General features: G+C 72.4%; 50 protein-coding genes, 1 other RNA gene and 2 pseudogenes (1 of these 53 running past the window's edge). 30 read left to right on the top strand and 23 right to left on the bottom strand.

Annotation, left to right across the window (positions count from 1 at the left end):
• Positions 1 to 713, bottom strand: a pseudogene (locus ACIPN7_RS13870) (hypothetical protein); the annotation flags it as partial.
• A 176-nt stretch (positions 714 to 889) separates the two neighbouring features.
• On the opposite strand from ACIPN7_RS13870, the gene ACIPN7_RS13865 reads away from it, so the two are divergent.
• Positions 890 to 2,692, top strand: a complete 1,803-nt coding sequence (locus ACIPN7_RS13865; protein WP_400542790.1) for a bifunctional 3'-5' exonuclease/DNA polymerase — start codon at positions 890 to 892, stop codon at positions 2,690 to 2,692.
• Positions 2,693 to 2,764: 72 nt separating this feature from the next.
• On the opposite strand, the gene ACIPN7_RS13860 is transcribed toward ACIPN7_RS13865, so the two are convergent.
• Entirely contained in the window at positions 2,765 to 4,057 is a 1,293-nt protein-coding gene (locus ACIPN7_RS13860) for an aspartate aminotransferase family protein (RefSeq protein WP_400542787.1), read from the bottom strand.
• Between the two features lie 144 nt (positions 4,058 to 4,201).
• Between ACIPN7_RS13860 and ACIPN7_RS13855 the strand changes: the two genes are divergently transcribed.
• Positions 4,202 to 5,215: a LysR family transcriptional regulator gene (locus ACIPN7_RS13855; RefSeq protein ID WP_400542784.1), complete on the top strand. Its 1,014-nt coding sequence runs from the start codon at positions 4,202 to 4,204 to the stop codon at positions 5,213 to 5,215.
• On the opposite strand, the gene mtnN is transcribed toward ACIPN7_RS13855, so the two are convergent.
• The 3 genes and pseudogenes from mtnN to ACIPN7_RS13840 form a co-directional block, all read right to left on the bottom strand.
• Entirely contained in the window at positions 5,184 to 5,906 is a 723-nt protein-coding gene (mtnN, locus tag ACIPN7_RS13850; protein WP_400542781.1) for a 5'-methylthioadenosine/S-adenosylhomocysteine nucleosidase, read from the bottom strand. The two genes, ACIPN7_RS13855 and mtnN, sit on opposite strands and share 32 nt — an antisense overlap.
• A 173-nt stretch (positions 5,907 to 6,079) precedes the next feature.
• A pseudogene (locus tag ACIPN7_RS13845) lies at positions 6,080 to 6,529 on the bottom strand (S-ribosylhomocysteine lyase); the annotation flags it as partial.
• 42 nt (positions 6,530 to 6,571) lie between these two features.
• Positions 6,572 to 8,326: a SulP family inorganic anion transporter gene (locus tag ACIPN7_RS13840; protein WP_400543261.1), complete on the bottom strand. Its 1,755-nt coding sequence runs from the start codon at positions 8,324 to 8,326 to the stop codon at positions 6,572 to 6,574.
• 168 nt (positions 8,327 to 8,494) lie between these two features.
• Between ACIPN7_RS13840 and ACIPN7_RS13835 the strand changes: the two genes are divergently transcribed.
• The 3 genes from ACIPN7_RS13835 to ACIPN7_RS13825 all read left to right on the top strand — a co-directional run bounded on the left by ACIPN7_RS13835 (position 8,495) and on the right by ACIPN7_RS13825 (position 11,064).
• Entirely contained in the window at positions 8,495 to 9,430 is a 936-nt protein-coding gene (locus ACIPN7_RS13835) for a Nif3-like dinuclear metal center hexameric protein (protein ID WP_400542778.1), read from the top strand.
• A gap of 94 nt (positions 9,431 to 9,524) precedes the next feature.
• The gene (locus ACIPN7_RS13830) at positions 9,525 to 10,280 is read left to right on the top strand and encodes a zinc ribbon domain-containing protein (protein ID WP_400542775.1); all 756 of its coding nucleotides are present in this window, start codon (positions 9,525 to 9,527) and stop codon (positions 10,278 to 10,280) included.
• A gap of 31 nt (positions 10,281 to 10,311) precedes the next feature.
• Positions 10,312 to 11,064 carry a histidine phosphatase family protein gene (locus ACIPN7_RS13825; protein WP_400542772.1) on the top strand — a complete coding sequence of 251 codons (753 nt, stop codon included), beginning with the start codon at positions 10,312 to 10,314 and terminating at the stop codon, positions 11,062 to 11,064.
• Between the two features lie 16 nt (positions 11,065 to 11,080).
• On the opposite strand, the gene ACIPN7_RS13820 is transcribed toward ACIPN7_RS13825, so the two are convergent.
• Both ACIPN7_RS13820 and ACIPN7_RS13815 read right to left on the bottom strand, forming a co-directional pair.
• Entirely contained in the window at positions 11,081 to 12,349 is a 1,269-nt protein-coding gene (locus ACIPN7_RS13820; RefSeq protein WP_400542769.1) for an MFS transporter, read from the bottom strand.
• A gap of 78 nt (positions 12,350 to 12,427) precedes the next feature.
• Entirely contained in the window at positions 12,428 to 13,267 is an 840-nt protein-coding gene (locus ACIPN7_RS13815; protein WP_400542766.1) for a YaaA family protein, read from the bottom strand.
• A 57-nt stretch (positions 13,268 to 13,324) separates the two neighbouring features.
• On the opposite strand from ACIPN7_RS13815, the gene ACIPN7_RS13810 reads away from it, so the two are divergent.
• Both ACIPN7_RS13810 and rnpB read left to right on the top strand, forming a co-directional pair.
• Positions 13,325 to 13,708, top strand: coding sequence for a tautomerase family protein (locus ACIPN7_RS13810; protein ID WP_400542763.1), 384 nt, complete (start codon positions 13,325 to 13,327; stop codon positions 13,706 to 13,708).
• A gap of 34 nt (positions 13,709 to 13,742) precedes the next feature.
• Positions 13,743 to 14,141: RNase P RNA component class A (rnpB, locus tag ACIPN7_RS13805), an RNA gene on the top strand.
• A 36-nt stretch (positions 14,142 to 14,177) separates the two neighbouring features.
• On the opposite strand, the gene ACIPN7_RS13800 is transcribed toward rnpB, so the two are convergent.
• From ACIPN7_RS13800 to ACIPN7_RS13785, 4 genes are all read right to left on the bottom strand, one after another.
• A complete protein-coding gene (locus tag ACIPN7_RS13800) occupies positions 14,178 to 15,122 on the bottom strand; it encodes a phosphotransferase family protein (protein ID WP_400542760.1) in 945 nt (314 codons plus the stop codon).
• A gap of 152 nt (positions 15,123 to 15,274) precedes the next feature.
• Positions 15,275 to 16,111 carry a class II glutamine amidotransferase gene (locus ACIPN7_RS13795; RefSeq protein ID WP_400542757.1) on the bottom strand — a complete coding sequence of 279 codons (837 nt, stop codon included), beginning with the start codon at positions 16,109 to 16,111 and terminating at the stop codon, positions 15,275 to 15,277.
• A 79-nt stretch (positions 16,112 to 16,190) separates the two neighbouring features.
• Complete coding sequence (locus ACIPN7_RS13790) at positions 16,191 to 16,754, bottom strand: dihydrofolate reductase family protein (RefSeq protein WP_400542754.1); 564 nt, start codon at positions 16,752 to 16,754, stop codon at positions 16,191 to 16,193.
• Between the two features lie 117 nt (positions 16,755 to 16,871).
• The gene (locus tag ACIPN7_RS13785; protein ID WP_400542751.1) at positions 16,872 to 17,783 is read right to left on the bottom strand and encodes a LysR family transcriptional regulator; all 912 of its coding nucleotides are present in this window, start codon (positions 17,781 to 17,783) and stop codon (positions 16,872 to 16,874) included.
• Positions 17,784 to 17,955: 172 nt separating this feature from the next.
• On the opposite strand from ACIPN7_RS13785, the gene ACIPN7_RS13780 reads away from it, so the two are divergent.
• From ACIPN7_RS13780 to ACIPN7_RS13760, 5 genes are all read left to right on the top strand, one after another.
• Positions 17,956 to 18,696: an SDR family NAD(P)-dependent oxidoreductase gene (locus tag ACIPN7_RS13780; RefSeq protein ID WP_400542748.1), complete on the top strand. Its 741-nt coding sequence runs from the start codon at positions 17,956 to 17,958 to the stop codon at positions 18,694 to 18,696.
• A gap of 41 nt (positions 18,697 to 18,737) precedes the next feature.
• Positions 18,738 to 19,361, top strand: coding sequence for an NADPH-dependent F420 reductase (locus ACIPN7_RS13775; protein WP_400542745.1), 624 nt, complete (start codon positions 18,738 to 18,740; stop codon positions 19,359 to 19,361).
• 78 nt (positions 19,362 to 19,439) lie between these two features.
• The gene (locus ACIPN7_RS13770; RefSeq protein ID WP_400542743.1) at positions 19,440 to 20,384 is read left to right on the top strand and encodes an SDR family oxidoreductase; all 945 of its coding nucleotides are present in this window, start codon (positions 19,440 to 19,442) and stop codon (positions 20,382 to 20,384) included.
• A 50-nt stretch (positions 20,385 to 20,434) separates the two neighbouring features.
• The gene (locus tag ACIPN7_RS13765) at positions 20,435 to 21,058 is read left to right on the top strand and encodes a maleylpyruvate isomerase family mycothiol-dependent enzyme (protein WP_400542740.1); all 624 of its coding nucleotides are present in this window, start codon (positions 20,435 to 20,437) and stop codon (positions 21,056 to 21,058) included.
• A 132-nt stretch (positions 21,059 to 21,190) separates the two neighbouring features.
• A complete protein-coding gene (locus ACIPN7_RS13760) occupies positions 21,191 to 21,481 on the top strand; it encodes a hypothetical protein (RefSeq protein WP_400542737.1) in 291 nt (96 codons plus the stop codon).
• Here the strand turns inward: ACIPN7_RS13760 and ACIPN7_RS13755 are convergent.
• Positions 21,478 to 22,239, bottom strand: a complete 762-nt coding sequence (locus ACIPN7_RS13755; protein ID WP_400542734.1) for a hypothetical protein — start codon at positions 22,237 to 22,239, stop codon at positions 21,478 to 21,480. The two genes, ACIPN7_RS13760 and ACIPN7_RS13755, sit on opposite strands and share 4 nt — an antisense overlap.
• 95 nt (positions 22,240 to 22,334) lie before the next feature.
• Here ACIPN7_RS13755 and ACIPN7_RS13750 point away from each other — a divergent pair, with 95 nt between their 5' ends.
• A complete protein-coding gene (locus ACIPN7_RS13750) occupies positions 22,335 to 23,060 on the top strand; it encodes an AAA family ATPase (protein WP_400542731.1) in 726 nt (241 codons plus the stop codon).
• A gap of 28 nt (positions 23,061 to 23,088) precedes the next feature.
• Positions 23,089 to 23,490 (top strand): squamosa promoter-binding protein 15, encoded by a 402-nt coding sequence (locus ACIPN7_RS13745; protein ID WP_400542728.1) that lies wholly within the window; start codon positions 23,089 to 23,091, stop codon positions 23,488 to 23,490.
• 13 nt (positions 23,491 to 23,503) lie between these two features.
• Here ACIPN7_RS13745 and ACIPN7_RS13740 read toward each other — a convergent pair whose 3' ends face one another.
• Both ACIPN7_RS13740 and ACIPN7_RS13735 read right to left on the bottom strand, forming a co-directional pair.
• Complete coding sequence (locus tag ACIPN7_RS13740; RefSeq protein ID WP_400542725.1) at positions 23,504 to 24,061, bottom strand: hypothetical protein; 558 nt, start codon at positions 24,059 to 24,061, stop codon at positions 23,504 to 23,506.
• Positions 24,062 to 24,104: 43 nt separating this feature from the next.
• Positions 24,105 to 24,617: a GNAT family N-acetyltransferase gene (locus tag ACIPN7_RS13735; RefSeq protein ID WP_400542722.1), complete on the bottom strand. Its 513-nt coding sequence runs from the start codon at positions 24,615 to 24,617 to the stop codon at positions 24,105 to 24,107.
• A 130-nt stretch (positions 24,618 to 24,747) separates the two neighbouring features.
• Here ACIPN7_RS13735 and ACIPN7_RS13730 point away from each other — a divergent pair, with 130 nt between their 5' ends.
• A complete protein-coding gene (locus ACIPN7_RS13730; protein ID WP_400542719.1) occupies positions 24,748 to 25,341 on the top strand; it encodes a pyridoxamine 5'-phosphate oxidase family protein in 594 nt (197 codons plus the stop codon).
• A 1-nt stretch (position 25,342) separates the two neighbouring features.
• Here the strand turns inward: ACIPN7_RS13730 and ACIPN7_RS13725 are convergent, their stop codons facing one another.
• Both ACIPN7_RS13725 and ACIPN7_RS13720 read right to left on the bottom strand, forming a co-directional pair.
• Positions 25,343 to 26,716 (bottom strand): glutamate decarboxylase, encoded by a 1,374-nt coding sequence (locus tag ACIPN7_RS13725; RefSeq protein ID WP_400542717.1) that lies wholly within the window; start codon positions 26,714 to 26,716, stop codon positions 25,343 to 25,345.
• Positions 26,717 to 26,803: 87 nt separating this feature from the next.
• Positions 26,804 to 27,691, bottom strand: a complete 888-nt coding sequence (locus tag ACIPN7_RS13720; RefSeq protein WP_400542715.1) for a hypothetical protein — start codon at positions 27,689 to 27,691, stop codon at positions 26,804 to 26,806.
• A 72-nt stretch (positions 27,692 to 27,763) separates the two neighbouring features.
• Here ACIPN7_RS13720 and ACIPN7_RS13715 point away from each other — a divergent pair, with 72 nt between their 5' ends.
• From ACIPN7_RS13715 to ACIPN7_RS13700, 4 genes are all read left to right on the top strand, one after another.
• Complete coding sequence (locus tag ACIPN7_RS13715; protein ID WP_400542712.1) at positions 27,764 to 28,591, top strand: inositol monophosphatase family protein; 828 nt, start codon at positions 27,764 to 27,766, stop codon at positions 28,589 to 28,591.
• 97 nt (positions 28,592 to 28,688) lie between these two features.
• Complete coding sequence (locus ACIPN7_RS13710) at positions 28,689 to 29,351, top strand: histidine phosphatase family protein (protein WP_400542709.1); 663 nt, start codon at positions 28,689 to 28,691, stop codon at positions 29,349 to 29,351.
• Between the two features lie 99 nt (positions 29,352 to 29,450).
• Positions 29,451 to 29,795: an ArsR/SmtB family transcription factor gene (locus tag ACIPN7_RS13705; RefSeq protein ID WP_400542706.1), complete on the top strand. Its 345-nt coding sequence runs from the start codon at positions 29,451 to 29,453 to the stop codon at positions 29,793 to 29,795.
• On the top strand, positions 29,792 to 30,523 hold the full coding sequence (locus ACIPN7_RS13700; RefSeq protein WP_400542703.1) for a cation transporter: 732 nt from the start codon (positions 29,792 to 29,794) through the stop codon (positions 30,521 to 30,523). The genes ACIPN7_RS13705 and ACIPN7_RS13700 overlap by 4 nt, the downstream gene beginning before the upstream one ends.
• On the opposite strand, the gene ACIPN7_RS13695 is transcribed toward ACIPN7_RS13700, so the two are convergent.
• Positions 30,520 to 32,634 (bottom strand): HelD family protein, encoded by a 2,115-nt coding sequence (locus tag ACIPN7_RS13695; RefSeq protein WP_400542700.1) that lies wholly within the window; start codon positions 32,632 to 32,634, stop codon positions 30,520 to 30,522. The genes ACIPN7_RS13700 and ACIPN7_RS13695 overlap by 4 nt on opposite strands.
• A gap of 250 nt (positions 32,635 to 32,884) precedes the next feature.
• On the opposite strand from ACIPN7_RS13695, the gene ACIPN7_RS13690 reads away from it, so the two are divergent.
• Both ACIPN7_RS13690 and ACIPN7_RS13685 read left to right on the top strand, forming a co-directional pair.
• Positions 32,885 to 33,241, top strand: coding sequence for a DUF3467 domain-containing protein (locus ACIPN7_RS13690; RefSeq protein ID WP_036968624.1), 357 nt, complete (start codon positions 32,885 to 32,887; stop codon positions 33,239 to 33,241).
• A 269-nt stretch (positions 33,242 to 33,510) separates the two neighbouring features.
• Positions 33,511 to 33,879: an STAS domain-containing protein gene (locus ACIPN7_RS13685; RefSeq protein ID WP_397397297.1), complete on the top strand. Its 369-nt coding sequence runs from the start codon at positions 33,511 to 33,513 to the stop codon at positions 33,877 to 33,879.
• 31 nt (positions 33,880 to 33,910) lie between these two features.
• Here ACIPN7_RS13685 and ppgK read toward each other — a convergent pair whose 3' ends face one another.
• Positions 33,911 to 34,657: a polyphosphate--glucose phosphotransferase gene (gene ppgK, locus ACIPN7_RS13680; RefSeq protein WP_285104252.1), complete on the bottom strand. Its 747-nt coding sequence runs from the start codon at positions 34,655 to 34,657 to the stop codon at positions 33,911 to 33,913.
• A 14-nt stretch (positions 34,658 to 34,671) separates the two neighbouring features.
• Between ppgK and ACIPN7_RS13675 the strand changes: the two genes are divergently transcribed.
• Complete coding sequence (locus tag ACIPN7_RS13675; protein ID WP_377227296.1) at positions 34,672 to 34,857, top strand: SPOR domain-containing protein; 186 nt, start codon at positions 34,672 to 34,674, stop codon at positions 34,855 to 34,857.
• 70 nt (positions 34,858 to 34,927) lie between these two features.
• Here the strand turns inward: ACIPN7_RS13675 and panB are convergent, their stop codons facing one another.
• On the bottom strand, positions 34,928 to 35,758 hold the full coding sequence (gene panB, locus ACIPN7_RS13670; RefSeq protein WP_400542695.1) for a 3-methyl-2-oxobutanoate hydroxymethyltransferase: 831 nt from the start codon (positions 35,756 to 35,758) through the stop codon (positions 34,928 to 34,930).
• A gap of 104 nt (positions 35,759 to 35,862) precedes the next feature.
• Between panB and ACIPN7_RS13665 the strand changes: the two genes are divergently transcribed.
• The 3 genes from ACIPN7_RS13665 (at position 35,863) to ACIPN7_RS13655 (ending at position 41,340) form a co-directional block, all read left to right on the top strand.
• A complete protein-coding gene (locus ACIPN7_RS13665; RefSeq protein WP_020014259.1) occupies positions 35,863 to 37,197 on the top strand; it encodes a glutamine synthetase family protein in 1,335 nt (444 codons plus the stop codon).
• Positions 37,198 to 37,255: 58 nt separating this feature from the next.
• On the top strand, positions 37,256 to 40,690 hold the full coding sequence (locus ACIPN7_RS13660; protein WP_400542691.1) for a bifunctional [glutamine synthetase] adenylyltransferase/[glutamine synthetase]-adenylyl-L-tyrosine phosphorylase: 3,435 nt from the start codon (positions 37,256 to 37,258) through the stop codon (positions 40,688 to 40,690).
• Between the two features lie 92 nt (positions 40,691 to 40,782).
• Entirely contained in the window at positions 40,783 to 41,340 is a 558-nt protein-coding gene (locus tag ACIPN7_RS13655) for a hypothetical protein (protein WP_400542688.1), read from the top strand.
• Positions 41,341 to 41,483: 143 nt separating this feature from the next.
• Here the strand turns inward: ACIPN7_RS13655 and ACIPN7_RS13650 are convergent, their stop codons facing one another.
• Complete coding sequence (locus ACIPN7_RS13650) at positions 41,484 to 42,041, bottom strand: ATP-binding protein (protein ID WP_400542685.1); 558 nt, start codon at positions 42,039 to 42,041, stop codon at positions 41,484 to 41,486.
• A 168-nt stretch (positions 42,042 to 42,209) separates the two neighbouring features.
• Between ACIPN7_RS13650 and ACIPN7_RS13645 the strand changes: the two genes are divergently transcribed.
• The 5 genes from ACIPN7_RS13645 to ACIPN7_RS13625 all read left to right on the top strand — a co-directional run bounded on the left by ACIPN7_RS13645 (position 42,210) and on the right by ACIPN7_RS13625 (position 49,016).
• Positions 42,210 to 43,079, top strand: a complete 870-nt coding sequence (locus tag ACIPN7_RS13645) for an alpha/beta hydrolase (RefSeq protein WP_400542682.1) — start codon at positions 42,210 to 42,212, stop codon at positions 43,077 to 43,079.
• A gap of 117 nt (positions 43,080 to 43,196) precedes the next feature.
• Complete coding sequence (locus ACIPN7_RS13640) at positions 43,197 to 45,026, top strand: GTP-binding protein (protein WP_400542679.1); 1,830 nt, start codon at positions 43,197 to 43,199, stop codon at positions 45,024 to 45,026.
• A 99-nt stretch (positions 45,027 to 45,125) separates the two neighbouring features.
• Positions 45,126 to 46,568 carry a hypothetical protein gene (locus ACIPN7_RS13635; protein WP_400542676.1) on the top strand — a complete coding sequence of 481 codons (1,443 nt, stop codon included), beginning with the start codon at positions 45,126 to 45,128 and terminating at the stop codon, positions 46,566 to 46,568.
• 43 nt (positions 46,569 to 46,611) lie between these two features.
• On the top strand, positions 46,612 to 47,799 hold the full coding sequence (locus ACIPN7_RS13630) for an AAA family ATPase (protein ID WP_400542673.1): 1,188 nt from the start codon (positions 46,612 to 46,614) through the stop codon (positions 47,797 to 47,799).
• The gene (locus ACIPN7_RS13625; RefSeq protein WP_400542671.1) at positions 47,796 to 49,016 is read left to right on the top strand and encodes a VWA-like domain-containing protein; all 1,221 of its coding nucleotides are present in this window, start codon (positions 47,796 to 47,798) and stop codon (positions 49,014 to 49,016) included. The genes ACIPN7_RS13630 and ACIPN7_RS13625 overlap by 4 nt, the downstream gene beginning before the upstream one ends.
• 104 nt (positions 49,017 to 49,120) lie before the next feature.
• Here ACIPN7_RS13625 and ACIPN7_RS13620 read toward each other — a convergent pair whose 3' ends face one another.
• From ACIPN7_RS13620 to ACIPN7_RS13610, 3 genes are all read right to left on the bottom strand, one after another.
• Positions 49,121 to 49,705, bottom strand: a complete 585-nt coding sequence (locus ACIPN7_RS13620; protein WP_400542668.1) for a hypothetical protein — start codon at positions 49,703 to 49,705, stop codon at positions 49,121 to 49,123.
• 94 nt (positions 49,706 to 49,799) lie between these two features.
• On the bottom strand, positions 49,800 to 50,237 hold the full coding sequence (locus ACIPN7_RS13615) for a hypothetical protein (RefSeq protein ID WP_400542665.1): 438 nt from the start codon (positions 50,235 to 50,237) through the stop codon (positions 49,800 to 49,802).
• Positions 50,234 to 50,410: the 3' portion of a hypothetical protein gene (locus ACIPN7_RS13610; protein ID WP_400542662.1), read on the bottom strand. The gene runs 450 nt beyond the window's last position; 177 of the gene's 627 nt are visible here — the last part of the coding sequence; the start codon falls outside the window, past its right edge; the stop codon is at positions 50,234 to 50,236. The genes ACIPN7_RS13615 and ACIPN7_RS13610 overlap by 4 nt, the downstream gene beginning before the upstream one ends.

Below are 50,410 nucleotides of genomic sequence, written 5' to 3'. Positions count from 1 at the left end.
CCCTCGGTGCCCTCGGTGCCCTCGGTGCCCTCGGTGCCCTCGGTGCCCTCGGTGCCCTCGGTGCCCTCGGTGCCCTCGGTGCCCTCGGTGCCCTCGGTGCCCTCGCCGCCGTCGGCCGCGGTGCCCTCGGGTGCGTCCGGCCCGCGCGTCGTCCCGTCGCCAGGCATCGTGCCTGTCCCCGTCCCGCCGTCCGCCGTCCCGCCGTCCGCCGTCGCGCTCGTCGGCCCCGTGTCGACCGGGCTGACCAGTGCCTTGCACCGGTCGTCCGACGTCGGGCCGACGTCGACCATCGCGCGCACCTGGTCCATCCCGAGCCGTCCGCTCAGGGCGGCGGTGAGCGTGGCCGGAAGGTGTTCGAGCAGGCGTTCGCCGGTGAGCGTCTCCCTGCTCGCGGTGCGCATGGTCACCTTCTCCCGGCGGGCGAGCCAGGTCCGGAACGTCCGCGAACCGTCGAGTGCCCACATGCCGTCCGCCTCGATGCGTGGCAGCCAGGTCATCCGGAGGATGTCCAGCTGCGAGCACACCGCGCGCAGCAGCGGCGACGCGGCGGTGAGGCGCACGCCGATTCCGGCCGCACCACCCAGGGCCGCGCCCTCCAGTGCGGTCGGGCTGGCGGCGCCGATCAGCTCCCGTGTCACGGTCTGGAGGTCCGTCAGGATCTCCTCGAGCGAGCGTGCGCCAGCGGTTGTCGCGCTCGGTTGTGCCAGCACCATCGGTCCACCCCCTCGATCCGACGCTCGGCCTGGTGCCGGCGACACGTCGACGATATAGAACATCCGTACGTGCTTCCAGACAGATTTGAGATCTGTGGATAACTCATGGTTCGCCTCGGGCAGTCCAGGACCACCTCGCCTGCCGAGTGTCAGAGGCGCACGGCAGACTGGGCCCCATGCACACGGTGGTCTCGCGGGACGGCTCCGGCATCGGCCTGCGGCCGGTGTCCGACACGGGCGTGCCCGAGGGGGAGCCGCGGGTCGTCGAGGCGCCAGCTCTGGCCCAGGAGGTGGCGGCCGACGAGACGGCTCACGTCCGCTGGACCTGGGACGACACCAACGGCTGGTACCCCGCCCTCCTCGCCGAGGGGGTCCGGGTCGACCGGGCGCACGACCTCCGGCTCGCGCACGCGGTGCTCCGTGCCTCGACCCTTTCGGCGCACACGGCGCTCGCCGAGGCCGGGCCCACCGCCTGGGACCGGCTCACCCCCATCCCGCCCCCTGGCGGCCCGACGGCGGCCGCGTTGGTCCGGCCCGACCGGCACCCCGGCGCCGAGGCACTCTTCGACCTCGGCGAGAGCGGACCGGCCGCCACTGCCCAGGCCGACGCCGCCACAGACGGACCTGCCTACCCGCTCGACCCCGTCACGGAGCTGGCCGCCCAGCTCCTCGCGATCAAGGACAGCACCGACCCCGGCCGGCTCCGCCTCCTGCTCGCGGCGGAGTCCGCGGGCGCGCTGGCCGCGGCGGAAATGCATCACGCCGGCCTCCCGTGGCGCGGCGACATCCACGACGAGATCCTCACCGAGGCGCTCGGCCCGCGGCCCCGGCCAGGGGCACGGCCCGCGAAGCTGGAGGCCCTGGCGCACCAGATCCGGACTGCGCTGGACGCCCCGCCCACGCTCAATCCCGACTCCCACCAGGACCTGCTGCGCGCCATGGAGTACGCGGGTGTGGGCTCGCGCAGCCTGCGCAAGTGGGAGCTGGAGAAGCTCGACCACCCTGTGATCGCGCCGCTCCTGGAGTACAAGAGCCTCTACCGCCTCTACACCGCGAACGGCTGGAACTGGCTCGACACCTGGGCGCCCGACGGGCGGTTCCGCATGGAGTACGTCGTGGGCGGCGTCGTCACGGGCCGCTGGGCGAGCACGGGCGGCGGCGCGCTCCAGCTCCCGCACAACGTGCGGCGCGCGGTGGTCTCCGACCCCGGCTGGACCTTCGTCGTGGCCGATGCCGCGCAGCTCGAACCGCGCGTGCTTGCCGCCCTGTCCCGCGACGAGCGCATGGCCGCCGCCGGCCGCACCAAGGACGGCGCGAGCACCGACATGTACGCGGGGATCGTCGCCACCGGCGCCGTCGACTCCCGCGAGCACGCCAAGGTGGGGATGCTCGGCGCCATGTACGGGGGCACGACCGGCGTCAGCGCCCAGGTGCTGCCCCGGCTGGCGCGCGCGTTCCCCCAGGCCATCGACCTGGTCGAACGTGCGGCCCGGGCGGGGGAGCGGGGCGAGGTGGTCACCACCCGCCTCGGCCGCAGCTCGCCGCTGCCGGGGGAGTCGTGGGCTGCCGTGCAGGGCTCCGCGTTCGACGAGGACGCCGGCGCCGACGCCCAGTCCCGCGCTCGCAGCCAGACCCGGTCCTGGGGCCGGTTCACCCGGAACTTCGTGGTGCAGGGCACCGCGGCGGAGTGGGCGCTGTGCTGGATCGCGTCCGTCCGCCGTCGGCTCTGGGCGCTCGGGGAGGACACGTCCGGCGGCGCTCCCGGGCTCGCCCCGGCCCCGTTCGACCGTCGGCCGCACCTGGTGTTCTTCCTGCACGACGAGATCGTGGTGCACGCGCCGGCGGCGCTCGCCGACGTCGTCGCGCAAGAGGTGCGGGACGCCGCCGACGAGACCGGCCGGCTGCTGTTCGGCGACTTTCCCGTCGACTTCCCGCTCAGCGTCGCCGTGACCGAGAGCTACGCGGACGCCAAGGGCTGAGGGCGCCCATCGGCGCGCCCCCGTCGGCCCGCCGCCCCCTGTCGGCCCGCCGCCCCTGCCGGCCCGCCAGCCCTACCGGTCCAGCACCGACTTGAGCGACGCCTCCAGGATGTCCACGCCCCCGTGCAGGTCGTCCTCGCTGATGGTCAGCGGCGGCGCGATCCGGAAGATGCCGCCCATCCCCGGCAGCTGCACGATGTTCATGTGCAGGCCCCGGTCCAGGCAGGCCGCGGTCACGGCGTTGCCCAGCGCGTCGGCGGGGGCCTTGGTCACCTTGTCCTGGACCAGCTCGACGCCCTGCAGCAGCCCGCGGCCGCGGACGTCGCCGACCACGTCGTAGGCGTCGCGCAGCGCGAGCAGCCGGCCGGTGAGCTGTTCGCCCAGACGCGCGGCCCGCTCGACCAGGCCCTCGCGTTCGATGACTTCGAGCACGGTGAGCCCTACGGCCGCCGCCAGCGGGTCCGAGACGTGCGTCGTGTAGAAGAGGAACCCGCGGTCGTAGCAGACCTGCTCGATCTCGGCACTGGTGACGACGGCGGCCACCGGCAGGCCGGCGCCGAGCGTCTTCGACAGGGTCAGGATGTCGGGCGTGACGCCGTCGCGCTCGAACGCGTACATGGTCCCGGTGCGGCCCAGGCCGGTCTGCGCCTCGTCCAGGACGAGCAGCATCCCGCGCTCCTCGCACAGCTCCTTGAGCCGGCGCAGGTACCCGGGCGGCAGGTCGATGATCCCGCCGGACGACAGGATGGGTTCGACGACGCACGCGGCGAGGCTGCCCGCGGACTGCTGGTCCACCAGGGCGAAGCCGTACGCGAGCTCGGCCGCCCAGTCGTACGATCCGTCGACCGACCGGAACGGCGAGCGGTAGGCGTTCGGGGTGGGCAGGGCGAGGTTCCCCGGCGTCGGCGGGCCGTAGCCGCGCCGCCCCGCCGAGAAGGTCGCGGACGCCGCGCCCTGCGTCATGCCGTGCCACGAGCGGTCGAACGAGACGATCTCGTAGCGGCCGGTGTACAGCTTGGCCATCTTGATCGCGGCCTCGTTGGACTCCGCACCCGTGCTCAGCAGCAGCGCCTTGTCGAGGCCGGCGGGCAGGGTCGCCGTCAGCCGGTCGGCCAGGCCGAGCACCGGGGCGCTGAGCATGCCGCTGAACAGGTGGTCCAGCGCCGCGACCGACGACGAGACCGTCGCGACGATGTCCGGGTGCGCGTGCCCCAGGATCGAGCTCATCTGTCCCGACGTGAAGTCCAGGATCGGCGTGCCGTCGGTGTCGTAGACGTACGAGCCGGCGGCGCGCTCGATCAGCCGCGGGCTGAAGCTGGGGCCGTAGCGGATCAGGAGGCGGTCCGCCTCGTCCTGGAACGTCATGTCGATCGCCGTCCTTTCGTGGTGAGCCGGGCCGTCCGGTCAGCCGACCTTCTCGTGAGCCGAAGGCCATCCTGGATCGCGCGAAAGGATCAGGACAAGCAAACAAAACCGCGCGACCGTTCGTCATCCCCGTACAGTCGCGTCATGCTCAATCCCCGGCGGCTCGAGATCCTGCGGGCGGTCCTGGCGGCCGGCTCCATCAACCAGGCGGCCCGGAACCTCAGCTACTCGCCCGCGACGGTCAGCCAGCACATGACCGCCCTGGCGCGCGAGACCGGGCTGGTCCTGTTCGAGAAGCGGGGCCGTGGCATCGTCGCCACCGACGATGCGCGGCACCTGGCGGACCAGGCTCAGGTGCTCCTGGCAGACTTCGGCCTGCTCGAACGGGTCGTGGCGGACCTCCGCAGCGGCCAGGGCCAGCACTTGGCGATCGCCTGCTTCGCCTCGGCCGCCGAGCAGTGGATGCCCGCCGTCGTGCGAGGCGTCCGCGAGCTCCAGCCCAACCTCACCGTCGAGATCAGCCTGAACGAGCCCGTCGACGGGCGCGGACGACGGCGGCCGGACCTCGACGTCCGGACCGAGCCCGCCGGCGGGGCCGAGGTGCACCTCGACGGATACCGGCGGCACGAGCTCACCGTCGAGGGCTTCGTGGCGGTGCTCCCGGCCGACCACCCGCTGGTCGCCGGCCCCGAGGCCGGCTCCGAGGCCGGCCCCGAGGCCGGCCCCGAGGTGAGTCTCCGGGACCTCGCCGGCGAGCCCTGGATCGACTACGACATCTACGACAGCCCGATCGGGCAGATCGTCCTGACCGCGTGCAGCGCCGCCGGGTTCACCCCGCGCTACGCGGCCCGGCTCGACGACCACCGGGCGGCGCTCCGGCTGGTGCTGGCGGGGGTCGGGGTGACGGTCCTGCCGCTCCTGGCGGTCACCGACCTGCCCGAGGGCCTCGTCGCCCGGCCCGTGGTCCGGCCCGCCGTCGCGCGGCGCATCGTCGTGCACGCCCGCCACGACCGGCGCCGGGCCGCGCTCATCGCCCACGCGGTCGCGCAGCTCCGGGCCGCGGCCCGCGAGACAGACGTCCGCGAGACAGACGCCCGCGAGACAGACGCCCGCGAGACCGCCACCGTCAGCCGCCCAGCAGCCCGATCGTGGCCGTGACCACCTCGGCGGAGCGGTGCGCGGCGTCGTCCACGTGGGTGCGGAACTCGGTGCCGTCGGGGGCGCACAGGTCGGAGACGGCCCGCACCGACACGAAGTCCGCGCCGAAGTTGTGGCAGAGCTGGGCCAGCGCGGCCGACTCCATGTCGACGGCGAGCACGTCGGGGAAGTCGGCGCGGAGCTGCTGAGCGAGGTCGCTGGTCACGAACTTCTCGCCGGACCCGATGCTGCCCTCGCGCAGCACCTGGTCGTCGACCGTGGTCGCGGCACGGCGCACGGCGTCGGTAAGCGCGGGGGCGGCGTCGTACGCCTCCGGCATGCCCGGCACCTGGCCGAGCACGTAGCCGAAGGCGCGCGCGTCGGCGTCCGCGTTCACGAGGCGGGCGCCGAGCACGACGTCGCCCACGGCGACGTCCTTGGCGAGGCCGCCGGCGCTGCCCGCGCTGATCAGTGGCACGCCCGTGCCGTACCGGAGGATCGCGCCGGTGCCGGCGGCCGTCGCGTTGACGAAGCCGATGCCGGTGCGCACCAGCACGACGGGCCGGCCGGCCAGCGTGACCGTGCGCTGCTCGGCGAGGCCGACCCGCTCGGGCTCTCCGACGTCGGACGCGAGGGAGAGGAACGGCGCCGCCTCGTCGTCCATCGCGACGAGCACGACGGCGACAGGAACAGGTACGGGCTCGGCGCTCACCGGTTGGCCCCGCCGGTCTGCTCCGGCGACACCGGCGAACCGGGCAATGGAGTTCCCGGCAGCGGCGAACCCTCCCGCTGGAGGCCGACCTCGGCGTCACGCGCGGCCGCCTCACGGGCCGCGGCGTCGCGGGCGGCGGCGTCGGCGGCCGAGGCCTCGCCCGGCGCGCCCTTCGCGTAGACCTCCGACCACACGCCGCGCGCGGACAGGAACGCGGACGCCGCCTCTTGCGCACCGCTCAGCGTGTGGTTCGCGCCCCAGCCGCACTGCACCTCGTTCGCGGCCGGGACCTCGGTGGCCGCGACGATGTCGCGCAGGGTCGCGTCGATCAGCGCGAGCACGTCGTCGTACTCGGGTTCGCCCTGCAACATCAGGTAGAAGCCGGTCTGGCAGCCCATGGGGGAGAAGTCCAGGACGGCGTCGGAGTGGTTGCGCGAGTGCTCCGCGAACAGGTGCTCGAGGGAGTGCACCGTCGGCATCTCGAGGTGCGCGACGTTGGGCTGGGTGAAGCGCACGTCGTACTTGACGATGACGTCGCCGTGCGGGAGCTGCTTGCGGTCCGCGAGACGCACGTAGGGCGCGGCGACGGCGCGGTGGTCGAGGTTGAAGGACTCGACGTTCATACGGGGCGCTGGGGAGGATGCTGACTCGGTCACGGTCCGAGCCTATGCCGTCAGCGGCGCCGGTACATGCGACCTCGCGTGTTCCACCGCGGCGGGCAGATCGGTGAACAGGTGGCTCTCGTGCGCCAGCATCCGGGTCAGGCCTACCGCCTCCAGGAGCTTCCGGTGCTGCGGCTGGATCCCCTTGACCAGCACGGTCACGTCGCGCTGCTCGAGCTCCAGCACGAGATCGGCCAGCGCCCGCGCCCCGGTGGCGTCCACGAGCTGCAGGTGGGAGAGCCACAGGATCACCACGTCGACGGGCTCGCGCAGGCAGGGCTCGTCGTCGGCCCCGCCCCGCCCCGCGCGCTCCCGGTGCGTGATCGCCGTGACCTCGCTCAGTATCCGGTCGGACGCGCCGAAGAACATGGCGCCCTCCAACCGGAACAGCGCGATGCGCTCGTCGCCCTCGTGCGCGACGCCGGGCAGGGGCTCGCGGTGCACCGCCGCGGCGCCCGCCACCGCCTTCAGCGCGAAGAACGCCGCGACGAGCAGTCCGATCTGGACGGCGTCGATGAGGTCGAAGGCCACGGTGATCACGGCGGTGACCACGAACGTGAGCGCGTCGGGCCGGGTGGAGGTCAGCACCGACCGGATGGTCGAGGCGCCGATCATGCGGAACGAGGTGACCATGAGCACCCCGGCGAGCGCGGCGAGCGGGATGTGCCCCACGGGTCCGGTGGCCAGGTAGATGACGGCGAGGATCACCAGCGCGTGCACGACGGCGGCCAGGCGGGTGCGCGCCCCGGAGCGCACGTTGACCGCCGTCCGCGCGATGGCGCCGGTCGCGGGGATGCCGCCGAACACGCCGCTGGCCAGCGACGCGAACCCCTGCCCGACGAGCTCGCGGTCGGGGTGGTAGGTCGCCGTGCGGCCTTGCGCGCCGCTCATCGTTGCCGCCACCCGGGCGGACAGCAGCGACTCGATCGCGGCCAGCGCCGCGACGGCGACGGCGGCGCCCACGAGGTCGCGGACGGCGTCCGGGGTCGCGTCGGGCAGCACGGGGACGGGCAGGGAGCTGGGCAGCCCGCCGATGCGCGGCACGGGCGCGTCGAACAGTTCCGCCAGCAGTGTCACCAGGGCCACGGCGACCAGCGACGCGGGCAGGGCGCCGGCCACGCGCGGCAGCAGGAGCATGACGGCGGCGACCACGGCCACGACCCCCAGCGTCCACGCCCAGGTGGGCAGCCCGCCGTCGGCCGGGCTGCCGGACCCGATCGCGGTTCCGACCGACCGCACTGCCGTGACCAGGGTGTTGTGCCCGGTCTCGGCGGCGGTGCCGACGGCGGCCGGCACCTGCTGCAGGAAGATGATCGCGGCGATGCCGAGCGTGAAGCCCTCGACGACGGGCCACGGGATGTAGGTGACCACGCGGCCCAGCCGGAGCAGCCCGCACACGAGCACGAGCGCGCCGCCGAGCAGGGTCACCAGCGCGACCGAGCCGACGCCGTGCTGCGCGACGATCGGCGCCAGGACCACGGCCATGGCCCCGGTGGGGCCGCTGACCTGCAGGTTCGACCCGCCGAAGACGGCGGCGACGACGCCGGCCACGACCGCCGTCACGAGCCCGGCGGCCGGCCCGACGCCGGAGCTGACGCCGAACGCGAGCGCGAGCGGCAGGGCGACGACACCCACCGTGATGCCGGCCAGCAGGTCGGACCGCAGCGTGCGCGGCCGCAGGTCGTAGTCGGCGCGCGACGGCATGAGATCGCGGATGTCGACGCGCTCGCGGACGGCAGCGGTCAGTCTGGCGCGCATGGTCGGTGGCCCGCCCAGGCGGTGCTCGACGGTATCCCCCATAAGTGAAGGACCGTAGCAAGGTCACGGCCCGTCCGCTCGGTGAGCGGCTCGATAAACGCCCAGGTCAGAGCACGTTTCCGGCGTAACGGGCGCACCGGTCATCCCGCGGCTACTACGCTGCACCGGGTGAGCAGCAGCGACGCCCCCGCCCCCGACGCACCTCCCACGCTGGCCCAGGTGGTCGCCGCGCTCGACGGCCTCTACCCGCCGTCGACGGCCGAGGGCTGGGACGCCGTGGGCCTCGTGGCCGGCGACCCGGCCGCCCCGGTGCGCAAGGTGCTGTTCGCGGTGGACCCGGTGACCGCCGTCGTCGACCAGGCCCTCGACTGGGGCGCCGACCTGCTCGTCACCCACCACCCGCTGTTCCTGCGCGGCGTCAGCTCCGTGGCGGCCACCACCTTCAAGGGGTCGGTGGTGCACCGGCTGGTCACCGGCGGCTGCGCCCTGCACGTGGCGCACACGAACGCCGACGCCGCGCCGCGCGGGGTCGCGGACGCCCTCGCCGACCTGGTCGGCATCACCGACCGGCGACCGCTCGAGGTGAGCGGCGCCACCCCCGGCACCCCCCGCACCCCCGGCGCCGACGGGCCCGACGACGCCCGCGGCATCGGCCGCGTCGGCCGCCTCGCCGAGCCCACCACCCTCGCCGGCTTCGCACGCCGCGTCGCGGCCGCCCTGCCCGCCACCGCACAAGGCATCCGCTACTCCGGCGACCCGGACGCCCCGGTGACCACGGCCGCCGTCCTCGGCGGGTCCGGCGACGGCTACTTCGACGCCGTCCGCGCGTCCGCCGCCGACGTCTACGTCACCTCCGACCTGCGCCACCACCCGGCCTCCGAGCTGCGCGAACGCGCCGAGTTCGAGGCCCGGGCGGCCGGCACCCCCGGACCGGCGGGCACCCCCTTCCTCGTGGACACCGCCCATTACGCGAGCGAGTGGCCCTGGCTGCGCTACGCCGTCGAGGACCTGGCCGCGGTGCTCGCGACCGACGACCTCGCGGTCGAGGCCCGCGTCAGCGAGCTGGTCACCGACCCCTGGACGGGCCAGATCCCGTCCCGCTGAGCACCCCGCTCCTGGTGCATCCGGGTGCGCCCGGGACCTCGGGCGCGGGGTAGCGTTGGACCACCCCCAGATCACGACCGAGAGGACGCCTCCCGTGGCTACTGCACCACCCGAAGACCAGCGCAGGCTGCTGGAGGTCCAGGCGCTCGACACCCGCGCTCAGCAGCTCGCCCACACGCGCAAGAGCCTTCCCGCGCTCACGCAGCTGACCGAGCTCGACGGCCGGATCGCCGACCTGCGCGCCTCGCTCGTCGAGTCGCGGACCCGGGTGGCCGACCTGCGGCGCGAGCTCACCAAGGCAGAGAGCGACGTCGAGCAGGTGCGCAACCGCGCCGCGCGCGACCAGCAGCGGCTGGACACCGGCAGCGTGAGCGCCAAGGACGCCGTCGCGCTCACCGACGAGCTCCGCTCGCTCGCCGCCCGCCAGGCCGCGCTGGAGGAGGTCGAGCTCGACGTCATGGAGCGCCTCGACGCGCACGAGGACGCACTGGCCAAGGTCGAGGCCGCGAACGACGAGCTCGTCGCGGAGAAGACCAAGGTCGAGGGCGAGCGCGACGCGGGCTGGGCCGACGTCGACGCGCAGGTCGCGGCGCTCGCGGCCAGCCGCGCGACCGAGGTCGAGGGCCTCGACGCCGGTCTGGTGGCGCTCTACGAGAAGCTCCGCGCGCAGCTCGGCGGCACGGGCGCGGCGGTGCTGAACGGCAACCGCTGCGACGGCTGCCGCATGGACCTGCCGCCGGTCGACCTGGACAGGATCCGCAGCGCGGCGCCCGACGCCGTGGTGCGCTGCGAGGAGTGCGGTCGCATCCTGGTGCGCGTCGCGTCGACGACCGGCGCTGCGGCCGGATGAGCTGCTGGATGAACTGCCGGATGACCCGCGCATGAGCGAGGCGCCCGGCCTCGACACGCACGTGCGTCCCTCGGGCATCCCCACGAGGTTCGACGACGCCGTCCCGCTCACCGTGGTGCTCGTCCGGCACGGCGTGACCCCGCTGACGGAGGTCGGCGTCTACTCCGGCTCGGACGCGCCCGGCCCGTCGCTGAGCGCCCGCGGCAGGCTCCAGGCGGCCCAGGCGGCGGACGCCGTGTTCCGCATCGGGCGGGTGCCGCGGGCCGGCGCGTCGTCGTCGGGCGGCATGCGCGGCGGCGGCCTCTGGCCGGACCTGCCCCGTCCGACGGCGCTCGTCGCCTCCCCGACGCTGCGCACCCAGGAGACGGCGTCAGCAGTGGGACGGCGCCTCGGGCTGCACGTGAGCACCGACGACCGGTTCGCGGAGAGCCGGTTCGGGCAGTGGGAGGGGCGTACCGCCGCGGAGATCGAGCAGGGCTGGCCGGGTGAGCTGGCGCAGTGGCACTCGACCGGCACCTTCGTGCCGCCGGGCGGAGAGTCCTACGCGCAGCTCGGCGCCCGCGTCTGGGACGGGCTGACCGAGCTGCTGGCCGGCGGAGTGGACCGCACGGTCGTGGTGGTGGGGCACGCGGGGCAGATCCGCACCGCCGTCGGGCAGGCGCTGGGGGCGCCCGCCTCGTACTGGGCGCGGCTGCGCGTCCCGCCAGCGTCGCTGTCGGTGCTGCGCCTGTGGGAGGACGGCACCACCGAGGTGACCGCCGCCGGGGTGCCTACCGACGGTTGAGCTACCGATGGTTGAGCTATCGACGGTTGAGCGCGCCCCGGGCGAACGCCGGGGCGAGCGGCACCAACGCCAGCACGAGGACGGCGGGCAGGGCGAACCCGAGCCGCAGGTTGTCGGCGCCCACGAAGCCGGTGAGCACCGCCCCGAGCAGGGCGCCGACGTAGTTGAACTGGTTGAACCGCGCGATGACGGCGTCGGTGCGGGCGCGGTCGGGCTCGGCGGGCGCTGAGCCGTCCGCCGTGGCGCCTGCCGTTCCGTCGGCGGCCGTCCCTGCGGCGATGCGGCCCGCGGCCGAGAAGCTGAGCGGCGCCACCAGGGCGACCGCCGCGCCGAGCACCGTGAACCCGGCGACGGCGACCTGCCAGGTCGGCGCGAGCGCCACCAGCGTCAGCGCCCCGCAGGCGACGACCGACCCGATCCGGAGCAGCGGCACCACGCCGAACCGGGTCACGAGCTGCCCGCCGGCCAGCCGCACGATGATCGACGTCACCAGGTAGGGGAAGGTCGCCAGGGCCACGAGGTTGCCGGGCGCGTCGAAGGAGCGCGCGAGGTAGACGGGACCCCAGGTCGAGGCCGTGGTGTCGACCATGTAGAACACGACCAGCCCGGCGCCCACGAGCCAGATGGGCTTCCACGGGATCGGGGCGGCGTCCGGCGCGAGGCCGGGCGCGACGTCCACCCCGGGCGCGACGTCGACCCGGGCCGCGACGTCGACCCCGGGTGCGCCGCCGGCCCCGGCCGCGACGCGCGGGACGAAGCGCGCGAACGCGATGGCCGCGGGGACCAGCGCGACGAACGCGCCGACGGTGGGGGAGAGGTGCCCCGTGGCCAGGGCGATCGCGGCGGCGAGGATGCCGCCGGTGGTCCAGTAGCCGTGCGACGACGGCAGGATCGGGCGGCCGTACCGGTGCTCCAGGTCGACGGCCTGCATGTTGGAGGTTGCGTCGACCAGGCCGAGCGCGATCCCGTAGAGGGCGACCCCGCCGACGAAGAAGCCGACGGCCGGCGCCAGGGTGATCGCCGGGACCGCGACGACCATCAGCCCGAGCCCGAGCCGGAGCATCGGCGCGCTGCCGACTCGGTGCGCGGCCCGCTCGGCGACCAGCGACCCGACGCCTGCGAGCAGCACCATCATGAGCAGCAGCAGCGAGAGCGCCACCTCGTCCAGCCCCCACCGGTCCAGGAACCGCGGCAGCCGGGTGGTGAGGCTGATGAAGACGAAGCCCTGCGCGAAGAATGCCGCGGCCACTGCGATCCTGGCGCCCGTCAGGCTGCTGATCCTCATGACCGCACATCCAACCGGTCGGTAGGCGTTGGCGCCAGGCCTGTGGCCCAGCCGTTACCCGGACACCGGGCCGCTCGCCTACGCCAGGACGAGCTCCAGCGTCCGCGGGCCGCGCGGCTTGCCGTCGAGCAGGTTCGCCTCGATGAGCGTCTGGTCCTTGCCCGAGCCGATCTCGGTGAGCACCACGGATCCGACCAGCTCCTGGGCGGCCTTGAGCACGTCCTCGCTGGTCCGGGCCTCGTGCTCGCGGCGCAGCAGGTGCCCGGCCAGCACCCCGCGGGTGTGCTTGGCGTTGTGCGACACGACGGTCCGCTTCCCGTCCGTCTCGCGCAGCACGCGCACCTCGACCCACTCGGCGGACGGCGTCCCGTCGGCGGCGGCCGTCGTCCGCGGCTTCCAGGCGGCGACGTAGGTCGCGGACCGGCAGTCCACGACGACGTCGCCCGCGGCCCGCGCGTCGAGCACCTCGGCGAGGGCGGGCTTCCAGAACGTGGCGAGCCGGCCGGCGTCGGGCAGCCCGACGCCCATGCCGAGCCGGTAGGCGGGGATGCGGTCGCCGGGAGCGACCACGCCCCACAGCCCCGAGAAGGTGAGGACGCTCGCCTGCGCCCGCCGCGCGGCGGCGTCGGGCAGGGCGGCGAGGCCGGCCGCCGCGTACAGGACGCCCGTGTAGACCTCGGCGGCGGGCGCCGCTGGCGCCGCGCGGAGGGTGGTGTTGCGCGCCACCTCCTCGGCGAGCCCGTCGCTCACCCCGAGGGCCGCCGTGGCGTCGGGCCGCGCGCTGACCTGCGCCAGCTCGGCGAGCACCTGCTCGCGCCGGTCGGTGAGCTCCGGGTGGGCCAGGGTGGTGAGGTCGAGGGGAGCGGCGCCGTCGGGCGCGGGCGTCTTGCCCTCGGAGGGCGGCAGGAGCAGGAGCACGCGCCTAGCCTAATTCGCCGCCCGGACAGGTGGCCCGGCCCACTAGGGTGGGCGGCCATGGCGCAGGTCAAGGTGTACGGGAACCGGTCGGTCTGGGGCGAGCGGCGCGCGGAGGTCTCCGACGCGCTCCACGGGGCGCTCGTTCGCACCTGGCAGCTCCCGCCGGAGAAGCGGTTCCACCGCTTCCTCCTGCTGGACGACGGCGACCTGGTCGCCCCGCGCTCGGACGCCTACCTGGTCGTGGAGATCGTCTGCTTCACCGGCCGCAGCCGCGAGGCGAAGCGCGCGCTGATCGCCGCCCTGTACGACGACGTCGCGGCGCACCTCGGGTTGGCGGCGGACGACCTGGAGGTCGTGATCCTGGAGAGCCCGCGCGAGAACTGGGGTATCCGCGGGGTGTCGGGGGACGAGCTGACGCTCGGGTACCGCGTGGACGTCTGAACCGGCGTCCGGCAGGTACTCTTCTACCTGCGGACGAGTCGGTCGGGCGGTCGCGTCGGGCACCCTCGGGTGCCCGCCGAGGAACGTCCGGGCTCCACAGGGCAAGGTGGTGGTTAACAGCCACCCGGGGTGACCCGCGGGACAGTGCCACAGAAAACAGACCGCCCTCGGTCTCCGGACCGGGGGTAAGGGTGAAACGGTGGTGTAAGAGACCACCAGCGCCGCCGGTGACGGCGGCGGCTAGGTAAACCCCACCTGGAGCAAGGTCAGACAGACGGTGTTTGAGGGCTGCTCGCCCGATTCTCTTCTGAGAAGCACAGTCGGGTAGACCGCTCGAGCCCTGCGGCAACGCAGGGCCTAGATGGATGACCGTCGCCCGCGCGGGGGTAACCGCGCGCGGGAACAGAACCCGGCGTACAGGCCGACTCGTCCGCTTTTAACGCTCTGACCTGCATGCTTCGCCACGCGACTAGCGAAGCGCGTTCAGCTCGTCGAGGGCACGATGGCCGCGGTCGACCACCCCTGGAACGGCATCGTGGCGCCCGTGCCGGATGGGGATCTCGAGCATGTGGAGGATGTGTGCCGCTGTGAGCACCGCCGCCCCGTCCCAGCCGATCAGGTCGAGGATTCTTGTCCACAGCCGCCCTCGGACACCGTCCAGCAGCGGATCCCGGAAGGCGTACCACACGAGGGTGGTGAGATCGATCGCCCTCGTGCCGCTGCCTGCGTTCCCGATGTCCACGACCGCCACCACCGCTCCGTCACGGACCAGGATATTGCCGGGGGTCGCGAGATCGGCATGGACCATGTCCGGTGCGTCTCGTGGTGGTGGGACGTCGGCACACCCGAGCCGCAGGCGCTCGACCAGGGCCGACACCTCGGAGGAATACCCCGAGAGCCCGGCTATGGACTGGCGCAGACGCGACTGCTCGGACGTCTCGCCGAGTTCCGGCCCGGCGATGCCCGGTTCCTGACCGGTGGCGACCCGCCAGGCGTACGACCAGTGGTCGTAGGGCTCGGAGGCCTGGCCGGCCTGGAGCTCGACGATCTCCATCAGCTGCTCGACGAGGGACGGGGTCAGCTCCGGCGCGGGAGCCGCGTCGACGAAGTCCATCAGATGCCAGACGTGAGTGGCCGTGGCCCCTACCCCGAGCCACGCGGGGGTGGGATAGCCGCGCCTCCGCATGTGCTCGACGACTCTCCGGGCGCGCAACGTCTCGTCCAGCTGGTGGGGGTGTACCAGGGGCACTGCCTTGAGAACCGCATCTGCTGTTCCGGCGAGCTGGACGCGCACGGCACCCCCGTTGACGCCCCCGGTGAGGCGACCGAGAGGAGCGACCTCTGCCCCGACCACACTGGCCACGTCGTCCAGGACCTCGGCCGGCAGCTCTTCGGGAGGGGTGCCCTGGTTCATCGGCTTGTGGTCGCAAGGGCGGGAGCGCAGCACATGCTCGGAACCTTACGGCCGAACGGGGCCTTGGCGGGAAGCCGGCGCAGGGTGCGCTGTGACCGTCCGCAGTCCGCACCTGGTCCGCAGGGAGTCCGCGAGGGCCCCACCAAGCGCCGTTATCTCAGGGCTGGCGTGGGTGAGAACTCGCGCAGCTCCTCGCGGCCGTCATGGACGACGAGGCACGTGGACTCCGGCACCTCTCGCCATGCCCCGTGCAGGTCCCCGAGTGGTTCGGACACCACGAGCCGGGCGTCGTCGGAGAGCTCGTGCAGCACCGGGTTGTCGGGGTACTGGAGGCGGAGCGTCGAGACGTCGGTGCTGTGGAACAGCGACCGGGACTTACCCGCGCTGGAGTAGCGGAACGCCCACGTGGCGCTCCCGTCGGTGGTGGCCACCGTCATCTGGATCGGGTTCTCGATGCCGTGACGTCGCCCCGTCTCCTCGATGAGGCCGACTGCTCGGGCCACTGCTTCGGGCGGGTCCTCTTCGAGCCCGAAGGTCAGGGCCAGGAAGAAGAAGACCTCGGAGTCAGTCGACCCCTCGATCTCCGGGTAGAGGGCGGGATCGACGGCCAGGGCCAGGTCGCGCTTCAGCACCGCGAAGTCCGCGATGGCCCCGTTGTGCATCCAGAGCCAGCGGTGATGACGGAACGGATGACAGTTGGTCTGCTGCACATCCGTGCCGGTCGATGCGCGGATGTGCGCGAAGACCCGCCCGGCGGACGCGTGGGCCGAGATCTCTCGCAGGTTGCGGTCGTTCCAGGCCGGCTCGGTGCTGTGGTAGATGCCCGGTTCATCCAGGGCGCCGTACCAGCCGACACCGAAACCGTCACCGTTGATGGCCTCCGCGCCCAGCCGTGAGTGTCTGCTCTGCACCACCAGTGAGTTCTCTGGCTTGTAGAGAAGATCCTCCAGGAGGACCGGCGAACCTGAGTATGCGAGCCAACGACACATCTCGACCTCACTCTCGGTGCCAGTATTCGTCGGGCACGGGCCCCGCGCGTCATCCGAATCGGGTGAGGTGAGGTCGCGCTCAGCGCCTCGTCTCGTATCTGTTCATGGTCACCCCGCCGGAAAACGTCCGTGTCTCCACCGGGTTCAGGTTCACCCAGCCGTCCAGCGCGCTGAAGAACGGTGTGCCGCCACCCAGCAGGACCGGATGGGTGACGACCGCGTACTCGTCGATCAGCCCGGCCCGCATGGCCGCTCCGGCGAGCGCCGCGCCGCCGACCCGCATCGGCCCGCCGTCCTCGGCCTTGAGCCGCGTGATCTCCGCGACGGCATCGCCGTCGAACAGGCGAGCGTTCCAGTCGACCGTGTCGATCGTCGACGAGAACACCACCTTGGGCGTGTCCCGCCAGTTCTGCGCGAACTCGATCTGCGCCGGGGTGGCGCCCGGCTGCTGGTCTCCGGTCGGCCAGTAGGAGCTCATGATTTCCCACAGCTTGCGCCCGTACAGGAACAGCTCGATCGCCACCTCCTCGTCGAGCCACCACTGGAACAGCTCGTCGTTCGGCTCGCTCCAGCCGATGTTGTCACCGGGCGCGGCGATGTAGCCGTCCAGGCTCACATTCATCCCGTAGCGCAGTCTTCGCATGGCTCCATGCCTTCCGTCGGTCGGGCCTTCCGTCACCGGGTCCTCAGCGCTGAGACCGGCACGTACAGAGACCGGGACGACGCGGGAAACTCATCGGCGCCGCTGTTGTCGAACCGATCAGCCGCGCTTCGAGACGGCGTCATTTGCACGCTGCCACATCTCATAGTTCCCGCATTCCGCGGTGATCTCAGCAGTCGCCTGAGCCGCGGCGAAGAAGTCGTCGGCCATCGGCGAGGTGCGCGCCGCTGCCATGGCGAGATATATCTGCTCGGGCGCCAGATCCGGGATGGGCACATAGCTGATGTCCGGACGTGTGTAGAACACGGTCTCCGAACGCCCCACGAACGAGATGCCCCGACCGGCCGCGACGTGCTCGAGCTTCTCCTCCACCCCGCGCACCCGGAGCCCGGAATCGGGGTGCGGGCGCCTGGTGGGCTGCGTGCTCGCGTCGGCGTGCCAGACCAGCGGCTCGCCGGCCAGGTCGGCCTCGGTGACCTCCTCCTTGCCGGCCAACCGGTGACCGGCGGGCAGGACCACCATGAGCGGCTCGGTGTAGAGCGGCGTCAGGCGCAGGCCGGTCTCGTCGATGGGCAGCCGCACATAGCCGACGTCGACGCGGCCGTCGAGCAGCATCGGGGCCTGGTCGTCCCATTCCAGGCGCTGCACGTCCACGACCACGTCCGGATGCCGCGCCTCGAACTCCCGCGCCGCCGGGATGACCGGGATGCCGGCCCGAAAGCCGACCACCAGCCGCTGGCCGCCGTGGGCGGCCAGGGAAACCCGGCGCCGTACGGCGTGCGCGGAGGCGAGCAGCGGACCGGCGTCGTCCAGCAGTTGCCGACCCGCGTCGGTCAGCGCTGCGCCGTGGCTGTTCCTCGTGAACAGCGTGGCGCCGAGCTCCTGTTCGAGGGCGCGGATCTGCCGGCTGAGCACCGGCTGCGCGATGTGCAGATCCTCGGCGGCGCGACCGAAGTGCAGCCTGTCGGCGACGGCGACGAAGTAGCGCAGCTTGCGCAGGTCCAGATCCATGGAGCCTCCCGGTCCGGCAATGCCCCCAAGGTATCACCACGGCTGAAAAGGGTCTTGGACACAAAGCTCACGCCAATGGCATCGTTCATTGGAGCCCGAGCTGAACACCTTACGAATTCGGTAGAAGAATTCGGCGTCGGGTATTGATTGAAATACCCATCAATGCAACGGAGTGATAGTGGGAAAGCTCGATGGCAAGGTAGCGGTAATCACCGGCGGATCCACCGGAATGGCACTCGCGGGTGCCAAGCTGTTCGTCGAGGAGGGAGCGCACGTCTTCATCCAGGCCCGGCGGCAGGAGGCGCTGGACGACGCCGTCAAGCTGATCGGCCGCAACGTCACTGCTGTCCAGGGTGACGCGGCCGAGCTGGACGACCTGGACCGCTTGTACGACACCGTCAAGCGCGAGAAGGGCTCGATCGACGTGCTGTGGGCCAGCGCCGGGATGGGCGAACCTGCCGCCCTCGGCGAGATCACCGAGGAACAGTTCCACCGCGCCTTCTCGCTCAACGCGCGCGGCACCCTGTTCACGGTGCAGAAGGCACTGCCGCTGATCAACGACAACGGCTCGATCCTCATGACCGGTTCCAACGCCTCCCTCGGCGCCTTCCCCGGCTGGAGCCTCTACGCGGGAAGCAAGGCCGTCCAGCAGGCGTGGGCCCGCGTCTGGCTCAACGAGCTGCGCGACCGCAAGATCCGGGTCAACGTGCTGACCCCCGGCCAGGTCGCCACCGCCAAGCAGGAAGAGCTGTTCGACGAGGCGACCAAGGCCGCATTCGAGTCCCTCATCCCTCGCGGAACGATGGGCCGCCCCGACGAGATCGCTGCCGTCGCCCTGTTCCTCGCCTCCGACGACTCCAGCTACGTCAACGGCCTGGAACTGGTCGCCGACGGCGGCACCACCGCCATCTGAACCACGCACCAGAACCACGCACCAGGAAGAGAGCACACCTCATGAGCACGATCACCCTCATCGGTACGGGGAACATGGCCCGCGCCATCGGCACGCTCGCGGTGGCGGGCGGTAACACCGTCGAGGTCATGGGACGCGACCAGTCGAAGGCTGATGACCTGGCCAGGGCTCTGGGCAGCGGCACGATCGCGGGCAAGTGGGGCGCCGTCCCGGCCGGGCACATCGTCATCACGGCTCTGTTGGCCGACGGCGTCGTCCCGGTCGTCGCCGAGTACGGGGACGCCCTCGCGGGCAAGGTCATCGTGGACATCAGCAACCCCTTCAACGCCACGTTCGACGGACTTGCCCACGGCGAGGAGACCTCGATCGCGCGGGAGGTCGCCAAGGTGGCTCCGGCCGGCGCGAGCGTTGTGAAGGCCTTCAACACGATCTTCCGCGATGTCCTGGAGCAGCGCCGGCCCGGTGTCTTCATCGCCGGCGACGACGCGCAGGCCAAGGCTGGTGTGGCCGCGTTCATCGAGAGCCTCGGGCTTCGTCCGCTGGACGTCGGCGGGCTGAGGATGGCGCACTGGCTGGAAGGGATGGGCCTGGTCACGGTGAGCCTCGCCGGCAACGGGGTCGGCCACTGGGACTTCGCCCTCGGCGTCGACGAGTTCACCGGCTGAGCGGGCCCCGCACCACCATCCGGCGCATCACTCACCCGTACAACTCACCCGCACAACTCACTCACAGGGAGCAGCAGCTTGCGCGTCTTCGTCGCTGGCGGGACCGGCCACTCCGGTTCGTACATCATCCCCGAGCTCGTCTCTGCCGGGCACGAGGTTACCGGCCTGGCCCGGTCGGACACGGCCGCGGCGGCGCTGTCCGCGCTCGGCGCGAAGGCGCTCCGCGGCGACCTTCAAGACCTCGAGAGGCTCAAGGAGGCGGCCGCGGACTCAGACGGCGTCATCCACGTCGCGCACAGACAGGACCTGCTTCCGTCCGGCGGGATCGACGCCGTGACCGCCGCGGAGCTCCCCGTGGTGCTCGCGTACGGCGAGTCACTCGCGGGAACCGGAAAGCCGCTGGTCGCGGCGGGGAGCATCGGTTCGCCCGGGAACGTGCGGAGCCTGAGCCGGCCGGCCACCGAGGCCGACCCGGCCCTTCCCGTCGGCGACGAGCACCAGGGCACCCTGCGGGCCCGTAACGCCGTGGAAGCTGCCGTGATCGGGCTTGCCGAGCGGGGAGTGCGGTCCTCGGTCGTGCGGATCGCCAACATCGCGCACAGCACGACGGACCGTGCCGGCTTCCTTCCCATGCTGATCGCGCTCGCGAAGGAGAAGGGCTTCGCCGGTTATCCCGGAGACGGCGCGAACCTGTGGAACGCCGTGCACGTCCGCGATGTCGCCTCCTTGTTCCGCCTGGCGCTGGAGAAGGGCCCGGCTGGCAGGTACTGGCACGCCGTCGCGGACGGGGGCATCCCGGTTCGCGAGATCGCCGAGGCCATCGGCAGCCGGCTGGGTGTGCCCGCCGTGAGTGTGCCCCTGGACGAACTGATGCTGCCGGGGCACTTCGGGTTCCTGGCCAACGTGGTCACGCAGAGCTACCCGGCGTCCAACCTCATCAGCCGCGAGACCCTCGGCTGGGAACCCGCTCAGCCCGGCCTGCTTGCCGATCTGGACAACGGCCACTACTTCCCGGCGGGCTGACGGCAAGGACACCGGCTCACAACGTGTGCCCCGTTCCTAGACTGTCCGCCATGACACGACCGTCGCAGATCCAGGAGCGGGAGCACGCGGCGCTCGTCGTCGACCTGCATACGTTGACGCCGGAGCAGTGGCGCTCGCCGTCGCTGTGCGGCGACTGGGACGTGGAGGACGTCGTCGCGCACCTGGGTGCCGCGTCGGGTCTGACGTTCTGGGGCTGGCTGCGCAGCATCGCCGGTGCCCGTTTCGACGCGGACGTGCACAACCAGCGGCGGCTGGAGGAGTTCCGCGGGGACTCGTCCGCGCAGACGCTGGAGCGCTACGCCGCCGTCGGGCCCATCGCCCTGCCCCGGAGGGAGAGCGTGGCCGGGCTGGGCGAGCTGATCGTGCATGCCGAGGACATCCGCCGGCCCCTGGGCCTGAAGCACGAGCCGGACGCCGAAGGTCTGCTCCTGGTCGCGCGGTCCTTCGCGGCCAAGGACTTCGCGGTGAACAGCAGGTCGCTGGTCAAGGGGCTCCGGCTGACGGCCACCGACGCGGAGTTCCGGACCGGCGATGGGCCTGCGGCCACGGGTCCGCTGCTCTCCCTGGTCATGGCGATGGCGGGACGGCGCGAGGTGCTGACTGATCTGGAGGGCGACGGCGTGCCGGTGCTGAGCCGGCGGCTGGAGGCGTGACGGCACGATCGCGCTGATCGCCCGCGGGTCGCGGGCGGACCGGCTCACCGAGTTTGCGGAACAGCTGTCGGAGCTGCTGACTGAGCCCGACTTCCGTCGATTCCCGGGCGGTTCGGTGGCACGCTTCACCTCATGAGCGACGAGACGGGCGGCGCCCCGAAGGCCGCGTCCACGAAGCAGGTTGTGCACAGTTCGGCCAGCTCGCTCACCATCGGGCTCTGTCTGGTGCTCGGGGGCGGGGTCATCGTCTTCCTGGCCCGCGTGCTCGTCAGCACAGGCACCGGAGCGGGCTCCTCGCTGTTCCTGTTCATCGGGGGTGCGGCGATCGTCGTCGGCGTCGTCCAGCTCGTCATCGGTGTCTACCAGCTCGCCGACAACATCGACCGGACGGCGAAGGCCGTGATCAACGGGCAGCTGCGTTAGCTCGACTCCCAGACCACGAGGTCGAACGCGACGGTCTCGGCGTCGGTGTCGACCGCCGCGATGTGCGTGTACGCGGTGCGTCGCTCGTTGGTCTGCACGCAGAGGTGCATTCCCTCGGCCACCGAGTCCGAGGTGATGGTCTGCTGCCAGGTCGTCTGCGCCTCGCAGTCCGCCCGGCTGGGCACTCCGCTCATGATCGTGAGGCGCGCGCCCTCGACGCCGGCGTCGCCGTAGCAGAGGTCCTGGGGGACGGACGCCGCGCCCCAGTCGGCCGACGTGGTGTCCAGGTCGAGACAGGTGTGGAGCATCACCTGGACGGGGGCGTCCGTCTCGCGCCTGATACCTGAGACGACGGCGGAAGCGCCACCGCCGGACTCGTCCGGAGCCGCGCCGCCATCACCATCGGTCCCGGCGCCGTCGCCGGCACTTGCCTGTTCGCGCAGGCGATCGTTCTCCTCGCGCAGCTCCTGGTTCTGCGCTTCGACGTCGTCGAGCTCGGCCCGCTGGCTGTCGTTCGCGTCGCGCAGGGCGGCCAGCTCCTCGTCGAGCCGGCCGTTGGCCGCCTCCAGGTCCTTGATCCTGGCCTCGAGCACCCGGACCTGCGCTCCGGAGTCCGACGCGCCAGGGGTGAACAGGTTCTCGCCCCAGGCCGTCGCCACGCCGCCGAGCACCGCGGCGACGACGGCCGCCACGACGGCGACCGAGTGCTGGCCGAACCAGCCCGCCCGGCGGCCCGGCGAACTCTCCTGCGTGTCCACGATCGCGAGGATACGGGCATATGCCACGAAAGTGAGGGCTCGTCGAGAGCCCGCGGGGCACCGGTGCACGGCCCTCGCGCCGCTAACCTGGCGGGGTGCTGATCGAGCGAGTGAGCGTCAGGCCCGCCCTGGTCGACGACGGCGTCTGGCCGTGGACCGTACCCGCCGTCGCCGAGATCGCCGCACGTGGCGTGCGGCTGACCAGCAGCATCGTGGTCCTGATGGGGGCGAACGGGTCCGGCAAGTCCACCGTGCTCGAAGCGATCGCGGAGCAGTACGGGATCGACGTGCGGGGTGGCCACGGTGGTCGCAAGTACGCGAGCGAGCTCGACACGAGCCCGCTGGGCGAGGCGCTCGTCCTGGACCGGACGATCGCCGGCTCCCGGATGCTCCGGCAGAAGGCGAAGGGGTTCTACCTGCGCGCCGAGACGGCCGCGGGGATGCTGGAATTCATGACGGGCGCCGGGGTGAGCGGCTACGGCGACCGGCTGTCGACGGAGGTCAGCCACGGCGAGTCCTACCTCCAGGCCATCTCCGGCCGGTTCAGCGGCCCCGGCCTCTACCTCCTGGACGAGGCCGAGGGGCCGCTGTCGTTCGAGTCCACGCTGCAGCTCCTGTACCGGCTGCAGGACCTGGTGGCCGACCATGCCGCCCAGGTGATCTACGCGACGCACTCACCGCTGGTGGCGGCGCTCCCCGGGGCGCAGATCCTGGAGATGACCGAGCATGGCATCGCCGAGCGCACCTGGTCCGAGCTGGAGTCGGTCGCGCTCTGGAAGAGGTTCCTGGGCCGCCCGGAGACGTTCTTCGACGTTGTCTGACCGGCCGACACCCGGTACAAGGGCGGATATGAGCTGGGTGGCGAACGTGATGATCTCGGTGGACACGACCGACAACGAGAACGTCGAGACGTTGAGCGAGTGGCTGCGAACAGCGGCTCCGCACCGGACGGGCACCGGGGCGACCGGAGTGGGGTATCTCAGCTTGCTCTCCGAGCCCGGCATTCCCGGGTGGGGCGGGTGGAAGGCGCGCGAGTGCGAGGTATGGGCAGGCGCCTTGAACCACGCTGATCTCGATGCACTCCGGCAGCGCTTCTTCGCGACGCCGTGGCGTGAGCCGAACGAGGTGCAACTGCTCGTGATGGACCAGGAAGAGAGTTTCTTCCGGTTGTGGATGATCCGCGATGGAGAGCTGCGACAGTTCGCGCCCCTGGTCCCGAGCGAAGAGGAGGACGGCTTCTACCGGGGCTGACGGTACGGAAAGGTCAGCCGCTGAAGAAGCCGATCATGGCCTGCTCGCTGTCGGCCATCCGCTGGTAGAAGGTCCGCAGCTCGACGTGGAGGGTATCGATCAGCTCCCAGAACTGGTCGACGGTTCCCGGCTGGGTCGTGCCGACGGCCTGGTAACCCTCCACGGGTGTCCAGGTGCCCACCTTGTCGAGGTTGTCCCGGGCGAAGGCGTCCAGCTCTTCGCGTACGTCCTTGGCGGGAACCGAAAGAGTGGCCGCGAGCGCGGCAACCTTGTTCGGCGACGTGAAGAAGTAGTCCGAGTACTCACCCTCGCCGTACTCGATCTGTTCGTCGGCGAACCAGGAGTACGGATCGATCCTGTACGCCGCCTCGAGGTACGGGTTGATCAAGTTCGCATCCAGTTGCTGAAACTGCAGCATGTAGAAGCTGCGCGGATCGTGGGTCGGCGCCGCCTCACCCTGACCCCAGGCCCAGAACGGCTCGCTCCGCTCTCTGGTGTACTCGTCGAGCCACTCGCCTGTCCGCTGAACGACGGCGGGGTCGACAGGAAACATGGAGAAGGAGATGCCCATGACCCGGGATCGTAGGGCCGACCACTGACACGCCTCCGGCGGGTCAGAGCTCCGTCGTCAGGAACAGCGAGTCACCGTGCACGGCGTCCTTCTCCACACGGCCGGACTCCACGAACCCGACCTTCGCCAGCACCCGCAGCGACGCGACGTTCCAGTCGCGCACCGTGGCCCACAGCCGCCGGTAGCCCGACTCCCGCGCCCAGCCGAGCACCGCCCCTGCTGCCTCGGTCGCGTACCCCTGACCCCAGGCGCGGCGCAGCAGCTCGTACGCCAGCTCCGGCTCGTCCTCCTGCCCGTGCTTGTTCGCCATCAGCCCGCAGTACCCGATGACGTCCCCGGTCGCCTTGCCCTCCAGCGCCGGCAGCCCGAGGGAGCCGGGCGGGGCACCGTCGCGGATCCAACCCTCGACGTCCTCGACGGTGGGGTGGCCGTCGGCGCGGATCCGCCGGTGCGGCGGCACCCGCGGGTCGCGCTCGGTCCACATCTCGTGCTGGACGGCGGCCTCGGACACGCGCCACGGCCGCAGCAGCAGGCGGTCGGTCTCCAGCACGAACATGCCATCGACCCTATCCGGCAGACCGGTCGTCGGCCGGTTCGCGCGACTCCGCGGGCGCACGTCCCGAACGCACCCGACGACCCCTGGACGCACCAGCAGGAGCGACGCCCCGCGTGGGAGCATGCGGGGCATGAAGCTGCACGAACGCATCGAAGGCCGGCTGCGCGAGTTCGTCGACCGGCAGCCCATGTTCTTCGTGGCGACGGCGCCCCTGGCCGCGGACGGCCACGTCAACCTCTCGCCCCGTGGCGTCCCCGGCACCTTCGGCGTGCTCGACGACCACACGTTCGCCTGGCTCGACGCCACCGGCAGCGGCAGCGAGACCATCGCGCACCTGCGGGAGAACGGCCGGGTCACCATCATGTTCTGCGCCTTCGACGGCCCGCCGAACATCGTCCGGCTGCACGGCACCGGCCGCGTCGTGACCCGGTACGACGACGGCTACGCGGCGCTCGCGGACGGCTTCGTCAACGTGCCCGGCGCCCGCGCGGTCATCGTCGTCGACGTCGACCGGGTCTCCGACAGCTGCGGCTGGGGCGTGCCACTCATGGCGTACGAGGGCGAGCGGGACCTGATGGGTCCCTACTTCGAACGCAAGGGCGAGGCCGGCCAGCAGGAGTACCGGCGCCGCAAGAACCTGACGAGCATCGACGGCCTGCGGGCCTATGACGACGACCCGGCCGACGACCTGACCGACGCCCCGGCCGCCGACCCCGCCCCGTGAGTCAGTAACCGGTACCGGTCTTGGCCTGCTGGCGCTCGATCGGGTGCGCGCCGCCCTTGAGGTCCAGGGTCGTGCAGGCGTCCTCGATGTCCTGGGTCAGCCGGTCGACCTTGGCCCTGCTCATCGTCTCCTTGACCAGGGCGCGGAGGATCTTCACGTCCTGCGCGTCCGGCGGCAGCGTGTACGCCGGCACCATCCAGCCGCGCTCCGCCGAGAGCTGCCAGGCGATGTCCGACTCGTCGTACCCCAGGTCGTCGCCCGCCAGGCGGAAGGCGACCAGCGGGAGCTGCTCCAGGTCGTCGCCGATCACCTCGAACCGCCCCGTCTCGCGCAGGTTCGCCGCGAGCACCCGGGCGTTCTGCTGCATCTGCTTCATCACGTAGGTGTAGCCCTCACGGCCGAGCCGCACGAAGTTGTAGTACTGGGCCAGCACCATCGCCGCGCCGGTCGAGAAGTTGAGCGTGAAGGTCGCATCCGTCTTGCCCAGGTAGTTCTCGTAGAACACGAGGTCCTTCGCGAGGTCCGACGTCTCGCGGAAGATCAGCCAGCCGATCCCGGGGTAGACGAGGCCGTACTTGTGGCCCGACACGTTGATGGACCGGACCTGCTCCAGCCGGAAGTCCCACAGCGAGTCGGGGTAGAGGAAGGGCCAGACGAAGCCGCCGCTCGCGCCGTCGACGTGCAGCGGGATGTCGAGCCCGCGCTCCGCCTTGACGTCCAGGAGCAGCCGGTTGATGCCCACGATGTCGTCCATGTGCCCCGTGAAGGTGGTGCCGAGCACCGCGGCCACGCCGATCGTGTTCTCGTCGAGGTACGGGGCCACGTCGTCCGGCCCGATCGTGTACTTGTCCTTCGCCAGCGGGATGATCCGGGGCTCGACGTCGAAGTAGCGGCAGAACTTCTCCCAGACCACGTGCACGTCGCCGCCGAAGACCAGGTTGGGGCGGTCGACCGGCTGCCCGGCCGCCTCGCGGCGCTCCTTCCACTTCCATTTCAACGAGAGCGCACCGAGCATGATCGCCTCCGACGACCCCTGGGTGCGGCACCCGGTGGTCTCCCCGGGGGCGTGGAAGAGGTCCGCGAGCATCCGCACGCACCGCTGCTCGATCTCCGCGGAGATCGGGTACTCGGCGTGGTCGATGAAGTTGCGGTGCAGGTTCTCGGCGATGATCCGCTGCGCCTCGGGCTCCATCCAGGTCGTGACGAAGGTCGCCAGGTTGCGCATCGGATCGCCCTCGAGCGCCAGGTCCTCGTCCAGCATCCGCATGCTGTCGGTGGGACTCATCCCCGTGGCCGGGAACACCACGGAGGGTGTCTCCTCGGTGAGGAATCGGTTGCCGTAGAGCGCCGTCGTCCGCTCGTCGCGCGTGGCCATGTTTTCGAGTCAAGCACGGCGTTCCGGCACCGTCGACCCGAGGCCGGGCGAACTTGGGTCCGGCGCTCGCGGTGCCAGTTCACGGCGTCAGCGGTCCGGGCGTTCCGCGAGCTGCAGCGCCCCGCCGACGACGAAGCAGACCGCCCCGGCGAACGTGCCCCAGTTGACCATGCCCAGGTCGACCACGGTCGATGTGGCCGGCCGGGTGAACGCCGCGAGCCCGGCGAGGAAGAAGAGGGCCGAGCCGAGCTGGTTGACCGCCACCACCCACCAGCCGAGATCGTGGGGCCGGACGCCGATGTGGCCGTGGCCGACCTCGACCAGGGCCAGGTGGCCCGAGACGAGGAAGCAGACGCAGCCCACGATGTCCGGGAACCAGATCCAGCCGTTGGACTGCCGGGCCGTCAGGTCGGACGCGAACGCGGCGACCAGGCTGACCCCGAAGAACAGGGTTCCGGCGAACAGCACCGCCACGCTGAGCCAGCCGATCTGCCGGGGCCGCCAGGCCCACCACCGCCACGTCGTGGTGCGCAGCGTGCCCTGCTCGTCGATGTCCATGGGCATGTTGGACGCCTGCACCACCGAGACGTAGCCGCCGGCGCTGAAGAACAGCCCGCCGACGAGGTAGACCATGTCGACGGCCCGGACGCTGCCGACGCCGAGCTGCGCCAGGAGGGGGCCGAGGGCGAACAGCGAGCCGCCGATCATGAAGGCGATGCCCGCGGCGAGGTTCGCCCGGGCCAGCCGGGTCGCGGTCGCGGTGTCCGCGCCGACGACGCGGGTCACCCTCCCGTCGGCGTCCCGGATCTCGACCCGGCCGCGGCGGCGGGCAGCGCGTGACGCCCAGCGGACCGACGAACCGTCGACGAGGTGCCAGGTCATCCGGGTGACGAACCCGCCCGAACGCTCGACCCGGCCCAGCGCCCATCGCGCCGGACGGGCGATCCGCAGGCCGTGCGGCGCGTCGTCACCCACCCTCCGAAATTAGCACCGGCCGGAAAGGAACGCGGGGCCTAGCGCGCCGGCCCGGCCGCTACGCTCCGCGACATGGCCACCCCGTCCGCGAGCCCTGACCACCCGACCCTCGACGACGCCGGTGTCGCGACCGCCGCGGCCCAGGCCGGCGCACACGTGGTGCGCTCCCTGTACGGCCGGTCGCTCGCCCGGGTCGACAAGGGCGGCGGGGACTTCGCCACGGCCGCCGACGTCGAGGCCGAACATGCGATCCTCGGCGTCCTGCGGTCCGCGCGGCCCGACGACGCGGTGCTCGGCGAGGAGAGCGGGCAGCACGGCACCGCCGGGTCCGCGCGTCGCTGGCTGGTCGATCCGTTGTGCGGAACGCTGAACTACGCCGTCGGCAGCATGCTGGTGGCGGTGAACGTGGCGCTGTGTGACGGGGCGCTGCGCGACGGGGCAGCGGCTGTGGCCGACCCGTTCAGCGGCGAGGTGTTCGTCACCGACGGCGAGGCCGCCTGGGTGCTGCGGGACGGCGTCACCGAGCCGTTGGTGCCGACGTCGGCCACCCGGCTGGTGGACGTCAACCTGGACCCGCCCTTCCCGAGCGCGCCCGGCTTCCGCGCCGTGGACCTGCTGGCCCATCCCGGCTTCGTGGAACGGTTCCGGCCGCGTGTCGTGTCCACGACCCTGGCGCTGACCTGGGTCGCGGCGGGCAAGCGCGCCGCGTACGTCACCGACGGCGCAGACCTCGCCGGGTCGGTGCACTTCGCCGCCGGCATCGCGCTCTGCCGGGCCGCCGGCTGCGTGGTCACCGGGATCGACGGCGACCCGGTCGGGCCCGCGAGCCGCGGGCTCGTCGTGGCCGCCGACGCCGGGACCCACCGGCTGCTGATGTCGGTGATCGGCGGCGAGGCCTGAGCCGGCCCTGCCGGATGCCGGGAGGCCAGGACGTCGGACGCCGGACGTCGGACGCCGGGGTGCGGGCCGGACCCGCCCGGTCGGGGAGAATGCGCCCATGCGACTTCTGCTGCTGCGCCACGGACAGACCCCCTCGAACGTGGAAGGCCTGCTCGACACGGCACACCCCGGACCGGGCCTGACCCAGCTCGGCGAGCGGCAGGCCGCCGCGGTCCCCGCGGCGCTGCGCGACCGCCAGATCGACGCGATCGCCGTCTCCTCGCTGGTGCGGACGTCGCTCACCGCGGCGCCGCTCGCCCAGGAGCGCGGGATCGAGCCGCAGGTGCTGGACGGACTGCGCGAGATCGATGCCGGCGAGCTCGAGATGGCCGGCGCGCACGAGGCGCACCTGCGCTACCTCGACACGGTCTTCGGCTGGGCCCGCGGCGACGTCGGCCGCGCGATGCCCGGCGGCCCCGACGGCCGCGCGTTCCTCAGCCGGTACGACGACGCCGTCGCGCAGCTCGCCGCCCAGGGGCTCGAGAGCGTCCTGGTGGTCTCGCACGGCGCCGCGATCCGCGCGTGGGCGGCGGCGCGCGCGACGGACGTCGACGTCGACCATGCCGAGCGGACGCCGCTGGCGAACACCGGGCTGGTGGAGGTCGAGGGCGACCCCGTCGGCGGCTGGCGCGTGACGTCCTGGAACGCCGAACCCGTGGGCGGGGCCGAGCTGGCTCCGCTGGTGGGGGAGGACCCGACGGGGGAGGCCGTCGAGCCGTAGGCCGTTCCCGCCGAGGGGCGCGCCACCGATCACCGACGACCGCGCCGGACTCTCGATACAGCGTTCCGTGAATACACGATACCGTGTACTGTCGCGTCCATGACCGAGACGATCGCCGGGTCGGTGACCCTGACGCACACCGCCGCCCTGGCGCGGCTGGGGCACGCGCTGTCCGACGAGACCCGTACCCGCATCCTGCTCGCGCTGCGGGAGGCGCCGGCTTACCCGTCCGACCTCGCCGACGCGCTGGGCGTGTCCCGGCAGGTGATGTCCAACCAGCTCGCCTGCCTGCGCGGCTGCGGGCTGGTCGAGTCCGTCAAGGACGGTCGGCGCGCCTGGTACCGGCTCGCGGACACCCGGCTCGCGCCCGCGCTGGGCGACCTGCTCGGCCTGGTGCTGGCGGTCGACCCGGCCTGCTGCGGCCCCGACTGCACGTGCGCATGACCGCGCTCCCCGCGCCCCGGCCCCTGCCCGTGCCGCTGAGCGCGGCCCGGCGTGCCGTGCTGGCCCGCCGCATCCGCTGGGTCGTGGCGGCCACGATCACCTACAACGTGATCGAGGCGGTGGTGGCCCTGACCGCCGGGCGCATCGCCTCCTCCAGCGCGCTGATCGGGTTCGGCCTGGACTCCGTGGTCGAGGTGCTCTCGGCGGCCGCGGTCGCCTGGCAGTTCGCGGGCCGGGACCCGGAGGCCCGCGAGAAGGTCGCCCTGCGCCTGATCGCCTTCTCCTTCTTCGGGCTGGCCGCGTTCGTCACCGTCGACGCCGCGCGCGCCCTGCTCGGCGCCACCTCGCCCGAGCACTCCACGGTCGGCATCGTCCTGGCCGCCGTCAGCCTGCTGGTCATGCCGGGGCTGTCCTGGTTCGAGCGCCGCACGGGGCGTGAGCTCGGCTCCGCCTCCGCCGTGGCCGACTCCCGGCAGACCCTGATCTGCTCCTACCTGTCGGCGGCCCTGCTCGCCGGGCTCCTGCTCAACAGCCTGCTCGGCTGGTGGTGGGCCGACCCGGTCGCGGCCGTGGTCATCGCCGGCTTCGCCGTCCGCGAGGGCTGGGAGGCCTGGCACGGCGACCCGTGCTGCACCCCCGTGGCCCAGCTCGTGGGCGACGGCGAGCTCCAGGGCGATCCCCGGGCCGAGCAGGGGTGCGGCGACGACGGCTGCCGCTGCGCGGACTAGCGCCCGACGCCGGCCGCCGCCTCGTCCGTGGCGATGTCCGCAGCCTCGACGCCGAGCTCCGGCGGCAGGTCGCCGTCGTGCCGCACCACCAGTGACGTGACCGCGCGGGTGAGGCAGACGTAGAGGCGGCGCAGGCCCGTGGCGTGGTTCGGCTCGGCCGCGACGATCGCGGCCGGGTCGTGCAGCACCACGTGATCGAACTCCAGACCCTTCGCCAGGGACGCGGGCACCAGGTCCAGGTGGACGTCGAACTCCGAGGAGTCGTCCGGCTCCGCGGCGTCGCCGCCGGCGCCCTCCTGCTCGCCCACGACGGCGAAGGTGAGCCCGACGGCGGCCAGCGTCGCGCGGACGTCCGGCACGGCGGCGTCGGGCACGATGAGGCCCACCGAACCCTCCAGGTCGGAGATGCCGACGCCCACCAGCACGTCGTCGAGCGGCTCCGTGGTGAACCTGAGCCGGCCGCGGGTGCGCCGGACCGCGGTGGGCGGCTCCAGGCCGGGCGCGATGCTCGGCAGGAGCCGGGCCGCGAGCTCGATCACGTCGGCGGGCACGCGGAAGCCGGCCGTGAGCTGTTCCACGTACCCGTCGGGCTTGGCCAGGTGGCGCAGGACGTCCGCCCAGTCGCGCGCCGCCCAGGGCGTCGTGGCCTGGGCCAGGTCGCCGAGCACGGTGAGCGATCCGGTGGCGGCGCGCCGGCCGAGGGAGCGCAGCATCATCGCGGACAGGTCCTGCGCCTCGTCGACCACGATGTGCGCCACCGACGTGGTCCGGTCCAGCAGGTCGGCGATCTCGTCGAGCAGCACGAGGTCCGCCGTCGTCCAGCGGGCGGAGCCGGCGGTCCGGGGCGGCCGGGCCCAGGTCAGGAGCGCCTGCTCGGCGTCGGACAGGATGTCCTCGGCGCACTCCGCGAGGAACTCCGGGTCGGAGTACAGGCGGAACAGCAGCTTGCGCGGGTCCACCGCGGGCCAGACGGCCGCCGCGTAGTCGCGGACGGGCTTGGTCCGGGCCAGCACGTCCCAGGCCTTGTCGTCGAGCGCGTCGCCGGTCTCCTCGATCTGGACGAGCACGCGGTGCGCCAGCGCGTGCCGGAGCTGGGCCGCGCCCAGCGCGTATGGCACACCCCGGCCCATGACCTGCTCCACGGCCTCGCGCGCCTCGTAGGCCGGGACCCGCCAGCGGAACGAGCCGCGCGGCAGCACGAGGGTCTCCTCCGGCGTGGCGACGTGCGACCAGACGGCGCGGCGCAGCACCTCGGCGAGCCGGCCGTCGCCCTTGAGGGTCGCGACGTCGGGGGGATCCGTGGCGCGGACCGGGGCGTGGCCGCTCACGATCTCCTCGATGGTCGCCTGCGTCGCGTGGATCTCGCCCAGGGCGGGCAGCACGTCGCGGATGTACCGCAGGAAGCTCTTGTTCGGCCCGACGACGAGCACGCCGCGGCGGGTGAGCTGGTCGCGGTGCGCGTACAGGAGGTACGCCGCGCGGTGCAGGCCGACCGCCGTCTTTCCCGTGCCGGGCGCGCCCTGGACCACGAGCGTACGTTCGAGCGGCATGCGGACGATGACGTCCTGCTCGGGCTGGATCGTCGCGACGATGTCGCGCATGGGGCCGGAGCGCGGGCGCTCGATCTCGGCCTCGAGGATCTCGGAGTGCGCGGCGCCGTCGCCGCCCTGCTCGCCCTGTGCACCCAGGCCGGCGCGGGTCAGGGACTCGTCCTCGAACGCCGTCAGGTGGCCGCGGGCGAACCCGTAGCGGCGCCGGGCCGTGATGCCCATCGGCTCCTTGGCCGTGGCCCGGTAGAACGGCGTGCTCACGGGCGCGCGCCAGTCCACGACCATCGGCTCGCCGTCCGGGTCCGACACGTGGCGGCGTCCGATGTGGAAGGTCTCGCCGGCCGCGAGGTCGATGCGGCCGAAGAACAGCGGGATCTCCGGGTCGTCGGTGAGCTGCTCCATCCGGCGCGCGAGCGTGGCCTCCAGGACCTCCGCGCTCACCCAGTCGCCCGCGTAGCTGCCGTCGAGGGCGGCGACCCGGTCGCGCATCCGGCCGAGCTGTGAGCGGGCCTCGGCAAGGAACTCCCGCTCCGTGGCGAGCTCGGACGCGTCGGCGGGCATGGCAGGTCCTCCAGGGTTGGTGAGCAGGGGCTGTGCGCAGGGGCTGTGCGGGCTGTTCGTCGCGCGAGGTGCTCGTCCGAACGGCCGCGTGAGTCTAGTGCCCGGGACCTGAACGTGGCGGCACATTTTCTTGACCAGGTCGGCAGCTCGGCCGGTCAGGAACCATATGTCCTTCGAGTCCGTTTCCACTGTCGCGCCAACCTGCCCCACGGTACGGTCGGTGCACCGCCCGGCCTAACGAGGAGCCTCAGTGTCGTCCGACGAGCTGCCCCAGGAGTTCCAGATCGACGTGCCCGACGAGATGGAGACCGGCGTACCCGCCGACTTCGCCTCGGTGTGGCACACACCGACGTCGTTCATCCTGGACTTCATCGCCGTGAAGCAGCCGCCGAGCCCGGTCTCGGACCCGGAGTCGGGCGAGGTCACGTCGATCACCGTGCCGGGCCGGGTGGTCTCACGCGTGCGCATTCCCCCGCAGCAGGTGTTCGAGCTCGCCAAGGCGCTCACTATGCAGCTGGATGCATGGGAGAAGGAAAGCGCACCGAACGTTCGCAATCCCGGGGCCGCAGAGGGCCCGGACGGCCCAAATCGGTCGTCGGAGAATTGAATCCGGTGAATTTTTTACTTGGACGTATGTCCAACTCGGCAGCTATATGTCCCGGTCTGGCCGGGAGTGTTGTGCTGGTTTGCCCGGAGAAATACCGGGTTATACCAGTGGGGTCCTTGAAATGTAACCCATACTGGCTGTTCCACTTGCGATCTTCACGGATGTAGGCTGCCCGTGATCGCGACGAAGGCGTTGCAATCTCCCAGAGTTGCCCGGGGGGTCGGGCGACCCGTTCCGGCGGCCATGTCGGGGAGCAATGAACAGGGGCGATGCAAGTGAGCAACACCGAATTCGACAACAGGGGGCGCACGGGCGGGATCCTGTTCGAGGAACAGGCTCGCACGAGCGTCGTGAGCATGTGGGGAGAGATCGATGTCTCTTTGCGCGGTGAGTCGAGTGCTGCCATAGCCAACGCCCTCGAGCGGGCCAAGGCGGTGGTCATCGACACGTCCAAGGTGACGTTCATGGACTCGACCGGCGTCGCGTTCCTCATGCAGATGTACACCTACGGGACGCAGGAGGGCCTGACCGTGAGCCTTCCGGAGCCGCCGCCGGTTGTCCGGAACGTCATCGAGATGCTCGGGGTCGACGCGCTCTTCGCGCACCCCGCGCACCGCGGCGCCGCACGGGAGGCCTGACCGCGCCCGGCCCGGAGGCCGGGCGCCCGCCTCAGCGTCCGGCGGCCAGTGCTGCGGCCCCGACGATGCCGGCCGCGTTGCGCAGCTGCGCCGGGACGATCGGCGCCCGCAGGTGCAGGTGCGGCAGATACTTCTCGTGGTGCTTGCTCACGCCGCCCCCCACGACGATGAGGTCGGGGGAGATCAGGTCCTCGACCACCCCGAAGTACCGCTGCAGGCGCTCGGCCCAGTCCTCCCAGGACAGGTCCTCGCGCTCCCGCGCGGAGTCGGCCGCCCGCGACTCGGCGTCGTGCCCGTCGATCTCCAGGTGGCCCAGCTCGGTGTTGGGCACCAGGACGCCGTCGACCACGAGCGCCGACCCGATCCCCGTGCCGAGGGTCGCCACCAGCACCACGCCGTCCGCGTCGCGCGCGGCGCCGTAGCGCACCTCGCCCACGCCCGCCGCGTCGGCGTCGTTCACCGCGACCACGTGGCGCCCCGTCACGCGCTGCACGAGCGCCGGCAGGTCCACGCCGGTCCAGGACTGGTCGAGGTTCGCCATGGAGCGCACCACGCCGTGCTGCATCGGGGCGGGGAAGGCGACGCCGATGGGGACGTCGTCGGGCAGGTGGTAGGTGTCGACGAGCTCCGCGAGCACGTCCGCCACGGCCTGCGGGGTGGACGGTTGGGGCGTGGGGATGCGGGTCCGCTTCTCCGCGTACTCGCCAGCCGTGAGATCGACGGGCGCACCCTTGATCCCCGAACCTCCGATGTCTATGCCGAACGCCAGGTCGCTCATGTCAGGATCGTCTCATGAGCACCGAGGAGCAGTACTGGTACAACACCGAGACCAGGGCGGTCGAAGTGGGACGCCGTTCGTCCTGGTCGCACCTGATGGGTCCCTACAGCACCCGCGCCGAGGCCGAGCGGGCGCTGGAGAGCGCGAGGTCACGCAACGAGTCCTGGGACAAGGAGGACGAGGACTGGCGCAAGAAGTAACCCCTCGTGTCGGACGTACAGGTCACCCGGGTGACCTGTACGTCCGACGGGCGACGCCTGGCACGCGGGGTCACTTCTCGAACGAGTGCTCCGCGTCCGGGAACGAGGAGTCCTTGACCTCGGAGACGTAGTCCTCCGCGGCCTGCTGCAGCGCCGCGCCGAGCTCGGCGTAGCGCCGGGCGAACCGCGGCGACCAGTCGGTCATCCCGGCCATGTCCGTCCACACCAGCACCTGGCCGTCGCAGTGCGGCCCCGCGCCGATGCCGATGGTGGGGATGCGCACGATCTCGGTGATCCGCGCGGCGACGTCGGTGGGCACCATCTCCAGGACGACGGCGACGGCGCCGGCCTCCTCGACGGCCTTCGCGTCGTCGGCCAGTCGCTCGACGGCGTCGTCGCCTCGGCCCTGCACGCGCGGCCCGCCCAGCAGGTTCTCCGACTGCGGCGTGTAGCCGAGGTGCGCGACGACGGGGATCCCGGCGTCGGTGAGCGCCCGGATCTGCGGGGCGGAACGGACGCCGCCCTCCAGCTTGACGGCGTCGGCGCCCGTCTCCTTGAAGATCCGCACCGACGTCTCCAGCGCCTGCTGCGGCCCGGCCTCGTACGAGCCGAACGGCAGGTCGATCACCACGAACGCGCGCTTCGTGGCCCGCGCGACGGCGCGGGCGGCCGGGATCATGTCGTCCACGGTCACGGGGATCGTGCTGGTGTGCCCGTGCATGACGTTCCCGATGGAGTCGCCCACCAGCAGGATGTCCATGCCGGCCGCGTCGAAGATCGCGGCGGTCACCGCGTCGTACGCGGTGAGCATCGCGAGCTTCTCACCCTTGGCCTTGGCCTCGGCCAGATGATGCACGCGGACCCTCTTGGGGCCCTGAGTGGGTGAGGTGTGGGCGGACATGGTCCTCCTGTGGTTCGAACGGCCTCGGTGCCGCTGGAAAGCCTACGACCGGTCGTCCATGCTCGGTACACGCACCTGTAACAGGTTTAGTGCAAGATGGGCCCATGGACAGGCAGCAGGAGTTCGTGCTCCGCACGGTCGAGGAGCGCGACATCCGCTTCATCCGGCTTTGGTTCACCGATGTGCTCGGCGTGCTGAAGTCGGTAGCTGTGGCACCCGCCGAGCTCGAGTCGGCGTTCAGCGAGGGCATCGGCTTCGACGGCAGCGCCATCGAGGGACTCACCCGGGTCTTCGAGGCGGACATGGTCGCCAAGCCGGACCCGACCACGTTCCAGGTGCTCCCGTGGCGCGGCGAGCGGCACGGTACGGGCCGCATGTTCTGCGACATCCTGACGCCGGACGGCGAGCCGTCGCTGGCGGACTCGCGCAACGTGCTCAAGCGCACCCTCGCCAAGGCGAGCGACCGCGGGTTCACCTTCTACACGCACCCCGAGGTCGAGTTCTACCTGTTCAACCAGCTCACCAAGGCCGACCCGAAGCTGGAGCCGGTCGACCAGGGCGGGTACTTCGACCACCTGGCCCGGGGATCGACACACGACTTCCGCCGCGCCGCGATCACGATGCTGGAGTCCATGGGCATCTCGGTCGAGTTCTCGCACCACGAGGCCGGCCCCGGCCAGAACGAGATCGACCTGCGGTACGCCGACGCGCTGACCACCGCGGACAACCTCATGACGTTCCGCACCGTGGTCAAGGAGGTGGCGCTCGAGCAGGGCGTGTTCGCGTCCTTCATGCCCAAGCCGCTGGCCGACCAGCCCGGCTCCGGCATGCACACGCACGTGTCGCTGTTCGAGGACGACCGCAACGCGTTCTACGAGCCCGGCGCCCAGTTCGAGCTGTCCAAGACGGCGCGCCAGTTCATCGCGGGTCTCATGGTGCACGCCGGTGAGATCACCGCGGTCACCAACCAGTACGTCAACAGCTACAAGCGGCTCTGGGGCGGGCAGGAGGCCCCGAGCTACGTGAGCTGGGGTCACAACAACCGCTCCGCGCTGGTCCGCGTGCCGATGTACAAGCCGGGCAAGGGCAACTCCGCGCGCATCGAGTACCGTGCGCTGGACTCGGCCGCCAACCCGTACCTGGCGTTCGCCGTGATCCTCGCGGCCGGCCTCAAGGGCATCGAGGAGGGCTACGACCTCCTGGACCACACCGAGGACGACGTCTGGGAGCTCACGCCGGCCGAGCGCCGCGCGCTGGGCATCGCGCCGCTGCCGCGCGACCTCGACGAGGCCATCCAGTTCATGGAGAAGTCCGAGCTCGTGGCCGAGACCCTCGGCGAGCACGTCTTCGACTACTTCCTGCGCAACAAGCGCGAGGAGTGGGAGGCGTACAGCGCCCAGGTGACGCCGTTCGAGCTCAAGCGGTTCCTGCAGCTCTGACGTTTCCGCAGCTCTGACAGGGGTGCTGCACCCCCCGCCCGCGTCGTAGGGTCGGGGGGTGCAGAGCCGCCGACCCGAGACCCTGACGACCCATCTGATCCGGGCCGGGTTCGCCGACCTCACCCGGTCCGCCGCGCTGTGGCGCGACCCCGACCTGGTCGCCGTCCTGGACAGCAGTCCCCAGGGCAACGGGGCGGGCCGTGCGGCCGGCCCCGACCGCGGTGCGGTCGTCCTGGAGCCCGCCGGCGTGGCGCTCCTGCGCTCGCTCGCCGGCGTCGCCGACCCCGACCTGGCGCTGCTCCAGCTCGTCCGCCTCGCGGCGGCCGCCCCGGACCGGCTGCGCCCGGTCCTCGCGGCCTCGGGCCCGGCCGCCGACGCCGCCCCGGACAAGGGCGGACCTGCCAACGGCGGCTCGGGGAACGGCGGCTCGGAGAACGGTGGCTCGGCCAACGGCGGTGGCAACGGCGCCGCCAACGGCGGCACGGGCAACGGCGGCACGGGCGACGGCCCTGCCGACGCCGACGCGCCCCGCCCGACCGTCGTCGACCGGCTGCTGCGCGTGCTGGGCTCGTCCTCGGCGCTCGGCGACGAGCTCGTGCGCCACCCGGCGCTGCTCGACCTGATCCGCGACCTCACCCCGGGTACCGGCGTCCCCGCCGAGGCCGTGCGCGCCGAGCTGCTGCGCGCCGTCGACGCCGACCCGGAGTCCGCCGAGCCCGTCGCGGGCACCCACGCCCAGCAGGGGCTGGCGGCGCCGGACGAGGTCGCTTCGTCGTCGTACACCGACCGGCTGCGCCGCGCCTACCGCGCCCGCCTGCTGCGGATCGCGGCGACCGACGTCACCGCGTCCGACCCGACGGTGGTGCTGCCCGCCGTCGCGGCGGCGCTGGCCGACCTGGCGGCCGCCGCGCTGGAGGGCGCGCTGGCCGTGGCGCGATCCGAGGAGGAGGACCACGCGGCCGGCGTCCGCCTGGCCGTGCTCGGCATGGGCAAGACCGGCGGCCGGGAGCTGAACTACATCTCCGACGTGGACGTCATCTACGTGGCCGAGCCGGGCGTGCTGCCCGACGGCGCGCCCGCGTGCGACGAGGACGACGCCCTGCGGGTCGCCGCGCGGCTCGCGGGCCGCCTGGCCCAGGTGTGCTCGGGTGCGTCGGCGGAGCCGGCGCTGTGGCAGGTCGACGCGGCGCTGCGCCCGGAGGGCAAGCAGGGGCCGCTCGTGCGCACGCTGGCGAGCCACGTCGCGTACTACGAGCGGTGGGCCGTCACGTGGGAGTTCCAGGCGCTGCTCAAGGCGCGTCCGGTGGCGGGCGACCTGGCGCTCGGGGAGGCGTACACCGCCGCCGTCGGGCCGCTGGTGTGGCAGGCCGTGGAGCGGCCCAACTTCGTCGAGGACGCCCGCGCGATGCGCAAGCGCGTCGAGGACAACGTGCCCGTGGCCGAGGCCGACCGGCAGATCAAGCTCGGCAAGGGCGGCCTGCGCGACGTCGAGTTCACCGTGCAGCTGCTGCAGCTCGTGCACGGTCGTGCGGACGAGGACATCCGGTCACGGACCACGCTCGACGCCCTCGCGGCGCTGTCCCGGGGCGGCTACGTGGGGCGCGAGCACGCCCGCCGGATGGGGGAGTGCTACCGGTTCCTGCGGGCGCTGGAGCACCGGATCCAGCTCTTCCGCCTGCGCCGTACCCACCTCATGCCGACCGCCGAGGCGGAGCTGCGTCGGCTGGCCCGCGGACTGGGGCAGGGCGGCGCCGACGACCTGGTCAAGACCTGGCGGTCCGTGCGGCGCGAGGTGCGCGACCTGCACGAGGCCGTCTACTACCGGCCGCTCCTGCCGGCCACGGCGCTCCTGTCCACGAGCGAGGCGTCGCTCGCGCCGCGCGCGGCCATGGCCCGGTTCGCGGCGATCGGCTATCGCGACCCGGCCGGCGCGATGCGCCACGTCCAGGCCCTGACCGACGGCGTCTCGCGGCGTGCGGCGATCCAGCGGCAGCTCCTGCCGGTGCTGCTCGGCTGGTTCGCCGAGGGGGCGGACCCGGACGAGGGCCTGCTCGCGTTCCGCAAGCTGTCCGACACCCTGGGCTCCACGCACTGGTACCTGCGGCTGCTGCGCGACTCCTCGGAGGCCGCCTCGCACCTGGCCCAGGTGCTGTCCTCGTCGCGCTACCTCGCGGACGCCATCGGTAGGTCCCCGGAGTCGGTGCGCTGGCTGGCGCAGTCCGACTCGCTGGCGCCGCGCGGGGCGCGGCGGCTGGCCGCGGAGGCGGACGCGCTGCTCGGGCGGGCCCAGGAGGTGGACGCGGCCACCGTCGCGCTGCGCGCGCTGCGCCGCCGCGAGCTGGCCCGCACGGGCGTCGCCGAGGTGCTGGGCGAGCTCGGGCCGGTCGACGCCGCGCGGGCCATCTCGGACGCCGCCGACGTCGTCCTGGCGGGCGGGCTGCGCATCGCGGAGCACGAGGCGCGCGGCGAGCGGAACATCGCGCGCGGGGACGAGCCCGCACGGCTGCTCATCGTCGCGATGGGCCGGCTCGGCGGCCAGGAGATGGGGTACGGCTCGGACGCCGACATCATGTTCGTCTACGAGGCGGTCGGCGGCGCCGGGGACAAGGCGGCCAACGACTACGCCCTGACGGTGGCGAAGGGCATGCGGCGGATCCTGACCGCCGTCGGGCCGGAGCCGGGCCTGCCCGTGGACGCCGACCTGCGGCCCGAGGGGCGCAGCGGGCCGCTGGTGCGCTCCTTCGACTCCTACGTGGAGTACTACGGACGCTGGTCCTCGCCCTGGGAGGCGCAGGCGCTGCTGCGGGCGCGCGCCCTGTCGGGCACGCTCAGCGTGGTCGCGGCGGGCGGCCCGGACGAGGGCGCGGTGGCGGCCTCCCTGTCCGACGGCGGAGGCGCGCTGCCCGAGGGCGGGAGCGAGCTCGACCTGGGACCCGGCGCCGAGGGCGGCCGGTCGCTGGGCGCGCGGTTCACGGAGCTGATCGACCCCCTGCGCTACCCGGAGGGCGGGCTGGACGCCGCGGTGCTGCGCGAGGTGCGGCGCATCAAGGCGCGGGTCGAGTCGGAGCGCCTGCCGCGCGGGGCCGACCCGGCGCGGCACCTGAAGCTGGGCCGGGGCGGGGTCTCCGACGTCGAGTGGACCGTCCAGCTCCTGCAGCTCCAGCACGCCTACGAGGTGCCGGGCCTGCGGACCACGGGGACCGTCTCGGCACTGAAGGCCGCGAACGAGGCGGGCCTGCTGACCGACGACGACGCCGAGGTGCTCCTGGAGGCCTGGGTGCTCGCGTCGCGGCTGCGGTCGGCGATCGTGCTGTGGTCCGGGCGGACGACGGGTGCCGGCGTGGACATGCTGCCGCACGACAGCCACGCCCTGACCGGCATCGCCCGGCTGCTCGGCGACGTGGGCACGGGTCCGGAGCTGGAGGAGCTGTACCTGCGGCTGGCCCGGCGGGCGCGCGCCGTGATGGAGCGGATCTTCTACGGCGCCGAGTGAGGCGCGTCGCGTGGTCGGTCACCCGACCGGGGGAGTGAGCTCACGCGGGTGGGGGATCCGGTGGGTGGATCCGCGCGACGAGCATCGATGGCATGAACACCTCAACCGTCGTGACAGCCCCGCCGGCCGTGGAGGCCCGCCCCGGCATCCGTCGTCTGGCACATGTCGTCGCCCTGCTCACTCTGCCGTCCGGTCTCTGGCGGATCGCCCTGGTGCTCGGGCTGCCGGTCGCGAGCACCGCCGTCGCCATCCCGTTCGGGGAACGTGTCCAGATCGTCGGGCTCTCACTCGTCGCGGAGGTGCTGGCCCTGCTGTCCCTCGGGCTCGTCCAGCGGTGGGGCGAGGTGCTGCCGGCCTGGCTCCCCGTCGTCGGCGGGCGTCCGGTGCACCGGCTCGCCGCGACCGTCCCGGCCGCGCTCGGCTCGCTGGCGCTCACCGTGATCTGGACGTTCGCCGCGGTCAACCTGATGAGCGGGACCTTCGGCGGGAACCTCGACTTCCTCTTCCCGACGTTCGCGCAGAAGGTGCTGCTGGCGGTCTGCTACACGCCGTTGCTGGCCTGGGGTCCGCTGCTCGCGGTGCTGACGGTCGCCTACTTCCGGCGCCGAGCGCCGCACCAGGCGCGCGGGGGCGAAGGCGACCGCGGCTGACCAGACCGCGGCTGACCAGACCGCCGCTGCCCGCACCGCCGCTGCCCGGACAGGCGTTGACCACAGCGGTTGCTGCCACCGATCCGGTGCCGCCGGCAGCAACCGCTGTGGTCAACGACGGCGGGTCACGGGGCCGGTGTCGGTCAGGCCGTCAGGCCCGCGCGGGCCGCGACCTCCTTGGCGACCTCGGCCGGTTGCAGGCTCGTCGTGTCGATCACCTCGGTGCGCGCGGTGAGCCAGGGCAGGGCCGCGCGGTAGTCGGCGGCGCGGTGGCGGCGCCAGCCCACGCCGTCGTCGTCGATCTTGATCTCCGCGATCGTCGAGTTCGTGACCGTGTCGCCGGCGATCCGCCGCTCGTGCTCGTCGGGGGTGCAGTCCAGGGTGAACGTCCTGAGCGTGACCCCGGCAGCCGCGAGGCCTGAGGTGATCTCGTCCCAGTACTGCTCGACGACCACCGTCTGCGGGGCCACGATGGTGCGGCCGGTGTAGCGGTCCAGCGACGTCAGCGCCGCCACGACCAGCTCGCGCCACGGGCGCCAGTCCTGGAAGTCGCTCACCGGCTCGATGCCCGACAGCGTGGGCACCAGCGGCAGGCCCATGTGCTCCGGGTCGAACACCACCGCCTCCGGCAGGAGCGCGTCGAGCTCCGCCGCCGTCGTGGTCTTGCCGCCGCCGAAGGGTCCGTTCAGCCACACGATCATGCGGGCAGGCTACCGGCCGCTCGCCCCTTCCAGCCCGCGGCCTCGGTGTTGAGCACAGCGGTTGCTGCCACGACCACGCCCTTCCTGGCAGCAACTGCTGTGCTCAACGCCGTGGTGGGGCGGATAAAGGGCGGGACCCCGGGCGGGGGTGGTCGTTAGCGTGGCGGCGTGGCCGCTTCTGTTCCGTTTCGACCAATCCCGCTGGAGCTCGACGACGTCCGGTACGAGCTCGGGCCCGACTCGCGGCGGCGCCCCGACGTCCCGCCGGGCGTCACCGTCGAGCTCCGCCTGGACGACAGCGCCGTCTACCCCGGCACGACCCGGACCGTGTGGATCCACGTGCCCGCCGCCTACGACCCCGCTCGCCCCGCCGGGCTCCTCGTGTTCCAGGACGGCTGGTGGTACCTCGACCCCGACGGCGACGTCCGCGGCGGCATCGTGCTGGACAACCTGGTGCACGACGGCGCGATCCCGCCGACCCTCGGCGTCTTCGTCGACCCCGGCGTCTTCCAGGACCGCCCGGATACCGTCGAGCGCAAGAACCGCAACACGGAGTACGACGCCGCCGACGACCGCTACGTCACCTTCCTGCTGACCGAGGTGATCCCGGAGGTCCGCCGCCGGTACGCCGTCACCGACGACCCGGACCGCTGGGGTGTCGTGGGCGGCAGCAGCGGCGGGAACTGTGCCTTCACCGCGGCGTGGCACCGTCCTGACCGGTTCCGCCGCGTCGTCGGCTTCCTGTCGAGCTTCGCCCAGATGCCCGGCGGCAACCCCTACCCCGCGGCCCTGCCCGCCGAGCCGCGCAAACCGCTGCGGATCTTCCTCCAGGCCGGGCACCGGGGCCTCGGCTGGAACCGCCCCGAGCGGAACTGGCTCGCGGAGAACCTGCGCGTCACGGCGGCGCTCGCGGAGGCCGGCTACGACATCCGGCTCGTGCTCGGCGACGGCGGCCACAACCCGAACCACGCCGGCGTCCTGCTGCCCGACGCGCTGCGCTGGGCCTGGCGGGTCGGCACCGCGGGACCGGCCGAATAAACCGTTGCCCCGACCCCGGCCAGGAAGGCAGGGTCGGGGCAACCCGAGAGATTGGAACACCGATGACAGCTGTCACGCCCCGTGCCCTGACCCACCTGACCACGGACGTGACTGCCTTTGTCGTACCTCAACCTCGGGATCGTCGCCCATGTCGACGCCGGTAAGACCAGCCTGACCGAACGCCTGCTGCACCACTCGGGCGTGATCGACCGCCTCGGTTCCGTCGACGGCGGCGATACCCTGACCGACTCGCTCGCGCTGGAGCGCGAGCGGGGCATCACCATCCGCGCGTCCGTGGCGTCGTTCCCCGCGGGGGACGTCACCGTCAACGTGCTGGACACCCCGGGCCACCCGGACTTCATCGCCGAGGTGGACCGCAGCCTCGCCGTGCTCGACGGCGCGGTGCTCGTGCTGTCGGCCGTCGAGGGCGTGCAGGCGCAGACGCTCGTGCTGATGCGCGCCCTGCAGCGGCTGCGGCTGCCCGTGATCGTGTTCGTGAACAAGATCGACCGGCGCGGCGCACGCCCGGAGACGATGGCCGACGCCGTCGCGCGCCGCCTCAGCCCGGACGTCCTGCCGGTGCAGCGCGTGCTCGACGCCGGCACGCCCGGCGCCCGTGTCGAGCCTCTGCCGGACGACGGCCTGCGGGCCTGGCTCGCGGGGGAGTCGCGGCGCGGGGCCGCGCACCCGGTGCTGTTCGGGTCGGCGGTGACCGGCGTCGGCGTGTCCGAGCTGGCCGCCGCGCTCGGCACGTACCTGCCCGTGGTGGCGGACGGCGGGGGCACGGCGGAGGTCGAGGACCCGCCGTCCGGCGTCGTCTTCGCGATCGACCGCGAGGACGGCCGCAAGCGGGCGTTCGTCCGGATGCGGTCGGGCGCGCTGCAGGTCCGCGACCGGATCGACCTGGGGCACGGGAAGTCCGAGCGGATCACCGGGCTGCGCGTCGCGCACCGCGGCACGCTCGACCCGCGCTCGACGGCGCGGCCCGGCCAGATCGCAGTCGTGCAGGGGCTGGCGACCGCCCGCGTCGGCGACGTCGTCGGGCCGCAGCGGCCGGGGGACGAGCGGGCGAGCCAGTTCCCGCCGCCGTCGTACGAGACGGTGGTGGACGCCTCGCCCGGCGAACGCGGGCGGCTGTATGCCGCGCTGTCCGAGCTGGCGGAGCAGGACCCGCTCATCCGGGTGCGCCGCCGCGGCGAGGAGATCACCGTGTCCCTGTACGGCGAGGTCCAGCGGGAGGTCCTGGCCGCGATCCTGCAGCGGGAGTACCGCGTCGACGCGCGGTTCGGCGAGGTGCGGACGGCGCGCACCGAGCGGCTGGTCGGCACCGGGCACGCGCTGGAGATCAAGAAGCAGGACGGCAACGAGTTCCACGCCACGATCGGGCTGCGGGTCGAGCCCGTGGCCCCGGGGAGCGGCGTGACGTTCGAGCTGGAGTGCGAGCGCGGCTCGATGCCGCCCGCGTTCTTCGACGCGACGGAGGACACCGTGCGCCGCGAGCTGGCCCGCGGCCCGCTCCACTGGCCGGTCCCGGATGCCCGCGTGGTGATGACCCACTCGGGCTACTCGCCCCGGCAGAGCCACATGCACCAGAAGTTCAACAAGGCGATGTCCAGCACGGGGGCCGACTTCCGCGGGCTGGCGCCGCGCGTGCTCGCCGCGGCTGTCCGGCAGGCGGGGACCGTGGTGTGCGAACCGGTGCACCGGTTCGTGATCGAGCTGCCGGAGGACACCGTCGGGCCCGTGGCGTCGCTGGTGGGCCGGCTGGGCGGGGTGCCGTTCGAGTCGGGCGTCGGGAGCGGCGGCATCGTCGTCATGCGCGGGGAGATCCCGGCCGGGAGCGTCGCCGCGCTGCAGCGGGACCTGCCCGGCCTGACCCACGGGGAGGGCATGTGCCGCACGGAGCACGACAGGTTCGAGCCGGTGCGGGAGGCGGTGGGGGCGTAAGGCCATGGTCATCGAGAGGTCAGGCCTGCTAGCCTCCCTCCCGATGATGACCTTCACGATCACCAGATTGGGGGTCCGGTACACCGAAGGTGAGTGCTGATGCACTCATCGAGGTCGACCGAGAACCTCCGGCTCCTCTCCTGGCAGCGGGTACGTGAGTACGCCGTACCTCCGCCGATGATCGAGACCTCCACGGCCCGCCGTCAGGTGGGCGACTGGGCGGGCGCCTGCGCGGCGGCCCACGTGGACGTCGACGTGAACCTCCGCAACCTCCGACGTCGTTACGGCGCCGAGCTCGCCGCTGCCGTCCGGGTGGACCTCCGCCACCTCGCCCCGGACCTGCTGCGCTGGCACATGCCACGCGCGCTGTCCGACGGCCTGTTGCGGCCCGGTACCACCTGCACGCTCGCCCGGTACACCCTGCCCGACGGCGGCACGGGGCACCTGGTGGTCCGGACGCCGCCCGCGTGGGCTGCCGGGCCGCAAAGGATGAGTCTGGCGTGGTGGGACGCGGGCGACAGGGCAGCGCCGCACCCCGACCGGCGGTTCCGGCTCGACCTGCACCGCCACCTCTGGGACGCGCGGCACAGCGACGAGCTGGCCCAACGAGCCGTGCGCGCGCCGGACGCCGACTCACCTGTCGGTCCCGGACCGGCCGTGGTGACGCCGTCGGACTGGGCGGTGACCCGGTGGGCGGCGGAAGCCGCACTTCTCGTCGAGTCGGACGGCGTGCCTGACGGCGGCGTCGCGGTGCATCTGGGCGCAAGGCGCCTGGTCCTGCGTCGCGACGACAACGGAACCCTGCGGCCGCCGACGCCCGAAGACCTGGCAGACCTGCTCGACGCCGGCCGACTTTCCGGAACGGCGCGGGCCAGACGACGCCGGGACCCCGGCATCGCGGTGCTCCCGGACGCCGCGACCTGGGTGTCACCCGACGTCCTGCTGCTGCGGGCAGGGCTGATCTCGCCCGGCGACCTGCATCCGCTCGTCGCCCAGGCACTAGCACCCGGCAGCATTTACGGCCGACGGCCGGCGCCGGTACCGGGCACACGAAACGTGGACTGCCGCGGCGAGGCACACCGGCTGGCAGTGGTCGACGGCGTCCTCACCGCCCTCGACCACGCCCCGGACGAGATCCGGCGCGAGGAGCTGCTGGCGCGGCTCGGCGGAACGCCGCTGCCGTGCCTCCACGTCATCGACCAGCTGCACCGTGCGCCGACGGCGCTCGCGGACGTGCGCGCACGGCTCGACCACGGCGACGTCGACTCCGCCCTGGCCATCGTCGAGAACCTCCTGGGTGCCGAGGCAGTGCTCCGGGCCGGCGACCTCCAGGACGAGCTGGCCGCGGTGGCAGCTGGACGAGCCGCGTACGGCGTGCACCGTGCGGGCCTTCTGCCGCTGCTGCTCGACATCGACCCCGTGGTTCCGCCCGATCCGTATGTCCGCTCCGACCGGAGCTTCCGTGTGTCCGTGGTCGCTTCCTCCACATCCCGCCGCCAGCGCGACCGGCACACCCGCCGCCTCCTTGCGGCGTCTCACTGACCTGCCCGGCACCGGCTGGATCCCTACCACTCACAGGTGACCCATGACTTCTCAGCTCTCCGTAGCGTCCGACCTCCTGTCCCTGCTCACCGGCTCGACCACCGAACCACGTCCCGAACCACAGCTCACCGCGCTCGCGCTGGCGGTGGCCGCCGACGTCCCCGTGCTCCTGTGGGGCGAACCGGGCATCGGCAAGACCTCGGCGATCGCGCAGCTCGCCGACTCGCTGGGTCTGCCCCTGACCACCGTCATCGCGAGCGTGCACGAGCCGTCCGACTTCAACGGCCTCCCGGTCATCGGCGACGACCCGGCGCGTCTCGGCGTGCCGATGGCCCCGCCGGACTGGGCCGTCCGGCTGGCCGACGCCGGCCGGGGGCTGCTCTTCCTCGACGAGCTGTCGACGGCCCCGCCGGCCGTGCAGGCGGCCCTCCTGCGGGTCGTCCTGGAACGCCAGGTCGGCGCACTCCGGCTGCCCGAGGGTGTCCGGATCGTGGCCGCGGCGAACCCACGAGGCTCGGCCGCCGACGGATGGGAGCTGAGCGCTCCGCTGGCCAACCGGTTCGTCCACCTGCCCTGGCGGCACGACCCCGACGTCGTCGTCCGCGGCCTGGGCGGGACCTGGCCCCGTGCGGTCCTTCCGCGGCTCGATGCGGAGCGGCTGCCCGATGCCGTCGCGTTCGCCCGGCGAGCCGTGTGCACCTTCCTGGAGGCGAGACCCGCCCTCATGCACCAGCTGCCCACCAGCGAGACCCGCCGCGGCGGCGCCTGGCCGTCACCGCGAAGCTGGGAGACGGCACTGCGCCTCGTCGCGTTCGCCACGGCTGCGGACGCAGAGCGTGACGTGCTCTCGCTGCTGGTCAAGGGCGCCGTGGGCGACGGACCTGGCTTCGAGCTGCTCGCGGCGATCGACCGGCTCGACCTACCCGATCCGGAGACGCTTCTCGCCGATCCAGCCTCGGCCGTCCTGCCCGAGCGGGGCGACCTGCGCCTGGCCGTCCTGGACGCCGTCGTGCTCGTGGTGAAGAAGCGGCCCGACCAGGACCGCTGGAACGCGGCGTGGGAGGTACTCGTACGTGCCCTGGACACCGGCGCGCCCGACCTGCTCGTCACGCCGGTCATGACGCTGTCGACACTGCGCCGGCCGGACTGGGCGGTGCCCGCGGCCATCGAACGACTCGCGGTCGCAGTGCCGCTGGGCAAGCACGCCGGCCTGCTGCCCGTGAGCGCGTGACGACGCCCATGGACACCGAGAAGCTCTTCGCGGCCCGGCTGCGGGCCTGTCACCTTCGCCCGTATCTGGCGACCGCGCTGTTCGCCATGGAAGTCGTGCCGACCTCGACGGTGCCGACCATGGCAGTCGACCGGCACTGGCGCTGCTACGTCTCGCCCGCCTTCGTCGAGCGGACGCCGCTGGATGAGCTCGCCGGTGTCTGGATCCACGAGGTCTCCCACCTGCTGCGTGACCACCACGGCCGCGGCAACCGCCTCATGGCGGCTCGGACAGGCCCCGAGGCGCGTGTCCGGCGGTTCCGGATCAACCTGGCCGCCGACTGCGAGATCAACGACGACATCGTCGACGACGACCTGCCGCTGCCTTCCGGCGCCGTCACGCCCGTCCGGCTGCACCTCAAGCCGGGCCTGCTCCTGGAGGAGTACGTCGATGACATCAGCCCTGGTCCCTTGACCGACCCGTATGCCTGGCACGACTGCGGAAGCGGCGCCGATGGGCAGGAGCGCTCCTGGGACCTGGGGGAGGGAAGGTCCCACGGTCTGTCCGAGTCGGAGCGCCAGGCCGTCAGGTTCCGGGTCGCGCGCGGGATCGTCGGGGCGCCCGGCGACGCGCCCGCGGGGTGGCAGCGCTGGGCCAACGACGTCGTGCATCCGCCGCAGCCCTGGCGGGACCTGCTGGGTGCCGCGATCCGCTCGGCGGTGACCAGCAACGGCGTCGGCGACAACTACACCTACGGGCGCCCTGGCCGGAGGAGCGCGTCGCTGCCCGGGGTGATCCTGCCCAGCCTGCGCCGCAGGCCGCCGCGCGTCAGCGTGGTCATCGACACCTCCGGATCGGTGAGCGACGACGAGCTCGGCAGCGCACTCCTGGAGGTATCCGCGATCCTGAAGGCCGTGGGCGGCCGGCGCGACCTGGTGACCGTGCTGTCGTGCGACGCGGCCGTGCAGACGGTCGGACGCATCTGTCAGGCGGAGGGCATCCCGCTCGTCGGTGGCGGAGGCACGGACCTGAGAACGGGAATGGCGGCAGCCCTCGGACGTCTTCCGAAGCCTGACGCACTCGTCGTCCTGACCGACGGACAGACGGCGTGGCCCTCCGTCAGGCCGTCGTGCCGGACCGTGGTGGGGCTGTTCCCTCGGCCGAGCGGGTGGCGCGAGACCAGCCCGTACCAACCCCCGGCGCCGCCCTCGTGGGTTCGGGTCGTGCGGATCGGGTGACTCCCGGGCCGGCCCGGCCCGGGAGCTTGCGCGGGCAGCGTCGGGCCTGTCAACCATGCAGTTGCTGCCAGGATCGGGCGGTCCTGGCAGCAACCGCATGGTCATCAGGTGTTACGGGAGTGGAGTTGGTACTCCGGACGTGGCTGCTCGAAATCGAGACCGTTCTCGTCCAGGGCGTTGTAGACGAGCACCCGACCGTTCTCGAAGACGACTCCGACGGCGACCATCCCGTTCGCCAGGTCGGGCTCGGGTCCCCGCCACTCAAAAAGCTGCCCGGCGAGCACCCGCTGCCCGTGCAGGAGCGAGAGGCCGGCCAACGCGTCATCGCGCCAGACGAGTTTGCTCTCCGGCCAACGGACCGAGGACCGGGCATCGATGGTGTTCCAGGTGATCGAGAGCTCGTCGAACTTGTTGTGCTGGACCTCGAGCTGCTCGTCCCCGAAGTCGAACAGCACCGGCGCGTCGGCGAACCACGAGTCATCCTCGACGTCCCAGAGCACCCAAGCGTGGCTGAGTGCTCGGCCTGCCAATGCGTTCAGGCGATCTCCGTGCCTGGTGGCGATCGCGTCGAGCCCACGCTGGTACTCCGTCTTGTAGTGCTCGATGCCGAAGTACCAGCTCGCCGATGCATCGAAGGTCTCGGAGAGTCCGACGATCCGTTGCTCGTCAGATCGTTCGATGTCATCCATGGGCGCGAGCGTAGGGCCGCAGCGAACCCTCCGACATCTCGTTTTCGACGGGAACTCGTCAAGAACAGGCGACGATCCCCAGCGCGACCTCGCTTCAGATCTTGGATGCGTCAGACGTTTCATCCGGGAAGACGAGCCTGCCCCCGCTGACCTCCCGAGCGTCCGCCCGTTCATGACCCACGGCCCTCCACAGTGCGTGGCCGGCGGCATACCGAACATCACCCGGGAGAGTGTCCACGTTCGACGTCCGGATCGACGTCACGACGGCGAAGAACGCGCCACTCCCGGCCGGGAGTGCGGCGAGCGCCCGCTCGGCGCCGTCGACCGCCTCGTCGATCAGCCCAGCATCGGTGTCGAGGGCGTACGCGAACGGGCCGTACGCGTCGAGACGCCAGGCGAAGGGCGCCGTCCCAGCGCTGACGGTGTTCGTCGTGGCGTGTTGCGCGGCGACGACGACGTGGGCGTAGTGGAACAGCCGGTCGTGCACGCGCCGCAGGCGGTACTCGCCGACGGCGAACGATGGATCGATCACCAAAGGGGACCGTTCGCGACGTCAGGCTGATTCGTGGCGATGTCATGAAGCCGTTGGTTCACCGGATCGACCCCACCGACGGCATCCACCACGAAAGCCTTGGCGTCGGCCAGAGGCATGCCGAAGGCACGATGCATGGCCAGGATCGCGGTGATCATCGAGCTGGTGGCGGC

Origin of the sequence: Promicromonospora sp. NPDC090134 (assembly GCF_044746965.1) — a bacterium.
In the GTDB taxonomy this organism is placed as follows: Bacteria; Actinomycetota; Actinomycetes; order Actinomycetales; family Cellulomonadaceae; genus Promicromonospora.
This window is presented reverse-complemented; position numbering and strand designations above follow the sequence as displayed.

Bases quoted from the DNA above. Each gene is read 5' to 3' on its own strand.
- ACIPN7_RS13865 (WP_400542790.1), top strand. From the start codon at position 890: ATGCACACGGTGGTCTCGCGGGACGGCTCCGGCATCGGCCTGCGGCCG.
- ACIPN7_RS13860 (WP_400542787.1), bottom strand. From the start codon at position 4,057: ATGACGTTCCAGGACGAGGCGGACCGCCTCCTGATCCGCTACGGCCCC.
- ACIPN7_RS13855 (WP_400542784.1), top strand. From the start codon at position 4,202: ATGCTCAATCCCCGGCGGCTCGAGATCCTGCGGGCGGTCCTGGCGGCC.
- ACIPN7_RS13840 (WP_400543261.1), bottom strand. From the start codon at position 8,326: ATGCGCGCCAGACTGACCGCTGCCGTCCGCGAGCGCGTCGACATCCGC.
- ACIPN7_RS13825 (WP_400542772.1), top strand. From the start codon at position 10,312: ATGAGCGAGGCGCCCGGCCTCGACACGCACGTGCGTCCCTCGGGCATC.
- ACIPN7_RS13820 (WP_400542769.1), bottom strand. From the start codon at position 12,349: ATGAGGATCAGCAGCCTGACGGGCGCCAGGATCGCAGTGGCCGCGGCA.
- ACIPN7_RS13810 (WP_400542763.1), top strand. From the start codon at position 13,325: ATGGCGCAGGTCAAGGTGTACGGGAACCGGTCGGTCTGGGGCGAGCGG.
- ACIPN7_RS13800 (WP_400542760.1), bottom strand. From the start codon at position 15,122: ATGAACCAGGGCACCCCTCCCGAAGAGCTGCCGGCCGAGGTCCTGGAC.
- ACIPN7_RS13795 (WP_400542757.1), bottom strand. From the start codon at position 16,111: ATGTGTCGTTGGCTCGCATACTCAGGTTCGCCGGTCCTCCTGGAGGAT.
- ACIPN7_RS13790 (WP_400542754.1), bottom strand. From the start codon at position 16,754: ATGCGAAGACTGCGCTACGGGATGAATGTGAGCCTGGACGGCTACATC.
- ACIPN7_RS13785 (WP_400542751.1), bottom strand. From the start codon at position 17,783: ATGGATCTGGACCTGCGCAAGCTGCGCTACTTCGTCGCCGTCGCCGAC.
- ACIPN7_RS13775 (WP_400542745.1), top strand. From the start codon at position 18,738: ATGAGCACGATCACCCTCATCGGTACGGGGAACATGGCCCGCGCCATC.
- ACIPN7_RS13765 (WP_400542740.1), top strand. From the start codon at position 20,435: ATGACACGACCGTCGCAGATCCAGGAGCGGGAGCACGCGGCGCTCGTC.
- ACIPN7_RS13760 (WP_400542737.1), top strand. From the start codon at position 21,191: ATGAGCGACGAGACGGGCGGCGCCCCGAAGGCCGCGTCCACGAAGCAG.
- ACIPN7_RS13745 (WP_400542728.1), top strand. From the start codon at position 23,089: ATGAGCTGGGTGGCGAACGTGATGATCTCGGTGGACACGACCGACAAC.
- ACIPN7_RS13740 (WP_400542725.1), bottom strand. From the start codon at position 24,061: ATGGGCATCTCCTTCTCCATGTTTCCTGTCGACCCCGCCGTCGTTCAG.
- ACIPN7_RS13735 (WP_400542722.1), bottom strand. From the start codon at position 24,617: ATGTTCGTGCTGGAGACCGACCGCCTGCTGCTGCGGCCGTGGCGCGTG.
- ACIPN7_RS13730 (WP_400542719.1), top strand. From the start codon at position 24,748: ATGAAGCTGCACGAACGCATCGAAGGCCGGCTGCGCGAGTTCGTCGAC.
- ACIPN7_RS13725 (WP_400542717.1), bottom strand. From the start codon at position 26,716: ATGGCCACGCGCGACGAGCGGACGACGGCGCTCTACGGCAACCGATTC.
- ACIPN7_RS13715 (WP_400542712.1), top strand. From the start codon at position 27,764: ATGGCCACCCCGTCCGCGAGCCCTGACCACCCGACCCTCGACGACGCC.
- ACIPN7_RS13710 (WP_400542709.1), top strand. From the start codon at position 28,689: ATGCGACTTCTGCTGCTGCGCCACGGACAGACCCCCTCGAACGTGGAA.
- ACIPN7_RS13705 (WP_400542706.1), top strand. From the start codon at position 29,451: ATGACCGAGACGATCGCCGGGTCGGTGACCCTGACGCACACCGCCGCC.
- ACIPN7_RS13700 (WP_400542703.1), top strand. From the start codon at position 29,792: ATGACCGCGCTCCCCGCGCCCCGGCCCCTGCCCGTGCCGCTGAGCGCG.
- ACIPN7_RS13695 (WP_400542700.1), bottom strand. From the start codon at position 32,634: ATGCCCGCCGACGCGTCCGAGCTCGCCACGGAGCGGGAGTTCCTTGCC.
- ACIPN7_RS13685 (WP_397397297.1), top strand. From the start codon at position 33,511: ATGCAAGTGAGCAACACCGAATTCGACAACAGGGGGCGCACGGGCGGG.
- ppgK (WP_285104252.1), bottom strand. From the start codon at position 34,657: ATGAGCGACCTGGCGTTCGGCATAGACATCGGAGGTTCGGGGATCAAG.
- ACIPN7_RS13675 (WP_377227296.1), top strand. From the start codon at position 34,672: ATGAGCACCGAGGAGCAGTACTGGTACAACACCGAGACCAGGGCGGTC.
- panB (WP_400542695.1), bottom strand. From the start codon at position 35,758: ATGTCCGCCCACACCTCACCCACTCAGGGCCCCAAGAGGGTCCGCGTG.
- ACIPN7_RS13665 (WP_020014259.1), top strand. From the start codon at position 35,863: ATGGACAGGCAGCAGGAGTTCGTGCTCCGCACGGTCGAGGAGCGCGAC.
- ACIPN7_RS13655 (WP_400542688.1), top strand. From the start codon at position 40,783: ATGAACACCTCAACCGTCGTGACAGCCCCGCCGGCCGTGGAGGCCCGC.
- ACIPN7_RS13650 (WP_400542685.1), bottom strand. From the start codon at position 42,041: ATGATCGTGTGGCTGAACGGACCCTTCGGCGGCGGCAAGACCACGACG.
- ACIPN7_RS13635 (WP_400542676.1), top strand. From the start codon at position 45,126: ATGCACTCATCGAGGTCGACCGAGAACCTCCGGCTCCTCTCCTGGCAG.
- ACIPN7_RS13630 (WP_400542673.1), top strand. From the start codon at position 46,612: ATGACTTCTCAGCTCTCCGTAGCGTCCGACCTCCTGTCCCTGCTCACC.
- ACIPN7_RS13620 (WP_400542668.1), bottom strand. From the start codon at position 49,705: ATGGATGACATCGAACGATCTGACGAGCAACGGATCGTCGGACTCTCC.